General features: G+C 37.3%; 50 protein-coding genes (1 of these 50 running past the window's edge). 41 read left to right on the forward strand and 9 right to left on the reverse strand.

Annotated features, from left to right (window positions below):
* Window positions 1–585: 585 nt before the first annotated feature.
* Both AC106K_RS20490 and AC106K_RS20495 read right to left on the reverse strand, forming a co-directional pair.
* A complete protein-coding gene (locus AC106K_RS20490) occupies window positions 586–1,632 on the reverse strand; it encodes a PA0069 family radical SAM protein (protein ID WP_482447304.1) in 1,047 nt (348 codons plus the stop codon).
* A 120-nt stretch (window positions 1,633–1,752) separates the two neighbouring features.
* Entirely contained in the window at window positions 1,753–1,947 is a 195-nt protein-coding gene (locus AC106K_RS20495; RefSeq protein WP_047099586.1) for a hypothetical protein, read from the reverse strand.
* 174 nt (window positions 1,948–2,121) lie between these two features.
* Here AC106K_RS20495 and AC106K_RS20500 point away from each other — a divergent pair, with 174 nt between their 5' ends.
* Complete coding sequence (locus tag AC106K_RS20500) at window positions 2,122–2,472, forward strand: hypothetical protein (RefSeq protein ID WP_482447305.1); 351 nt, start codon at window positions 2,122–2,124, stop codon at window positions 2,470–2,472.
* A gap of 122 nt (window positions 2,473–2,594) precedes the next feature.
* Here the strand turns inward: AC106K_RS20500 and AC106K_RS20505 are convergent, their stop codons facing one another.
* Genes AC106K_RS20505 through AC106K_RS20515 form a run of 3 tightly spaced genes read right to left on the reverse strand, consistent with a single transcriptional unit; the run spans window position 2,595 to window position 7,824 of the window.
* Entirely contained in the window at window positions 2,595–5,246 is a 2,652-nt protein-coding gene (locus AC106K_RS20505) for a hypothetical protein (RefSeq protein WP_482447306.1), read from the reverse strand.
* A gap of 2 nt (window positions 5,247–5,248) precedes the next feature.
* Window positions 5,249–7,024, reverse strand: a complete 1,776-nt coding sequence (locus AC106K_RS20510) for a WG repeat-containing protein (protein ID WP_482447307.1) — start codon at window positions 7,022–7,024, stop codon at window positions 5,249–5,251.
* Window positions 7,025–7,029: 5 nt separating this feature from the next.
* Window positions 7,030–7,824, reverse strand: a complete 795-nt coding sequence (locus AC106K_RS20515; RefSeq protein ID WP_482447308.1) for a DUF2797 domain-containing protein — start codon at window positions 7,822–7,824, stop codon at window positions 7,030–7,032.
* An 87-nt stretch (window positions 7,825–7,911) separates the two neighbouring features.
* Here AC106K_RS20515 and AC106K_RS20520 point away from each other — a divergent pair, with 87 nt between their 5' ends.
* From AC106K_RS20520 to msrA, 10 genes are all read left to right on the forward strand, one after another.
* Window positions 7,912–8,940, forward strand: a complete 1,029-nt coding sequence (locus tag AC106K_RS20520; RefSeq protein WP_482447309.1) for a GDP-mannose 4,6-dehydratase — start codon at window positions 7,912–7,914, stop codon at window positions 8,938–8,940.
* Between the two features lie 137 nt (window positions 8,941–9,077).
* Complete coding sequence (locus tag AC106K_RS20525) at window positions 9,078–9,299, forward strand: DUF2795 domain-containing protein (protein WP_002662059.1); 222 nt, start codon at window positions 9,078–9,080, stop codon at window positions 9,297–9,299.
* Window positions 9,300–9,425: 126 nt separating this feature from the next.
* Entirely contained in the window at window positions 9,426–12,500 is a 3,075-nt protein-coding gene (gene secA, locus AC106K_RS20530) for a preprotein translocase subunit SecA (RefSeq protein ID WP_482447310.1), read from the forward strand.
* 151 nt (window positions 12,501–12,651) lie between these two features.
* On the forward strand, window positions 12,652–14,838 hold the full coding sequence (locus AC106K_RS20535; RefSeq protein ID WP_482447311.1) for a TonB-dependent siderophore receptor: 2,187 nt from the start codon (window positions 12,652–12,654) through the stop codon (window positions 14,836–14,838).
* 35 nt (window positions 14,839–14,873) lie between these two features.
* A complete protein-coding gene (locus AC106K_RS20540) occupies window positions 14,874–17,084 on the forward strand; it encodes a TonB-dependent siderophore receptor (protein WP_482447312.1) in 2,211 nt (736 codons plus the stop codon).
* Between the two features lie 38 nt (window positions 17,085–17,122).
* Window positions 17,123–18,325: a PepSY-associated TM helix domain-containing protein gene (locus AC106K_RS20545; protein WP_482447313.1), complete on the forward strand. Its 1,203-nt coding sequence runs from the start codon at window positions 17,123–17,125 to the stop codon at window positions 18,323–18,325.
* Window positions 18,325–20,436, forward strand: a complete 2,112-nt coding sequence (locus tag AC106K_RS20550) for a TonB-dependent receptor (RefSeq protein WP_482447314.1) — start codon at window positions 18,325–18,327, stop codon at window positions 20,434–20,436. The genes AC106K_RS20545 and AC106K_RS20550 overlap by 1 nt, the downstream gene beginning before the upstream one ends.
* A 51-nt stretch (window positions 20,437–20,487) precedes the next feature.
* Window positions 20,488–21,699, forward strand: coding sequence for a PepSY-associated TM helix domain-containing protein (locus AC106K_RS20555; RefSeq protein ID WP_482447315.1), 1,212 nt, complete (start codon window positions 20,488–20,490; stop codon window positions 21,697–21,699).
* 78 nt (window positions 21,700–21,777) lie between these two features.
* A complete protein-coding gene (locus AC106K_RS20560; RefSeq protein WP_047099577.1) occupies window positions 21,778–22,746 on the forward strand; it encodes an ROK family protein in 969 nt (322 codons plus the stop codon).
* Window positions 22,747–23,333: 587 nt separating this feature from the next.
* Window positions 23,334–23,888, forward strand: a complete 555-nt coding sequence (msrA, locus tag AC106K_RS20565; protein WP_482447316.1) for a peptide-methionine (S)-S-oxide reductase MsrA — start codon at window positions 23,334–23,336, stop codon at window positions 23,886–23,888.
* Window positions 23,889–23,954: 66 nt separating this feature from the next.
* Here the strand turns inward: msrA and AC106K_RS20570 are convergent, their stop codons facing one another.
* A complete protein-coding gene (locus tag AC106K_RS20570) occupies window positions 23,955–24,809 on the reverse strand; it encodes a hypothetical protein (RefSeq protein ID WP_482447317.1) in 855 nt (284 codons plus the stop codon).
* 381 nt (window positions 24,810–25,190) lie between these two features.
* On the opposite strand from AC106K_RS20570, the gene AC106K_RS20575 reads away from it, so the two are divergent.
* The 13 genes from AC106K_RS20575 (at window position 25,191) to AC106K_RS20635 (ending at window position 36,525) form a co-directional block, all read left to right on the forward strand.
* Window positions 25,191–25,370: a hypothetical protein gene (locus AC106K_RS20575; RefSeq protein ID WP_482447318.1), complete on the forward strand. Its 180-nt coding sequence runs from the start codon at window positions 25,191–25,193 to the stop codon at window positions 25,368–25,370.
* 183 nt (window positions 25,371–25,553) lie between these two features.
* Window positions 25,554–27,224 carry a tetratricopeptide repeat-containing sensor histidine kinase gene (locus AC106K_RS20580; protein WP_482447319.1) on the forward strand — a complete coding sequence of 557 codons (1,671 nt, stop codon included), beginning with the start codon at window positions 25,554–25,556 and terminating at the stop codon, window positions 27,222–27,224.
* Window positions 27,225–27,236: 12 nt separating this feature from the next.
* Window positions 27,237–27,902: a response regulator gene (locus AC106K_RS20585; protein ID WP_482447320.1), complete on the forward strand. Its 666-nt coding sequence runs from the start codon at window positions 27,237–27,239 to the stop codon at window positions 27,900–27,902.
* A 79-nt stretch (window positions 27,903–27,981) separates the two neighbouring features.
* Complete coding sequence (locus AC106K_RS20590; RefSeq protein WP_482447321.1) at window positions 27,982–28,500, forward strand: hypothetical protein; 519 nt, start codon at window positions 27,982–27,984, stop codon at window positions 28,498–28,500.
* A 12-nt stretch (window positions 28,501–28,512) separates the two neighbouring features.
* Window positions 28,513–30,240, forward strand: a complete 1,728-nt coding sequence (locus AC106K_RS20595; protein ID WP_482447322.1) for a hypothetical protein — start codon at window positions 28,513–28,515, stop codon at window positions 30,238–30,240.
* A 19-nt stretch (window positions 30,241–30,259) separates the two neighbouring features.
* A complete protein-coding gene (locus AC106K_RS20600; RefSeq protein ID WP_482447323.1) occupies window positions 30,260–30,424 on the forward strand; it encodes a hypothetical protein in 165 nt (54 codons plus the stop codon).
* Complete coding sequence (locus tag AC106K_RS20605) at window positions 30,421–30,927, forward strand: hypothetical protein (protein WP_482447324.1); 507 nt, start codon at window positions 30,421–30,423, stop codon at window positions 30,925–30,927. Before AC106K_RS20600 ends, AC106K_RS20605 begins: the two co-directional genes overlap by 4 nt.
* A gap of 2 nt (window positions 30,928–30,929) precedes the next feature.
* Complete coding sequence (locus AC106K_RS20610; protein ID WP_482447325.1) at window positions 30,930–32,480, forward strand: AAA family ATPase; 1,551 nt, start codon at window positions 30,930–30,932, stop codon at window positions 32,478–32,480.
* A gap of 154 nt (window positions 32,481–32,634) precedes the next feature.
* Window positions 32,635–33,084, forward strand: a complete 450-nt coding sequence (locus AC106K_RS20615) for a hypothetical protein (protein ID WP_482447326.1) — start codon at window positions 32,635–32,637, stop codon at window positions 33,082–33,084.
* A 19-nt stretch (window positions 33,085–33,103) separates the two neighbouring features.
* The gene (locus AC106K_RS20620; protein ID WP_482447327.1) at window positions 33,104–34,807 is read left to right on the forward strand and encodes a hypothetical protein; all 1,704 of its coding nucleotides are present in this window, start codon (window positions 33,104–33,106) and stop codon (window positions 34,805–34,807) included.
* A gap of 11 nt (window positions 34,808–34,818) precedes the next feature.
* Window positions 34,819–34,971, forward strand: coding sequence for a hypothetical protein (locus AC106K_RS20625; RefSeq protein WP_482447328.1), 153 nt, complete (start codon window positions 34,819–34,821; stop codon window positions 34,969–34,971).
* 96 nt (window positions 34,972–35,067) lie between these two features.
* A complete protein-coding gene (locus AC106K_RS20630; protein ID WP_482447329.1) occupies window positions 35,068–36,135 on the forward strand; it encodes a type I restriction endonuclease in 1,068 nt (355 codons plus the stop codon).
* A 75-nt stretch (window positions 36,136–36,210) separates the two neighbouring features.
* Window positions 36,211–36,525, forward strand: a complete 315-nt coding sequence (locus tag AC106K_RS20635; protein WP_482447330.1) for a hypothetical protein — start codon at window positions 36,211–36,213, stop codon at window positions 36,523–36,525.
* A 309-nt stretch (window positions 36,526–36,834) separates the two neighbouring features.
* Here AC106K_RS20635 and AC106K_RS20640 read toward each other — a convergent pair whose 3' ends face one another.
* The 3 genes from AC106K_RS20640 to AC106K_RS20650 all read right to left on the reverse strand — a co-directional run bounded on the left by AC106K_RS20640 (window position 36,835) and on the right by AC106K_RS20650 (window position 38,727).
* The gene (locus tag AC106K_RS20640) at window positions 36,835–37,284 is read right to left on the reverse strand and encodes a GNAT family N-acetyltransferase (protein ID WP_482447331.1); all 450 of its coding nucleotides are present in this window, start codon (window positions 37,282–37,284) and stop codon (window positions 36,835–36,837) included.
* A complete protein-coding gene (yihA, locus tag AC106K_RS20645) occupies window positions 37,277–37,900 on the reverse strand; it encodes a ribosome biogenesis GTP-binding protein YihA/YsxC (protein WP_047099594.1) in 624 nt (207 codons plus the stop codon). The genes AC106K_RS20640 and yihA overlap by 8 nt, the downstream gene beginning before the upstream one ends.
* 65 nt (window positions 37,901–37,965) lie before the next feature.
* A complete protein-coding gene (locus AC106K_RS20650; protein ID WP_482447333.1) occupies window positions 37,966–38,727 on the reverse strand; it encodes an alpha/beta fold hydrolase in 762 nt (253 codons plus the stop codon).
* Between the two features lie 273 nt (window positions 38,728–39,000).
* Between AC106K_RS20650 and mraZ the strand changes: the two genes are divergently transcribed.
* The 17 genes from mraZ to AC106K_RS20735 form a co-directional block, all read left to right on the forward strand.
* Window positions 39,001–39,459, forward strand: a complete 459-nt coding sequence (gene mraZ, locus AC106K_RS20655) for a division/cell wall cluster transcriptional repressor MraZ (protein WP_482447334.1) — start codon at window positions 39,001–39,003, stop codon at window positions 39,457–39,459.
* Window positions 39,460–39,506: 47 nt separating this feature from the next.
* Complete coding sequence (gene rsmH / locus AC106K_RS20660; protein WP_482447336.1) at window positions 39,507–40,400, forward strand: 16S rRNA (cytosine(1402)-N(4))-methyltransferase RsmH; 894 nt, start codon at window positions 39,507–39,509, stop codon at window positions 40,398–40,400.
* 98 nt (window positions 40,401–40,498) lie between these two features.
* Complete coding sequence (locus AC106K_RS20665) at window positions 40,499–40,864, forward strand: FtsL-like putative cell division protein (RefSeq protein ID WP_002981890.1); 366 nt, start codon at window positions 40,499–40,501, stop codon at window positions 40,862–40,864.
* Window positions 40,848–42,839, forward strand: a complete 1,992-nt coding sequence (locus AC106K_RS20670) for a penicillin-binding transpeptidase domain-containing protein (RefSeq protein WP_185287009.1) — start codon at window positions 40,848–40,850, stop codon at window positions 42,837–42,839. The genes AC106K_RS20665 and AC106K_RS20670 overlap by 17 nt, the downstream gene beginning before the upstream one ends.
* 61 nt (window positions 42,840–42,900) lie before the next feature.
* A complete protein-coding gene (locus tag AC106K_RS20675) occupies window positions 42,901–44,361 on the forward strand; it encodes a UDP-N-acetylmuramoyl-L-alanyl-D-glutamate--2,6-diaminopimelate ligase (RefSeq protein ID WP_482447337.1) in 1,461 nt (486 codons plus the stop codon).
* A 41-nt stretch (window positions 44,362–44,402) separates the two neighbouring features.
* Window positions 44,403–44,780: a four helix bundle protein gene (locus AC106K_RS20680; RefSeq protein WP_482447338.1), complete on the forward strand. Its 378-nt coding sequence runs from the start codon at window positions 44,403–44,405 to the stop codon at window positions 44,778–44,780.
* Between the two features lie 44 nt (window positions 44,781–44,824).
* Entirely contained in the window at window positions 44,825–46,066 is a 1,242-nt protein-coding gene (mraY, locus tag AC106K_RS20685) for a phospho-N-acetylmuramoyl-pentapeptide-transferase (protein ID WP_482447339.1), read from the forward strand.
* A gap of 86 nt (window positions 46,067–46,152) precedes the next feature.
* Window positions 46,153–47,478 (forward strand): UDP-N-acetylmuramoyl-L-alanine--D-glutamate ligase, encoded by a 1,326-nt coding sequence (gene murD, locus AC106K_RS20690; RefSeq protein ID WP_482447340.1) that lies wholly within the window; start codon window positions 46,153–46,155, stop codon window positions 47,476–47,478.
* Between the two features lie 65 nt (window positions 47,479–47,543).
* A complete protein-coding gene (locus tag AC106K_RS20695) occupies window positions 47,544–48,782 on the forward strand; it encodes an FtsW/RodA/SpoVE family cell cycle protein (RefSeq protein WP_047099560.1) in 1,239 nt (412 codons plus the stop codon).
* Window positions 48,783–48,836: 54 nt separating this feature from the next.
* On the forward strand, window positions 48,837–49,931 hold the full coding sequence (gene murG, locus AC106K_RS20700) for an undecaprenyldiphospho-muramoylpentapeptide beta-N-acetylglucosaminyltransferase (protein WP_482447341.1): 1,095 nt from the start codon (window positions 48,837–48,839) through the stop codon (window positions 49,929–49,931).
* Complete coding sequence (murC, locus tag AC106K_RS20705; protein WP_482447342.1) at window positions 49,932–51,290, forward strand: UDP-N-acetylmuramate--L-alanine ligase; 1,359 nt, start codon at window positions 49,932–49,934, stop codon at window positions 51,288–51,290. It begins immediately after the preceding gene.
* Between the two features lie 40 nt (window positions 51,291–51,330).
* Entirely contained in the window at window positions 51,331–52,308 is a 978-nt protein-coding gene (locus tag AC106K_RS20710; RefSeq protein ID WP_482447343.1) for a cell division protein FtsQ/DivIB, read from the forward strand.
* 85 nt (window positions 52,309–52,393) lie between these two features.
* Window positions 52,394–53,776, forward strand: coding sequence for a cell division protein FtsA (gene ftsA / locus AC106K_RS20715; RefSeq protein ID WP_482447344.1), 1,383 nt, complete (start codon window positions 52,394–52,396; stop codon window positions 53,774–53,776).
* Between the two features lie 121 nt (window positions 53,777–53,897).
* Entirely contained in the window at window positions 53,898–55,817 is a 1,920-nt protein-coding gene (gene ftsZ, locus AC106K_RS20720; RefSeq protein WP_482447345.1) for a cell division protein FtsZ, read from the forward strand.
* 92 nt (window positions 55,818–55,909) lie between these two features.
* Window positions 55,910–56,356, forward strand: coding sequence for a GatB/YqeY domain-containing protein (locus tag AC106K_RS20725; RefSeq protein WP_482447346.1), 447 nt, complete (start codon window positions 55,910–55,912; stop codon window positions 56,354–56,356).
* A 454-nt stretch (window positions 56,357–56,810) separates the two neighbouring features.
* A complete protein-coding gene (locus tag AC106K_RS20730; protein ID WP_233110296.1) occupies window positions 56,811–57,221 on the forward strand; it encodes a BrxA/BrxB family bacilliredoxin in 411 nt (136 codons plus the stop codon).
* Window positions 57,222–57,326: 105 nt separating this feature from the next.
* On the forward strand, window positions 57,327–57,671 hold the start of the coding sequence (locus tag AC106K_RS20735; protein WP_482447347.1) for a GH3 auxin-responsive promoter family protein. Its footprint extends 1,170 nt past the window's final position; 345 of the gene's 1,515 nt are visible here — the first part of the coding sequence; it begins with the start codon at window positions 57,327–57,329; its stop codon lies off the right edge, out of view.

A 57,671-nucleotide genomic window follows, 5' to 3' on the forward strand; every position in this document is an offset into this window, starting at 1 on the left:
TATAGTAGGTGCAGTGGATACATAATGAAAATTATACCTATTATATAGTATGTTTTTTGAATTTTCTATTTATATAGTAATCTGGAAAGCTTTGTTGAGATGCCTACGGCATGATAAAGACTGTGGAGATGGGTGCCTGGGGTAATGAATGTTTCTAGGTTTTGGCTAAAGCCGATGGATTGTGGGCTTTTTAGGTGAACGGGCTAAAGCCCGTTCCTATTGAATGGATATTATTATATATAATGGTATATTACCTAATAGCATTTATCATTGCCATATTGATTTTTCGATTTTAGCAGAAATCCGGATCACTATTATTGATGATTCACCATTTATTACTTAATACTCATTGCTTATTGCGCATTTTACTAGCCCCGATAGGAGCGGTTACCCCACAGCATGGGTTGGAAAGCTGGATGGTTTAGGAGTTGGAGCGCGCGGGGGCGAGGAGTATGAGTGGATAGCGGGAAATAGCTCCTAAAAAACCGGCTATACTATATATAATATGTGAAAAATGAAAACTGACTGATAAAGGCTGACTTTTTATACTATATATAATATAGATAAGCATATTGTGCATTATGATCAATCAAATAATCTCAGTTGCTGATCTTTTGTCCCGGTAAAGTTGGCCGTGGAAAGTTTCGGAAATTCTTTACCCTCAAAAAACTTCTTTCTGCCGATCTTAAAAGTAGTATGAATCATTTCTGCAATATTCCCCTCCCCTCTCTGTCTTTCAAAATATCTTTTGTCTCCGAGTTTCCCTCCACGCATAGAACGGATCAGATTCAAAACTTTCTGTGCCCTGTCCGGGAAATGGGTTTCGATCCAATTGACAAAAACCGGTTCCACGGTGTCATTTAACCGTACAAGGGTATATCCAAATCCTAGAGCCCCTGCCTCTGAAATGCATTTTAAGATATTCAACGGTTCATCGCTGTTCAAACCAGGAATGATCGGCGCTATCATAACATGTACTGGAATTTTATTTTCGGAGAGAATTTCTATGGCCTTCAGTTTATTTTTTGCAGAACTTGTTCTTGGCTCCATCTTTCTTCTCAATTCTTCGTTGATCGTAGGAATACTTAAGGAAACGGAAACTAAATTCTGCTCAGCCATTGGTTTTAAAATATCTATATCTCTTAATACCATGGCATTTTTTGTCAGAACATTGACAGGATGTCGGTAATCAAGACAAACCTGCAGTAATTTTCTGGTAATTTCAAACTGTCTCTCGGCTGGCTGATAGCAATCTGTATTTCCTGACAGTAAAATGGGAGCAGCTTTATACCCTCTTTTCTGAAAAAATTTCTCCAGAAGTTCGGGTGCATTTTTCTTCACCATGATCTTTCTTTCAAAATCAATCCCAGCACTATAGCCCCAATACTCATGGGTAGGTCTTGCGAAGCAATAGGAACATCCGTGCTCACATCCCTGATAAGGATTCATCGAATATTCCATCGGAAGGTCTTCGCTTTTGACCTGATTGACAATGGTTTTGGGAAAAACTTCGGTAAAAGAGGTTTTCACCGTTTCGAAATCTTCATCTTCAGGCTCATAGGTATATCTGTCGAAACGATTGATAACGTTCCGCTGAGCACCCTGACCTTTTATGAAATTTTCGTTTTGCATACTGATGTAAAATTAGAATGGATTTTTTATATAATCATGAGTTTTAACATTAAAGTTTTCCACAAAAAAATCCAACACCATAAAAAGTGTTGGATTAAACATAATTAATATATTTTTTTACTACTTCAGCGCGTAAAATTCCACTCCGTGGTTTTCATCGTCGTGGTTCTTTTCATCAAAGTGTCTGTGATAATCCGAATAGGAATCACTATATTTTTTATCTTTTTTAGTCAAAATTTTTTTAATACTTATTAAACTTAATACTGCCAAAAGACCAACTCCTCCTGCCAGTAAAACTCCAACTTCTTTTTTCATATTTTCTTTGATTTATTGTTATATGCATTGCAAAAAGTGTACCTATTTTATTTTTCTGAATTATAAATTTTGTTAACATTAAACTTTATTTTTAAGAAAACTGTAATGGGCTATTTTTCTTATATTTAGAAATGCAATGGTTTAATTATTGTACTTAACAAGAAAAATATTATTATGGAAAATCCAGAAAACTTCGACAGAATGACAACCTTGAGCCAAGTCATGAAAACGCTTTCTGAAAGAGGAATACACAGGGAATTCAGGATGAATGAAAACTGTGAGATGAAGTTTGAAAATTCTGATAAAGTCTATCAACCCTCCGAATTGACGATTTTAAAAACCTACCGCTTCGAAGGAGACAGCAATCCTGACGACAATGCCGTACTTTATGTATTAAAGGATACTGCCGGAAACCGTGGCATGATCATAGACTCTTATGGGGCAGACAGCAATTATCCCGGTGAGAAGTTTGATGAATTTTTAAGAAACATCCCGATTCTGGAAAGTGACGAATTCAATTTCTAAGCAAGTCCAAGACTATATTAATTTTTTAAACCATTGGATTTGTTTTATATAAAATAATACCTTTTATCTCTATCGGAAGATCAGATTACGGGTTCTTATATTATTTTCAATGGTTTAAAAAGTTATTTCTGTGAACCGTCTTTCTTTTTAAAGATATTATTCAGGAATCCTTTCTTCTCTTTTTTCTCTTCCTGCAGTTGTGATTCTGATTTTTTATTTTTAATCTCCTGTTTTATTTCCTTCACAGACTGTTTCATTTCTTTCACGGAAGAAACTGCATTTTTGACTTTCTTCTCTGTTTTTTCTACATTTTTACCAATCAGCGTCTTTTTCAATCCCTGTTCGATTCCTTTCCAGAAGAGATTAAAGAATGATTTTGTAGGATCACGCTCTACATTTTCCACCGCAACCGATTCCGGAAAGCTCCCGGAGTCTGATTTAATAAAAATATTGGCAACTGCAGTCAGGAGACCTTTTTTCTCATGATTATGCTTATTCAAGACCGCTATTTTCAGATCTTTATGCTTGAGATTAAATGTCCCGTGCAGTCCGGCAGGATTTCCTTTAAAGTCAAAGCGCATTTCCTGAATAGTACCTGAAGTAGCGGTCACATGAAGATAAGGCCTGATAAATGGATTGATTCCACTGGCAGGAAGACCGGACGTTTTCCCTGAAATGGCAAAAGCATCCTTCTGATCAGCAACATCAAAACTCCAGTTCACGGAAAGTGGAGACTGATTCATAAATGAGCAGTTGATCTTAATGTCTACTTTTGTAGGCTTTCCTTTGACTTTGGCAGAATTCAGATTTCTGACATTCATATTAAAATTTCCAAATGTCAGTTTTCCCGGGCCCATACTTTCGGGAGTGTCTTCTTCATATACCAGAACAGAATTTTTCAGATCCAGATGATCCACCGTCATTGGAATTTTAATGGAACGCAGCATTTTTGAATACAGTGCTTTTATTTTCGGATCATCTTTCGGAATTTTACTTCTGAAAATATTGGCATCTGCAGATTGTATGACCATGTGTGAAGCATTGATCATTTTATTTTGGGAAAACAGGTCCCAATTTCCTTCTGCGGTGATCTGCCCTGCTTTTAAATCATATAAATCTCTTTCAACAGGTATCATTTTGATAAACTGAGCTCTCGAAACGAGAGGCTTCATTGCAAAATTATTGGCCTGTATTTTATTTTTATTCAATTTCAGCAAACCAAGGCTGATATTGTAAAACTGTGTTTTGTAAGCAAAATTTCTGATGGTGAGAAAATAATCTTTTACCTGGAAAGAAAGTCCTTTCTTATTAGGATTCGGGGCTATCTCAATATTGTTTACCGTAGCATTCAGGTCATGAAAAGACAATGGCTGCCTTCCTTTATCATAGGTAATATCTGAGTTTTTCAGCGAGACTTTCCGTACGACAACGGAATGAATGACTCCAGGCTCCGGATTTTTATTTTGTTTATTCTCTCCTGCTTTTATCGTTCCGTTTACATGATCAATAAGAACATCTTTAAGGTCCAGCACCAATTTTTTGTCAACAAAATCCATCTTATTGATATTAAAAGCAATGAGATTGGTTTTTAAATCCATTGTTGTTTTGCCACTTTCAGGAGCCCCTGGTGTCAATATAACATTTCTGATTTCACCGTTGGTTGGTTTCAAAGCTACACTTCCTATATGTATGTTCTGATGATCAGAATACACAATATCTTTTCCGGAAAATGTGAAGTCTTTATACTTTACAGGGACAATCTGCCCTGCAGTTTCTTTATTAAACAAGAATTGATTGATCTTCAGATTAAGATTTCCGGCAGATAAAAGTCTGTTGCCATCCGGCTTATTGATCTGAACAGCTGCATTACTAAGCTTTATATTCTCTAAATTGATTTCAAAGTTTGATTTCTTCTCTGCTTTTTTAGATTTCACCCCTGTATTATAAACTGTAAAAACAGGATTCTGAAATTCTGCATTGGTAAGGGATACTTTATTTTTATTGAAAGCCACATCTTTGAAGTCCATTTTAGGAATTGCGAATTCAAATAACTGAGCCTTTTTGGGATAAAACTTTTTAAACTGGGTAAAAGACAAAAGCGGAGTCAGCTTAAAATTCTCAACAGACATCTGCCCGTTTTCTGTATTAATGGAACTGATCGTGATTGCATATACCTGATCCGGCCGAAAGAAAAAACGTTCTCCTTTGATACTGTAGCGATCAAAAACAACGGGCAATTTGTTCTCTATAGATTCTTCCGACATCTGCAGGTTTTCTACCAATAGATTCAACTGCTGTACAGAAAGAAATTTCTGTTTGGTGTGTCTGAAAACCGCTATAGAACCATCATTGATCCTGATGTTCTCAAACAGGAAAGGATTTCTTTTTTTTCCGGTTTTTTGGTCAACAGGTTTCGCAAGAATTACGTTCAGGTTAGGCCTGGCCAGCAACAGGTCAGAAGAGCTTATTCTTTTGTTGAAAATTGCATCATAAATTCCAAAACGGCCTATCTTTAAAGTATCAATGGTTCCCTGAAGGCCTATAACATTGGTATTTTGAGGATCTTTACTGTTAACTGAAATTCCTGTTGCCAGAATATTTCCTGTTCCAAGGTCTACATCCAGTGTTTTGTAGGAAACTTTATAGTCCGTATTCTTTTTTATATAATCCGGAAGCTGGGTTTTAAGCCATATGTTCAGTCCGAAATTCGCAGCAAGAAGAACTCCCGCCAGGATTCCGAAACTTATTAATAGTCTTTTAACCCATTTTTTCATATTTATCTATTTTGGTGCTCGGTGTTTTCTTTATAAACTTTTCTGGAAATCTCTTTTATGATCTTTCCCGTTGAGGTTATTTCGTAGAATTTATTCCCTTTTCTAGAATAAATATTATAATTCTTTTCGTTATACCCATATCCAAAAAAAAGGTCGGGCTTAATCTCATCAAAAATAAAAGGACAGATTTCCTTATTATTAATATTTAAAATACCTGATTTACCATTTTTATGGGCAAAAATCATTCCTCTTCTTTGAATAAACAGATCATAAACTGGAGGGATAATTACCTTAAAAGTTCCGTGTTCTATCAAGCCATGCTTACCATTTTTAACAATAAAATGGCGATCACGGGGCCCATATTCAACCCAATTTGAGATTTCATCATACTCCAATGGCAATAATACCTTATTCTTAATATCAACAATTCCGTACTTCTTATTTCTGGAAACAATAAATCGCTCATTATTATAATAAACAGGTGCTATATTTTGGTATCCTGACAATAACACCTTATTATCCGTGTCTACAATCTTGTTGCCATCAGCGAGATATATTCCATTTTTATCGTCAAACTCATATAAGTCTTTATATTCAAAAGAAATTCGCAGCTTTCCATTTTTATCGAATACTCCCGCTTTTCCATTTCTTTTTCCAACAATAAAGCCACTTTCCTGTTTGTAAAGTTCTTCATATTCAAAAGGAATTACAATGTTACCGTTTGAATTCACCATTCCATACTTTTCTTGTAAATTTCTAAATATAATTACTGGTGTTGAAACTGAAAAGTCATTATATATTGGTTGATGTGACTCTCCTATCTTTTTTAGATCCTTATTATAAATATGAAATACCTTACCCTTTCTTGCATTATAATATTCCGATGAATTATGATTAGTATCAAAGTATTTTATAAAATCATATTCTATTGGTGCTTTTGCTATTCCATCTGAATTGATAATTCCATATTTACCACTTCTTTTAACAATTGCATTTTTATAGGTATCAAATACTGAAGCAGAATCAAATTTATTTTCAGGAAAAGCAGATTCTATTTTTTCATTGAGAAATTCATATTTCTTATTTCTTAAAACTAAGACTGCTCCATTTTTGAAATAAGTGGTTTTGTCTCCGTTGACCACGGATGGTATCATATTTTTATATCCAGTAAAGACTTTATCATATACAAAATCTGACAAAAACTTTCCGTTGTTATTAACAAAAGCCCACTTTTCATCATTAGATATTATAACAATACTATCTGTTTGAGAGTGCCAAGCCGAACTATAGATAACAGGGATTATTTCTTTACCTTCTTTATCTATAAATCCATATTTTTTATTTTTTGAAACTAAAGCTAATCCTTGACAAAAAAAACCTGCACTATCGTAAAGAAAGGAAATTGCTGTTTCCCCCGATGCATCAATAAACCCAAACTTGCCATTCTTTTTCGCAGAAACAAGTCCCTCTGAAAAGAGTCCTAATTCAGTATAGTTCTCAGGGATTATTATTTCCCCTTTAACATCAATGTATAACTCCTTTCCCTTATCTTTTACATACGCTAATTTATTCTCATCAAAAGGATTAATAAAATCATATATGAAAGGAATCTTTATTATACTATCTTTATCAATAAACCCATACTTCCCAGTTTTACTTTTAGCTCGAAACCAACCTGTTTCTGGATCTTTTTCAATATAATCAACGTCTTTTTTAGAAATTTTTTGTGATTTTCCAAGGCAGGTAGAAAGTAAAAAGAAAAATAAAAGTTTATGCATTATTATTACTTTATTCCTAATTCTATTACATATCCCTCATGTCCTCTTACATTGATAAAATTTCCACCTTCAAACCCAAGATACTGTCCTTTGATTCCGGATAGTTTTCCTGTAAATTCAGGTTTTTTATCTAATGTGAATGACGTTACTTTTTCAGGTTTTTCAAAAGGATAATCAAACATCCATAATTCTTCTCCTTCACTGTAAAATTTTTGAAAGTCTTCAGGGAAATATTCTTTGATCTTCTGTCTGAAGTCTGCAAGATCTATTTCTCCTTCAAAATCATCCTGAAGCATCTTTCTCCAATTGGTTTTGTCTGCCAGGTGTTCTTTCAAAGCAACTTCTATCATTCCTGCCTCGTAACGGTTTTCTGTTCTGGCAATCGGCAGCGCAAAAGTAGCTCCCTGATCAATCCATCTTGTGGGGATCTGGGTATTTCTGGTCACCCCTACTTTTACATCTCCGGTATATGCCAGATATACGGTGTGAGGCTGAAGTTGGATTTGTTTTTCTACTTCAAGGTCGCGTTCTGCCACCCCCAGATGCGCTGTAGAAAGCTCCGGGCGGATAATGGTATCACTGGCATATGGACTTTCAAAGAAACAGCTTTTACAAAATCCCATTCTATAAATAGGCTTATTTTCACCACAGTTTACACATTGAAATCCCACATGCTTTATGCTCAGCTCTTTTCCAAACAGCTCATTCATATGGATCAGATCCCCTGAAAGATTAAGATAGTACTGGATCGGCTTTGCATCGTAGCTCGTCATTTTTAAAATTTGCCCTTGAAACTGCATATTGTATTTATATTACTTTTTTAAGTAAATTTAATGATTATATTTTCAAAAAGTAAAATTTATATTTGCACACATAAAAAATCACAGATGACTTACCTTGTAACAGGAGGCAGCGGGTTCATTGGTTCACATTTAGTTGAGCAATTATTAAGAAATGGACATTCTGTCATAAACATTGACAATTTTGATAATTTCTACAGCTATCAGGTAAAAATTAAAAATACTTTAGAGTCAATCGGTAAAATTCCGAATTTTGAATTCTCTGATAAAGAGACAGACATTCAGCACTTGATTTCCCTCACTCAGTCTGATCAATATTCTCTTTATTATCAAGATATAAGAGATCTGAAAGGACTCGAAAAAATCTTTAAGAATCACCCAATTGATATGGTCATTCATCTTGCCGCACTGGCTGGTGTACGCCCCTCCATTGAAAGGCCTTTAGAGTATGAAGAAGTGAACGTACGGGGTACGATGAATCTTTGGGAACTCTGCAAAGATTTCAATATTAAAAAATTTATTTGTGCTTCCTCCTCAAGTGTTTACGGAAACAACGAAAAAATCCCTTTTGCGGAAGCCGATAATGTAGATAATCCTATTTCTCCTTATGCTGCCACTAAGAAAAGCGGGGAAATTCTGGGACATGTTTATCATAACCTATACCATATAGATATGATACAGCTCAGGTTCTTCACAGTCTATGGCCCGAGACAGCGCCCGGATCTTGCCATCCACAAGTTCACCCGTCTTATTTCAGAAGAAACGGAAATTCCTTTCTACGGCGACGGAAATACAGCCAGAGATTATACTTATATTGATGATATTATTGATGGGATTCTAAAATCGATCCTTTATCTGGAGAACCATTCCGGGGTATATGAAATTCTGAACCTGGGCGAAAACCAGGTAGTCACTTTATCTGAGATGGTGGCCAGCATAGAAAATGCCCTTGGAAAATCTGCCACGAAAAAAATTCTGCCAATGCAGCCGGGAGATGTCACAAAAACCAATGCAGATATATCAAAAGCGAAGACATTAATAGGTTATCAACCGGACACAGACTTCCAAAATGGCATAAAAAAATTTGTGGAATGGTTTTTGAGAAAACGTCATTAAGTAAATTGCTGACATGGCCTGCCATGCAGTTGGTGACAGACATTTACAAGAAAATATTATAAAAAGAATTGAAAATCAAGTATAAAAAAGTTTATTATACAACCTATTTTTATACTTTTGCAAAAAATTAGAAAATTATGTACTGGACATTAGAATTAGCTTCATATCTAAGTGACGCACCTTGGCCAATGACAAAAGCAGAGCTTATTGACTACGCAATCAGAACTGGTGCACCGATGGAAGTAGTGGAAAACCTTCAGGCTATCGAAGACGAAGGAGAGATTTATGAATCTATTGAGGAAGTATGGAGTGACTACCCTACTGATGAGGACTTCCTTTGGAACGAGGACGAATATTAATAAAGCGATAAGCTTTAGGCTGTGTGCTTAGAGCTTTTTTGCCCTTTTTTATATATTAATTTACACGATAAGCGTGTTATTTAAAACGCTTAAAGCATTTTGCATTAAGCATAAAGCAAAAAATTTATGAGTTTTTTAAACAAAGTTCTTAAAGGGTTTTTGGGAGACAAAAAAGCGCAGGACCTAAAAGAAGTAAAAAAAGTTGTAACAAAAATCAAAGCTGTAGAACCAAACATCGGACAATTGTCTGATGATGGTTTGAGACAAAAGACGGCTGAGTTTAAAGAGAATATAAAATCTGCAACCAGCAAGATCACAGCTCAAATAGAACAGATTAAAGAGCAGATAAAAAATTCAACAAACGTTGACGAAAAAGAAGCTCTTTTCTCAAAGATTGAGTCTCTGAAGAAAGAATCCTACGAAATCGAAGAGAAAGTTCTTGTACAAGTTCTTCCTGAAGCCTTTGCATTGATCAAAGAAACAGCAAGAAGATGGGCACAGAACGGAGAAATTCGTGTAACAGCAAGTGACTGGGATAGAGAACTGGCTGCTGCAGGAAAAGATTTTGTTGAGATCCAGGGAGACCAGGCTGTTTGGAAAAACTCATGGGACGCTGCCGGAACTCCTGTAGTTTGGGATATGGTCCACTATGATGTTCAGTTTATCGGAGGTATTATTCTTCACAGTGGTAAAATTGCCGAGATGGCAACCGGTGAAGGTAAAACTTTGGTAGGAACATTACCTATTTATTTAAATTCACTTCCGGAAAGAGGGGTTCACGTTGTAACCGTGAATGACTATCTTGCGAAAAGAGACTCCGCTTGGATGGGTCCTCTTTATCAGTTCCACGGAATGTCTATCGACTGTATCGATAACCACCAGCCGAACTCAGACGGAAGAAGAAAAGCATACAACTCAGATATTACTTACGGTACGAACAACGAATTTGGTTTCGATTATCTGAGAGACAACATGGTGACTTCACCTTCAGAACTGGTACAAAGAGAATTGAACTTTGCGATCGTGGATGAGGTGGATTCTGTATTGGTAGATGATGCAAGAACACCTTTGATCATTTCAGGTCCGGTTCCTCAGGGAGACAGACAGGAATTTGATGTTCTTAAGCCTTCTATCGACAGAATTGTTGAAGTTCAGAAAAAAACGGTTTCTGCAATCTTTAATGAAGCGAAAAAATTAATCGCTGCAGGAAACACTAAGGAAGGAGGATTCAAATTGCTTCAGGCATACAGAGGTCTTCCTAAAAACAGACAATTAATCAAATTCTTATCGGAAAGCGGAAACAGAGCATTGCTTCAGAAAGTGGAAGCACAATACATGCAGGACAACAACCGTGACATGCCGATCGTAGATAAAGATCTTTATTTCGTCATCGAAGAGAAAAACAACCAGGTTGATCTTACAGACAAAGGGGTTGAATATATGTCTCAGGGTAACTCAGATCCTAACTTCTTCGTACTTCCGGACATCGGAACTGAAATCGCTGAAGTAGAGGCTAAGAACTTAACTAAAGAAGAAGAATTCGAAGCTAAAGAAAAACTTTTCGGTGATTTTGCTGAAAAATCTGAAAGAGTTCACACGATGAGCCAGCTATTGAAAGCGTATACATTATTTGAAAAAGATGATGAGTATGTAGTAATTGATGGTGAAGTAAAAATCGTTGACGAGCAGACAGGTCGTATCATGGAAGGAAGACGTTATTCTGACGGTCTTCACCAGGCGATCGAAGCGAAGGAGAATGTAAAAATTGAGGCAGCCACTCAAACTTTTGCAACCATTACGCTTCAGAACTATTTCCGTATGTACAACAAGCTTGCCGGGATGACCGGTACTGCTGAAACAGAAGCGGGGGAGCTTTGGGAGATCTACAAATTAGATGTTGTGGTAATTCCTACCAACCGTCCGATCTTAAGACATGACAGACAGGATTTAGTTTACAAAACTAACAGAGAAAAATACAATGCCGTAATTGAAGAGGTTGAAAAATTAACAGCTGCCGGAAGACCTGTACTTGTAGGTACAACTTCAGTTGAAATTTCTCAATTACTTTCTAAGGCACTTCAATTAAGAAAAATTCCACACCAGGTATTGAACGCGAAACTTCACAAGAAGGAAGCGGAGATTGTTGCCGGAGCAGGTCAGCCAGGAGTTGTAACGATTGCAACCAACATGGCAGGTCGTGGTACCGACATCAAGCTTTCAAAAGCGGTAAAAGATGCCGGAGGATTAGCGATCATCGGTACTGAAAGACACGATTCAAGACGTGTTGACAGACAGTTGAGAGGTAGAGCGGGACGTCAGGGAGATCCGGGAAGTTCTCAGTTCTATGTATCTCTTGAAGACAACCTGATGCGTTTATTCGGTTCTGAAAGAATCGCTAAGATGATGGACAGAATGGGTCATAAAGAAGGTGAAGTTATTCAGCACTCTATGATCAGTAAGTCTATTGAAAGAGCTCAGAAAAAAGTGGAAGAAAATAACTTCGGAACAAGAAAGAGACTTCTTGAGTATGATGACGTAATGAACAAGCAACGTGACGTTATCTATAAGAGAAGAAAGAATGCTCTGTTCGGAGATCACCTGAAGTATGACATCACGAATATGATCTTTGATGTGGCGAACTCTATCGTTGCAAAAGGAAAAGCTACAGGAAATTATAAGGATTTTGAATACGAAATCATTAAAACATTTACGATGGAATCTCCGGTTTCTCAAAATGATTTTAATAACAAAAACGTTCAGGATCTTACCAATATCCTATTCAAAGCAGCTCAGGAGGATTACCAAATGAAGCTGAACCTATTGAAGGAAAAATCATTCCCGATTATTGAGAATGTATACCAGAATCAGGGTTCAATGTTCAAAATGATCCAGGTTCCTTTCACAGACGGTCACAAAACAATGACCATCGTAGCTGACTTAAAAGAAGCATATGATACTCATTGTGAAAGTTTAGTGAATGACTTTGAAAAGAACATCACTCTATCGATTATTGATGAAAACTGGAAACTTCACCTTCGTGAAATGGATGACCTTAGAAGATCATCTCAGGGTGCGGTTTACGAGCAGAAAGATCCGCTTGTTATCTACAAACAGGAATCTTTCCACTTATTCAGTGAAATGATTGATAAACTCAACAAAGAGATTATTTCTTTCTTATATAAAGGAGAAATTCCGGCATAAGAAAAATTTAACAATATTATTGAAAAACCGCTCTGGCATTAGCCGGAGCGGTTTTTTGTTATCTAGTGTATAATAATTTTATGATAAATATCAATTTCATTATTTATTTAGAATAGTTAAAAATAATATATTTGCAAAAAATTTGACTTTCATGAAAAATGTACTGGTCTGTGTCTCAATGTTAGGGTCCCTTCTAACTTTTGCTCAGAAAAAGGATTCTGTAAACACCAAAAACATTGATGAAGTAATACTTATAAACACTTATATTAAAAAGGACAGTGAATCGTCAAATAAAATGCCTCTAAAGGCTATTGAAAATCCACAGGTATACTCAAGTGTAGATAAGAGCATTTTAGAAAATCAGGGAGTCTATACGGTAGATGATGCCTTTAAAAACATTACCGGTTTACAAACCATGTGGACCTCCAATGGTAGAGCCGGAGATGGAGGGGCCTATGTAAGTTTGAGAGGCTTTGTCTCTGCCAATTCTTTAAGAAATGGAGTTTTAGGAGCAGTAACGGGAACAATAGATGCTGTGAATCTTGAAAAAATAGAAGTTTTGAAAGGACCGTCAGGAACTCTATTCGGAAGTTTACTGTCAAGCTATGGTGGGGTGATCAACAGAGTGACCAAAAAACCATATGAAACATTTGGAGGAAATGTCAGTTTCGCTGGCGGTAGTTATGATACATACAGAGCCGCTGTGGACATTAACACTCCCCTTACCCAAGATAAAAAATTATTGTTCCGTCTGAATTCTGCCTATACCAATGAAGGAACTTTCCAGACTGAAGGGTTCAGAAGAAATCTGGCAATCGCACCAAGTTTAAGCTACAAACCAACAGACCGTTTAAGTATTAATCTGGATATGGAACTTTTCCAGATGAAGAATATGGGAGATCAGACCTTTTTCTTCTACTCCGGTGACTATCTTCAGAAAGTAAATAATATCAAGGATCTCAACCTGGATTATAAAAATTCATATTTAGGAAAAGATCTTACCAATACAGGAAGAAGCATCAATTTCTTCGGACAGGTCAATTATAAGATTTCAAATTCGATTACTTCTTCTACCAATTTCAGTACATCATCCAGCTATTCTGACGGATTTATGCCTTATTTCTATTTTATGGGAGACAGCACAGACAGAATGTACAGAAGTGATCAGTCTACGAGAGACAGCAGAAAAAGATCTCTTAATTTTCAACAGAATTTCAATGGAGATTTCCGTATCGGAAACTTAAGAAACAGAGTCGTTTTAGGCTTTGATTATTTAAGAGTAAACAATAATCAGAATTTTTATGATGTAAATGGATTTGATAGAGATGCGCAGGGAAATTCAATTCCTGTTCCTTTACATCAGCCAGGTTTTGATTATACTCATTTTAATGGCTCTTCTCTACAGGCACAATACAATGCCATGGCAGGAAATGAAAACCCATATCTGATCAAAGGAATCCAGGAAAACTATGCCGTCTATATTTCAAATGTTTTAAATATAACGTCTAATCTTAATGTATTAATGGCATTAAGGGTAGATAACTTCACCAATAAACCGGGTATTACCGGTGCCGCGAACTCTGAAGAAAAGAAAAAATTAAACCAAACTTTCTTTTCTCCAAAACTAGGTGTAGTCTATGAGTTGATAAAAGATAAAGTTTCGGTTTTTGGAAATTACCAGAACAGCTTCAAAAATCTTGATTATTATGTGGATGCCTCCGGAAATACGAGAACACCTCTGCCAGAGCAGGCCAATCAGTTGGAAGGAGGGGTTAAAACCAATTTATTCAACGGAAAAGTATCTTCCACATTCAGTTATTACAATATTCAGGTAAAAGATGTATTAAGAAGTGCCTTTGTTGCAAATAATCCCCGTGCTCAGGTGCAGGATGGAACGATTGTAAGCAGAGGTGTGGAGCTTGAAGTGAACGCTTATCTGTTAAAAGGATTTACAGCCATTGCCGGTTTCAGCTACAATGATTCAAAATATACTAAAGCTGATCCGTCGGTACTGGATAGAAGACCCAATACCTCAGGATCATCTTATCTGGCTAATGTATATGCAAGCTATCAGTTCTTAGATGGAAGCCTTAAAGGATTGGGATTTGGTGTAGGCGGAAACTATGCCAGCGAAAATAAAATTTACAATTCCGCAGACGGAGTGTTTTCATTACCATCTTATATTGTCTTGAATGCAAGTGCTTATTATGATGCCAGAAAATTCAGAATTGGAGTGAAAGTAGACAACTTTACCAACCAGCATTACTGGATTGGGTATACCACAGCCAATCCACAGAGGCTAATCAATGCTGTAGGAACACTTACTTATAAATTCTAAACTGTTAAAATAAATTACTCCCCCCTTATAAAACAATGAAAAGACTGACGATAGGTGCTGCATTATTGACTTCAATGTTCACTTTTGCACAAGAGAAAAAAGACACGATTAAATCTAATGATATTGAAGAAGTTATCGTTAACGGAAGGTATTATAAGAAATATGTAGAAAAGCAGGGTTCATCTTCTCTTCGTCTGGATGAAGCCCTTATCAAAATTCCTCAGAACATCTCTATCATTACCAATAAAGCTTTAGAAGATCAGCAGGTAACGACTTTAAGTGATGGTGTTTTAAGAAACGTTGCCGGAGCTCAAAGACTTGAGCACTGGGGAGATATGTACACAAGGGTTAATATGAGAGGGGCCAGAGCCGCTGCTTTCATGAACGGAGTAAACGTAACCTCAACCTGGGGACCTTTAAGTGAAGATATGAGCTACGTGGATCATATTGAATTCATCAAAGGGCCATCCGGATTCTTAATGTCGAATGGTGAACCAAGCGGAATTTATAATATTGTCACGAAAAAGCCAACCGGACACAGTTTCAACGGAACAGCGAGGGTAACACTCGGAAGTTTCAATATGTATAGAGGAGAAACTGATATTGATACGAAAATTACTGATAAGGTAGCTTTCAGACTCAATTTAATGGCACAAAACAAAAACAGTTTCAGAGATTACGAATTCAATGACAGATACATCATCAATCCGTCAATCAAAGTAGACCTTAGTGACAAAACTACTCTGACCGCCGAATATATTTACCAAAAGGCAAAAATGTCTGAAGTAGGATCTGCCTATGTATTCAGTTTTCAGGGGTACAGAGCAAAACCTGTAAACTACACGATTACAGATCCCGGTCTCGATCCTACAAAAGTTGATAACAATACCATCAATGTTAATTTACAGCATAAATTTAATGAAAACTGGAAATTAACCTCTCAATTGACCTATGTGAATGAGTATACTATGGGAAGCGACATCTGGCCAAGTATGTTCGAAGGAAACCATATGATCCGACGTTTAAATTATTGGGAAGCAGACAACACCATGAAATTCGGTCAGGTCTTCTTAAACGGTCTTGTAAAAACCGGGCCTGTTTCGCACAAAATTCTGGCAGGTCTTGACCTTGGAAGTAAAAAGTATATGGCAGACTGGTCTCAAGGCTATAATATGGATAAATATAATGCCAACGGAGATTTTGATGCGGTCAATAATAATGTAGCGGACCATAGTTATTGGTATAATACGGACACCAACAATTATGACATTAATGGAGAAGGTGGTTATTTTGGACCAAACAATACAGCTGCTTATAAACCATTCAACAAATCTACTCCTCTTTCTGTAAGAGCAGGCGCAGGAAGCACTATTGACCAGAGATATACAGGTTTATATTTACAGGATGAACTAGGCTTCTTCAACGATGCGTTAAGACTTACATTAGCAGCACGTTATACGAACGTAAAGGAGGTCAATTACGGAACAAAATCTGAAGCTAATAGAATCACGCCCCGTATTGGACTTAGCTATTCTATAGATGAAAATATGTCTGCATATGCATTATATGATCAGTCATTTGTACCTCAAGCAGGTTTATTCAGAGACGGGACAACAGCAACACCGCTAACAGGAAATAATATTGAAGTAGGATTTAAGAAAGACTGGTTTGCAGGAAAATGGAACACTACCCTTTCAATATATAATATTAATAAGAATAATGAGATTACCGGAGATCCGGATCTTACCGATAACCCTAATGGAAAATACTCTATCCTCCTTGGTAAAACAAGAGTACAGGGAGTAGAATTTGACCTGAAAGGAGAAATTGTAAAAGGCTTCAACGCTATTTTCAATTATGCCTTTACAGAAAATAAGTTTACTGAAACAACTGCTGTAAGCAAAAAAGGAGACCGTGTTCCCGGATATGCAAAACACACTGCAAACGGTTGGCTAAACTATACGTTCAGCAATAATGTTCTTGAAGGTTTCGGGCTAAGCTTTGGAGGAACTTATATGGCAGACAGAAGCAGCTGGGGCTGGGGAAGTATAAACACTCAGCAGATGGCTGATTATGTAAAATTTGATGCAGGAGCCTCGTGGGAAAATTCAAAATTCAGAGTAAACTTTAATGTATTCAATATCTTCAACAGATATTTATATTCCGGAGCACCATATGCCGGGTACTATTATTATCAGGCAGATGCGCCAAGAAACTTCAGAATTTCAATCGGATATAAATTTTAAAAAATAAAGGTTAGCCCTTCAGGGGTTAACTTTTTGCTATGAAAAAAAAGCATCATCATCAAAAGAAAGTTTCTCCAACGAAGAAATGGTCTGCCAAACTGCATTTGTGGTTTGGCTTATCCGTTGGCCTTATTGTTTTCATCGTCTCTCTTACAGGGACTTTATATGTTTTTAAGGATGATGTTCAGAACAGCCTCCGTAAAGAAGCGATCTATGTAAAAAAGGAAGATCCCAATAAAAAACCACTCCCCATCCATCTTCTTCGTGAAAAAGTCACTTTAGAACTGAATGAAAAATATCCGCTGAGTTCGGTTGAAATTCCTTTGGACAAAACCAAATCCTACCGTTTTCTGTATTATGAAAAAAATAAAAAGGGTTGGAATTATTTTCAGGAAGTGCTTATCAACAAGCAGGTCTACGTCAATCAGTATACCGGAGGAATCCTGGCTGTGTACAATGAGAAGTATGATTTTTTCAATATTTTAAAGTACATCCATTGGGGGCTGCTGTTAAACTCTGACTGGGGAAAATATGTAGTGGGAATTCCTACAGTGCTTTTCATATTCATGCTGATTACAGGAATTATCCTATGGTGGCCGAAAAATAAGAACGCCCGAAAAGGCCGTTTCTGGTTCAGCTGGAAAAATGTAAAAACCTGGAAGCGTAAAAACTACGATCTTCATAATATACTCGGGTTTTATGCTTCATTCATTGCATTATTGCTGAGTATCACCGGGATTTATTTTGCCTATCCCTATGTAAAAAATACGTTTAATCTCGCCTTATCGGGTTCGATGGATCTTCCAAAGGAAAAAGAGATCAAATCTCCGGATTCATTAATGGTAAAGAATGAAGCTGTTTTCGATATAGCTGCCGCACAGACTGAGAAACTATATGCCGGCTCCTCCAGCTTCAGGATCTCTTTGAATGGAAAAAATAAAAAAGGAAAAGATCTTAAAAACCTTCCGGTAACCATTTACGGACAGGAAGGAAGATTCAGCGAGAGAAATCTTTTAACTTTTGATAAATACTCAGGAAAACTACTTGCCAATAAACCTCATCAAAAACTGAATAACGCTGAAAAATATGCCAATGCCAATTATGATATTCATACAGGTTCCTACTTCGGGCTGTTTGGAAAAATCATATGGTTCATTGCCGGCCTCATCTGTACATCACTCCCGGTAACCGGATTTTTGGTCTGGTGGGGAAAAAGAAAAAAACAAGGAAAGAAAATATAATGAAAAAAGCGCTTTTATCAGCTGCCTGCCTGGGAACCACTGTCGTTTTTGCCCAGGTGAAAGATACTTTACAAACCAAAACGGTTGAGGAAGTCGTGATGACTGCTTCCAGAAAAAGAGAAAGTATCAAAGAGGTCCCAAGTTCTATTACCATTGTAGGGGAAAAGCAGATCCAGTCTCAGTTGACGGTCAATTCTGATATTACCAGTATCCTGCAGTATACCGTTCCCAGTTTAGGAACCAATTCAGGACAGACTTCCAATACGGGACAGACCTTGAGGGGACGTCAGGTACTTGTACTGATTGATGGAATTCCACAGTCTACTCCACTTCGTAACGGAGCAAGAGATCTAAGGGTTATTGACCCGTCCGCCATTGAAAGAGTTGAAGTGATCAAAGGTGCTTCTGCTATTTATGGAAATGGTGCAGATGGTGGAATCATCAACTATATTACGAAAAGAAATAAAACCGATAAACCGATTTCCGGAATCTCACAGATTGGTCTTACAGGTCAGCCTTATGGCGGAACCTTAGGCGTAAGAGCGAGCCAGCTTTTATCAGGAAAGATTAAAAAGTTTGATTATACCCTCTCATTGGCCTACGAAAGAACCGGCTATATGAAAGATGCAGACGGTATTCTGCTGAGCCCTACCTACAGCACCGCCAAGATGGATAATTACAACGGAATGCTGAAATTGGGATATGACATCAATGAGAACCAGAGAGTCGAAGCCTCTTATATCGGATATTCTTCAAGATCAGACCTTAATGTAGGATTAAGTACCGGAAAATATGGAATAAAGCCTACTATTGGCGAGGGAATAGGTAAAAGCCTGGAAACCACTCCACAGGGAACTCCAAAAAATCATAATATCCGGGTAAGCTATGACAATAAGAACCTGTTTGCAGGCACTTCTTTGAATATCAATCTTTATTATCAGGATTTCAAAACGGTTTATGGATACAGTGATACCTTTTTTAATGGCGGGCAGTCCAATGTTCTTTCTAAAAAAGCGGGTGCCAGATTCAATTTTGACACCCAATTATGGAATTCAGCCAACTCACAGGGAGAAATCATCTACGGAGCTGATATTCTGAACGATAAAACCGTACAGAAACTGGAAGACGGCCGATTCTGGACACCTAATATGAGCATGACCAATATGGCCCCTTTTGTATTGGCAAAAATTGACCTGTTCAAAAAGCTGACCATCAAAGGAGGACTTCGCTATGAAAACATCAAAGTAAATGTAGACGACTTCAATACCCTTTCTGTTGTGAAAAGTGACGGAACCTTTACGAAAAGTATTCCGGTAGAAGGCGGAAAGCTAAATTATAATGCCCTTGTAGGAAATATCGGAATCCGTTATAACATTGAACCCTATATTAATCTTTTTGCAAGCTTTTCACAGGCCTACTCTATCAATGAGCTGGGGAGAATTTTAAGAACCTCAACTTCCGAAACCATAAAGAGCCTTGAAACCAAACCTATTATTGTTAACAATTATGAATTGGGAGCTACCGGACAACTTTCAAGCTGGCTGAATTATGAACTGACGTCTTATGTAAGTACATCTAAACTGGGAGCATCATTTGTACAGAGCCCGGACAGAGCATTAATGATCCAGAGAGCACCTGAAATTGTCTATGGTATAGAAGGGTTTCTTCATTTCACTCCTGTAAAATGGATTCAGTTTGGCGGAAGTTATAGCTGGATGGAGGGGATTACCTCATCAAAAGATGATGGCAATTATTCTTCCAAGATCAATAACAGCAGAATTTCAGCTCCAAAAGTACTGGCCTACATTCAGGGAAAACCTATTCCGGCCTTATCAATCGGGCTGGATATGCTTCATTCTTTCCAGCAAAACAGATTCGAGCCCAATGCAAAAGGTCTCTATGCCTATGGAGAAGGATACGTTCCGGACTACACGGTTTTCAACTTTAAATCGAGCTACGAAATCAACCATAACTGGAAGGTATCACTGGGGGTTGAAAATGTTTTCAACAGACTTTATCAGCCATCAATTGCCTGGTGGTCAGCAAGAGACGCTGATTACATCAATGCTTTGGGAGCAAGAGGAACCTTGATACTGGAATATAAATTTTAATTAATCTAAATAAAAAGTAAAGCCTATCTTTGTGCTACTTTCAATTTTGACATGACGAAAAAGCATCATCATAAAAAGAAACCGGGATTTTTTAAAAAATGGTCTGCCAAACTGCATTTGTGGTTTGGTCTTGGAATCGGATTCCTTATCTTCATCATTTCCATCACCGGAGCACTCTATGTCTTTAAAGATGAAATAGAGAATGTTACCCGTAAAGATGTCATGTACCATCATGAGGAGAATATCGATCAGAAACAGGTACTTCCTATCAGAGTCATGGAGAAGGCCGTTGCTGAACAGGTAAAGGAAAAATATCCGATCCACTGGGTCAATATTCCTATTGATAAGAAAATGTCTTATATGTTCTTCTGGTACGAGCATAATACGAAAGGCTGGAATTATTTTGATGAATTTCCTATCTATAAGCAAGCCTATGTAAATCCTTATACCGGAAAGGTTTTAAGAGTTTATGATGAAAAGAACGGCTTTTTCAATATTGTAAAGATGATCCACTGGAGTTTCCTTCTGAAACAGGATTGGGGAACTTATGTGGTGGGAATACCGGTGATCATTTTTGTGATCATGCTGATTACAGGAATTGTGTTATGGTGGCCGAAAAACAAAGCAGCCAGGAAACAGCGTTTTGCCTTCAAATGGAAAAATATCAAAAGCTGGAAAAGAAAGAACTATGATCTTCATAACGTCTTAGGCTTTTATGCTTCCATCTTTGCTTTGATTTTTTCTATCACAGGACTTTTCTATGCATTCTTTGTGGTACAGGCAATGATCTATGTGATCTTCTCAGGCGGGGAAACCAAATACCCGGACTTTTCTCATATCAAAACAAAAGCTCCTATTGAGCTGAGAACAGAAGGAACACTGGACAAAATCATCAATACGGTAAAACAAAAATATCCGGACTCTTACGGTTTTGCCATAGACCTGGGACACGAGCATATGGATGATCATGAACATCCCAACTTTGAAGTCTATGTAAAGCACCTTACCTATTCGTATCACAAAAGCAGCAGCCTTATTTTTGATGAAAATTCAGGAGAACTGCTTCATACCCATGATCCTAAAGACAAAAATTTCGGAGAGAAAGTAGTGAATGCCAATTACGATATTCACGTAGGAGCCATTTTAGGCCTTCCAACCAAGATCATCGCTTTCATCGTAAGCCTTATCTGTGCTTCTCTTCCGGTAACCGGATTTATGATCTGGTGGGGACGAAGAAAGAAAAAACCGGTAAAAACTGCTTAAAAGTTTAAATAAAACTCAGTTAATAATCTATTAATACAATCTTTTTTATAATTTTAGACCTTAGAATTTAATAATAGAATGTCATTAATAGATTTATCAAAACAAGTTGCCCTTGGAATTGACATCGGCGGAACCAATACCAAGTTCGGAATCGTAAACCACCGGGGAGAAGTTCTGGATAAAGGAAATCTGAGAACCGATGCCTATGACAAAGTAGAAGATTTTATCGATGCTTTATATGAGAATGTATATCCTTTGATGGAAAAACATGGGACTGAAAAGCACTTCGACGGAATTGGAGTAGGAGCTCCCAACGCCAACTACTACAAAGGAACCATAGAACTGGCTCCTAACCTGCCATGGAAAGGGGTAATTCCTTTTGCAGAACTGATGACGGCAAAATTCAATCTGCCTTGTACAGTAACCAACGATGCGAATGCTGCAGCTTTGGGAGAAATGCTTTTCGGTGCCGCAAGAGGAATGAAAGACTTCATCATGATCACTCTGGGAACAGGAGTAGGCAGCGGAATCATCGCCAACGGAAACTTAATCTATGGGCATGACGGTTTTGCCGGAGAGCTTGGCCATACAATTGTAAAACCAGGCGGAAGAAAGCACTGGAGCACAGGTTCTGAAGGAAGCCTTGAAGCCTATGCCTCTGCAACAGGGATTACGATCACTGCCAAGAAAATGAGAGCCGAATTCCCGGAATCTATGCTGAACCAATATCCGGAAGACGAAATCAATTCTAAGACCGTATATGAATGTGCCATGAAAGATGATCCTATTGCCAAAGAGGTTTTCAGATATACAGGACAAAAACTGGGTGAGGCGTTGGCCAACTTCGTGATGTTCTCTTCACCGGAAGCAATTCTTTTATTCGGTGGCGTGATCAAAGCAGGAGATTTTATCTTAAAGCCGGCTAAACTTCATATGGAGAGAAACCTTCTTCCCATCTTCAGAAATAAAGTAAAACTGGTATTCAGTGAACTGAACGAAGCAGATGCTGCCATTTTGGGGGCAAGTGCTTTGGTTTGGGAAAAATAACTGATTACAGACAATAACATATAAAAGCTATCTCATTTTGGGATAGCTTTTTCTTTTGGCTACAAATAAGCTATGTCATTACTTTTCTACCACATAGCGACATAGAATATAGCAGTAAAAAATGTAAATTATTGCTAAAAACATTTGATTTTCTTGCGCCTTAAAAACATCATCATCATGATATTCTTTGCGCCTTTGCGTTTTCCAACAAATAATATGCTTGTTGGAAAACGCTAAGGCGCAAGGTTGATTTTCTTTCTAAGCGTTTTAAGGCGCAAGGATTTTATCTCCGATAAAATTGAATGCAGCTTATTTTATCTTTCTGATTTTAGACAATGGAGAAATCTGTTCGATTTGCCTTACCTACGAGAAGAAATATCATCGCCAAGAATGTATTAATAAAAATAAATTCGTGCATTCGTGGCAAAAAAAAGAATCCCAAACAAGCACTTATTATCAGTATTATCTATGAAAACAATTCACTGAGTTCGTACCGGAATCTATGAAGTTTTTCTTACTTTTGATTGACTTTTTCTAAAGCTATCGAGACAAAGAAAAGTACAATACAACAATATAATTACCCAAAAATGGACAACAATAATTTAGAACAGATTACTTTCGGAGGTGGATGTTTCTGGTGTGTAGAAAGCTGTTTCAATTTGCTGAAAGGCGTTCAGTCTGCCATCTCAGGATATTCAGGCGGGCACAAAGATAATCCGACCTATCAGGAAGTCTGCACCGGAGAAACCGGACATGCAGAAGTAGTACAGATCACTTATGATCCGGCCATTATTTCCTATGAGCAACTGATGGATGTATTTTTCTTCCTGCACGACCCTACTCAACTGAACAGACAGGGCAACGACATCGGAACTCAATACCGCTCCGTTATTTACTATAAAGATGATGCTGAAAAAGCAAAAGCTGGAGAAGCGATCAGAGTATCTCAGGCGTCAGGAAGATGGACAGGAACTTATGTGACAGAATTAACAAAATTCGACAAGTTCTGGCCCGCTGAACAATATCATCAGGGATATTACAACGAGAACCCTACACAGCCTTATTGTAGCGCTGTAGTGGGCCCTAAAATCCAGAAGTTTAAAAAACACTTCGGAGAACTGGGAATGCTGAATGCGGAATAATATAGAGCGGAGAGAAATCTTCGCTTTTTTTGTGAATTCAATTGAGAGCAATTGAAAACTTTACCGCTACTCTTCCACTTCTACTGAGTCTTTCTGTTTTCCAGCATATTTATAGATAATAAGTGAGGTTGCTTTCCTCAATTCTTTCCCATTATCAGGATCAACTCCATCATCCGTAAAGAATTCCACTTCATTATTATATTTTGAGTACCAAACCTTTCCAAGAGCATTCACATCTGTCAATGTATCTTTTCTCATAATCCTTCTAAAGTGTTTCAGTTTATGAGAATCCATAGCAACAATGTTAATTCCAGGGCTTATATAAATGCTGTCTGTTCCTATATACTGTTCTCCATCCCAATACATATATTTCTTCTCTACTATCGGCTTCATAAATGACATGAAACCTAAAGATTGAGAATAAGTACTATTCTCCTTCTTAGTTCCGGAAAAAAGAACATTTCCTGTAACGAGACATAAGAGAAAACTTATTTCTAAAATACCCAGTCCATTCTGTTTGATAAAATCCGGTACTTTAAAATGTTGCTCGTTAGTAATATTGATATTTAACTTCGAAAACTTTTCAGATAAAGATTCTTCATCCTCATCCACCGTTATCTTAATGGTAGTTTTATTGGCATCCTCTTCCTGTTTGACAAAAGTCCTGGAAAAGTCAGTAAAATCTTTGTAACCTATATATTGACTCATTTTATCCAATTTATCAGACTTAATATCAATATCACCTGCTCCTTTAATAAAAGAATCATAGTATCTGGTAAATGTCTTATCATTAATCTCAAAACCTATGTCTTCCTTAAAATAAAGCCATAAATAAGTTGCAAGTCCATTTTTTGTGTCTCTTCCAGATTCTTCCTCTGCCTTCTTGAACACTTCATGAATTAGTAGTTTTTTCTTGGACATATATAGTTTTTTCTGTCATTACAAAATAGGTGATTATCAATCATTCCACATTACGGATTCCCATAAGATCTCCGCAGTCCATTTCGTGTCCATCGATGTCCAGAACGTGTCTAACACCTGCGTCATGTTTTGTCGCATCTTTGCTTCAGAAATCAGTGAAAAACAAAACATTATAAAAACAAATTTACAAAACTGATTTCAAAAATCACCAGATAAAGCGGAGGAAAACTCCGGACTGGGAAGCAGATGTTTCTCCTCCGTTTTTGATGGTTCACTTCCCAAAAATTTAGAAGCGCTTCAAATTTTTTAATCGTGTAGCTCTACCTGTGATCGGTTTCACTGGCAACTACAGAAATGCCCAAATTTTAAATTTTTACGGAAATGATACAGTTCTTTCTAATGCTATTCGGTTTAGCATTTTCAAATAATAACGCAAACGCAGTGACAACTCATGATAATAACCCGACAACAATAACAATGCAAAATGGAGCATCAGAATCGGGTGGAGCATCAGAAGAGGATACGAGTGGAGAAACAACACAACTTCCTCCAAAGAAATAAGATAGTTGATTATCAATCATAATAAAAAAAGTCATTTCAAAATTTTTGAGATGGCTTTTTTATTCCATTCCATATTCTTAAGAATGGTTTTCAGATGAAGAATTTCATTCTCTTTCTTAATATTGTCACACAAATTTTTCTATTCTTTAAAAACTTTCCTATTTTTATGAAAACTGATTTTTTGTGAAAACTGTAATTTCAATTTTCTTTTCATTTTTAGTACTGTATTCCTGTACTAAAAAAGAGCTTATTTCAGATCCGACAACATTCAATCCAGATTATGAGAAGGCTTATACATTTGATACGTTAAAGGTATATGATAGCGCTTATACATATTATGACAAAGCACAAGAGGTTTTTAAACAAAATAAGAACAGCTTTGGATTAGCTAAATGCCTTTTAGCTATGGCTAAAATAGCAGAAAAAAAAGGAAACAATTACAAAAGCCAAAGTTTATCTTTTCAGGCAATTAAATATTTTAATATTCGTGATACTGCACAGTACTACCATATAAGCGACAATTATAATAGTTTAGGAATCTCTAGCCAGAATCTAAACAAAAATAATGAAGCCAGAAAGTTTTATGATTCCGCAGCCAAATATGCAACAGACGATCTCTCAAAATTTACATTCCTAAAAAATAAAGGCATCGTTTACAAAACAGAAAAAAATTATCTTAAAGCCATTGAAATTTACCAGCGTATACTCCCAAAGATCAAAAACGACAAGCTATTATATGCAAGACTCTTATCTAACTTAGCTTATATAAAATGGCTTAATAATTCTCATTATTATGCTGAGCCTGATCTATTAAAGTCTCTTGAAATTGAAACTAATATTGGCGACTTAGAAGGACAAAATGCTTCTTATTCCCATTTATCCGATTATTATAAAGATAAAGATCCAGACAAATCACTTTTTCATGCAAAAATGATGTACAAAGCTGCTTCCACCATCAAAAACCCTTATGACCAATTAGAAGCATTACAAAAACTAGCTATTTTAGACCCTAAAAACTATACTCATAACTTTAATAAGTATGTTTCATTAAATGATAGTCTCCAAACCATTAGAAATAATGACAATGATAAATTTGCGTCCGTCATCTACAAAGTAGAGGAAAGTAAAGCGGAAAATCAAAAATTAAAAATACAAAACACTGAAAGTGAAAATCAACGATTATGGCTTTCTTTACTTACGGGGCTCCTTATTGCGACTATCATTGTAATTCTCACCTTGTATAAAAAAAGACAAACAAGGCTTAAGCAAGAAAATGAGCTAAAAATACAGGAAAATAAGCTCAAGCTCTCCAAAAAAGTTCACGACGTTGTAGCCAATGGGATCTACCAGGTGATGACCAAAATTGAAAATCAGGAGAACTTTGATAAAGAAGAAGCGCTGGACGAACTGGAGTTTGTCTACGAAAAATCCAGAGACATCTCTTATGAAAAACCTGATCCTAAAGATAGTATTGAGTTTGACAAAAAAATATCCGGACTTATTGCTTCTTTTAATAACGACTATATAAAAACATATCTTGCAGGAAATGATCATAATGTATGGAACGGAGTAAATGACTCTGTCCAAAACGAAATTTATCAGGTGATCCGTGAGCTTTTGGTAAATATGAAAAAACATAGCCAGGCTAGTCTCGTAGCTTTTAAGTTTGAGAGAAAGGATAATCTGATACATATTCAGTATACCGATAACGGAATTGGTATTCAGGATGAAATATCTTACAACAATGGGCTAAGAAATACGGTTTCCCGTATGGAAACCATTCACGGACAAATTATTTTTGATACCCAAACCGAAAAAGGGCTGAAAGTTTATATTTCATTCCCAGCTCCTTAAAAAAGAAAAAAAATGTTTAAAAAAATTTTAATAGCCGAAGACCACGAAAGCAGCAGTATTTCTGTACAAAAAACATTAGAAGATCTCAATATATCCCATGCAGACTATGTTTATTACTGCGATGATGCCTTAGCCAAAATTCAGAAATCCATTCGTGAGAATGATCATTATGATCTTTTAATTACCGATCTTTCTTTTGAAGAAGATCACCATGAGCAGAAAATTAAAGACGGGAAGACATTGATTCAGGCTATTAAGGAAGTACAGCCTGCACTTAAAACCATAGTTTTCTCTTCTGAGCACAGATCCGGAGTGATAGATTCTCTTTTTAAAGAATATGAAATCAATGGCTTTGTACGCAAGGCAAGACACGATTCCAAAGAATTGAAAAAAGCCATCGCATCAGTTTACGATAACAAAAACTACCTGTCTCTCGATCTGAAACAGGATGTAAAACAGTTGAATAGCTATGAATTTACAGACTATGATATTACCTTGATCTCCCTTCTGGCCCAGGGTGTTCTTCAAAAAAACATTCCAGTCTATCTACAAAACAATAATATCAGACCCAACAGTTTAAGCAGTGTAGAAAAGAGACTGAACAGTATGAAAGAAGATCTTCAGATCACCAGCAACGAACAGCTTATTGCTTTTTGTAAAGATTTGGGGATTATTTAGCCTTTTCAAAAGATATTTGTATATTTTTGTTTAAAGATATACAGCATACGTACTCTTAAAAAACACATATCTTTTAACCATGGCTAAAATACTCTTTCAAAATGAAGATGCCCATTTACATTTTGAGAAAAAACAAGAAAATACGGTCAATACTTCCGGATTCCTGAGCGAGCGCGACTATATTAAAAAACGTTCCGAAGGCTATATGAACCTCATCAAAAACCTGGATACCGATATGCTTTCGGAAACCAAAGGAAAAGATGAATTCATAAAAAAACTTCAGGAAGAATTTGGTACCGCCGAAGTGACACAACTTCCTATCGGAATTTTATCCAAATGTTTTCTGGGTCACCCGCACGATGTACATACACTCGATCTGACCGGGGGAACCATCCTTAAACATTATGTAAAAGGTGAACCTCTACCTCCTGATTTTGAGAAAGCCAGAGTGCCTGCGCTTCACAATGCCTATGCATTTATAGAAGTATACAAAGATAAGTTTATCATCGTGCACTATGATGGTACGGTTACTTTAATTGGAAAAATTCTGGATTCAATTGCTAATTTTTTCGGAGACAAAAAAGAAGAAAATCTATAAAAACACGAAGGAATGTCACAGGACGATTTTTTACTCAATAATAATATTAGAGGGATTAACCATAATCTTGATCAGCTCAATAACAATGTCAATACACTTCATTCCAGATTAGGAAATATCAATTCTGAAATAGGAGACATCAATGATAAACAGGAAGTCCTGGACGGTAAAATGAGTACCCTTTCCGGGATCATCGATGATTTTATCAAAGTAGATAATGAAAAGAAGGAACTTCAACTTGCAGAGACCAGACAAGGAAATCTAAAACAGGATCTTCATCACAAATTCGGCTATTACGCAGAAATCCGCAGAATGGTTTTAGGAGTTTTGCAAGCCGTAGACAGTGGTATTGTAAGCAACGATGTCTTACAGAATGCCGTGGAAACTCTCATGGTCAAAACCCCGGATTACTGGCTTGCTCCTGCCCTGGTGGCCCTTGTAGCATGGGTACGAGATGATCAGGAAGACACAGAAAAGGCACTCAATGAAGCGTTAAGAAGGGATGATTACAAGACTACCTTATTCTTTATGCTCCTTATGCGGAGACTCGGCAGAAATGAAGCCTGTCATCAGTGGGTACAAAGGTATCTGCTGCATCAGGATCCCTATCATCTTGACCGGGAATTTGTAATGGTGCTTGAAGCCGCGGCTACCGGATCATTTCCTCCGGCATCGCGGGAACTTATTTTGTCTACCGTAGCTCAATGGACTGATCAGCTTACCCAGACCGATCAATACATCAACCAGCAGAAAAATGAATGGCTTAGATTCTTTCAATATAAAGGAGAATTAAGTGACCAGCAATATCCACTGCTGGAAAAATATTGTACCAATTGGGAAGCCCTTAAAGCTTCCATGAGGAAAGTAAGACTGCACCAGTTTTTGCTTCCCTATTTTAAAAAAATATTGAATTCTCCTGTAGATTATTCAAAGACATCAAAAAATCAGCTGGACGAAATTCTGTCATTGCTGATCACCAATTTTGATGATGAAGAACTGGAATTGCAGAAGCAAATAAAGCTTAATCAGCAGATTGTCAACAAAAAAGAAAATAAAAAATCCACAGACCCTTCATATGCATCACAGGAGAAAGCATTTGATGAAAAAACAGACATCCTTCAGATGCTTACCAATGCAGCATTTGTTCCCGAGCTTACAGGAGCTTCCCATGCCACACAGTCTTTGGCTGTTGCGATAAGCAGCCCCTGGATTTCAGAAGCTCACGATACTTATACGGCAGAATACAGGATGAATACGGTGGATACCGAATTGGATATTGAAAAATATAAAACTTCATCATCAGATGGCTCTAACGAAGCGGAACAGCTCAAAAAGCATAATGAATATTGGGATAATCTTTTGAATGAGGCTTTGAAAAAAAAAGGTTCTGTAGGTTGTGCGATAACAACAGGGCTATTTTTTTATGGGCTTGCAGGATTGATCTATAAGTACAGACCGGGTTTTGAAACAACCAGTTATGTGATGTTGGGTATTGGTACTTTCATTATTCTGATATTGTATTGGAACGCAAGTTATAATAAGGAAAAAGCCAAAAATAAAAATAAAGAAGACCGTATCAAATCACAGGAAGTTATCAGAGGCTGTCTTGCAGAGCTTGTAGATTTCAAAGCGGAATACAATAAAGAAGATGCAAAGGCGGAAGAAGTAAGAGCCTTGCTGAGGTCTGTCTCTGCGGAAGAACTTCTGGGGAATTCAAGAGATACAAAAGCCATGTTATAATCTTACAACACCAAAGAAAATGAATAACGACCAAGAAAATAATACTGAAAATAAACAGGAGATAAAAAACGAGACTTCATCGTCTGAAAATACTTCCAAAAAGAAAGAAAATGCCAAGTTTCCCGATTGGGACATTCTTCCTCCCAACCGAATCATTAATCCAAGAATAAAAAACAACTCATGAAGCCGCCTGTAACCTATGCGGAATGGGTAGATGTATTCGACCGCTTCGGAAAAGGAGAAGATGTATCTGAAGAAATGAACTCCGGTCATTTCGAAATGGATGCCGGCACTGCACAGCGCTTTTTTGCAAGAGCTGAAGAAGCCTATAAAGCCAGAAAAAAGATGTGGCTGGATCAGTACCAGAGAAACTTTAAACTTCAGGATATTAAAACCATCGAAGAACTTGAATTTGTTCTTCAAAATAACAAAAAAACATTATCTGTCTTATCCAGATTTATCCATTCCAAGGGACTTCCTAAAGAATTGAAAGATCCTTTTCAAAAAGATTTCACAGCATTTGTAAGTGAATTTAAGAAAAATCTGAAAGACAATACCGGGAAAGACAACCGGGAAAGAGAAAAAATGCTGATGGTGATCAACAATTTCAGTATAAGCGAATTTTCACAGGATCAATCTGCGGGGGAAGCTCAGCCTCCCTCTGCCGGAAGAAAAATTATTTTTTAATTATGGCCAACAAAGAAGAATTTAAAACCTCCTTATCCAGAATGTTTCGGGCAAGGATTCCTTTTATCTCGATACGAAGCATAGAAAGAGCAAGAGTTTTAGAAATCATACAGCAATTGTCAGAGGAAATCAATATTCCTATTTACATTCATAGTCTTTCTCATGGGATGCTGGATATTAAAACTAAAAAAGCAGTTAACGATGACCGTTCCGTAGCCGGAGGTATTGACTTTGCTGTTCAGAATATCTCTCAGAGGCAAAATCTGACCTTCATTTTTACAGAGGTAAGCGATATTGAAGATGACAATATTGTTTCCCGGCACATTTACGACTGTGTCGTTCAGGCCATAGAAAAAGGAGGAAGTATTTGCATCATTTCCACCAAAAGCGTGTGGTCACAGCTTCAGCGTCTTGGGATGACCCTTACTTTAGATCCGCCTAACGAAGAAGAAATGCTTTCCATTGTCAAAGACTGTGTAATTCCTTACAAAGGCTCCATTCCTATTGACTGGGAAGACAGTGATTTTAAAATGGCGGCTACTATTTTAGCCAATATGACCAAAATAGAAGCCGAAAACGTACTGGCAACCCAGATGGCCAAAGGTTCTCTTACCAAAGACGACATCAAGAGCCTTAGTATGGAAAAAGATAAACTGTTCAGTGATATTTCCGGTCTTGAAAAGGTAAAAGTAGATCCGTCAGCCATCTCTGTGGGAGGGCTAAGCGGCTTACACCAATGGCTGGATAACCAGAGACAACTCTTAACAGCTGATTTAAAAACCAGAAAACTGCGCCCACCAAGAGGGGTTTTATTAGTAGGAGTTCCCGGATGCGGAAAATCCTTATCTGCAAAGTTCATTGCAGCCACCTGGAATCTGCCATTATACAGACTAGACTTTGCCTCTATTCAGGGAATGTATGTTGGACAGTCTGAAAACAGATTAAAAGAAGCTCTTGAATCGGCAGATAACGCGGCTCCCTGCATTCTATGGATTGATGAAATTGAGAAAGGCCTTGCCGCCAATGCCAATGATTCTTCCGGGGTAACCACAAGAATGATCGGACAGTTTTTGTTCTGGCTACAGGAAAGTACAGAGAAAGTATTTGTAGTAGCTACGGCCAATGATGTGTCCAAACTTCCTCCTGAACTTCTCCGTAAAGGAAGGTTTGATGAACTTTTCTTCATCGACTTACCCCAGGATCAGGAAAGAGCAGATATTATCGGCCTGTATATCAGAAAGAATCTTCTTCCTCAACCTTCAGCTCAGACGTTTGAAAAGCTTGTCGCTTTATCCTCAGGTTTTGCAGGTTCTGATCTCGAAGGAGCAGTGCGTGATGTAGCAATACAAGCTGTCATCAATGGAGATTCTTTTATCACAGATGAACTGTATGAAAAATGCTTCCAGAATATTGTTCCGCTAAGCAAAACCAGTCCGGAAAGAATAGAAGCGATCAGGAACTGGGGAAAAGAAAGAGCTGTCCCCGCCTCAGGACTTTCCTGGAGTACTTCTCCTAATGATAAGGGATCTCCTACCCGAACCATTATTATCTGATCCGTCTTACAATATCATGATACAAACCTTTCAAGTTTTTTGAAAGGTTTTTTGCATTATGGATTCCCGTAAGGCTTATCGTTATCCCTCTCCTACTTTTGTAAATGTAATGTTCACATATCGTTGCCTTTAACCAATTGAAACAAATAGGAAAATGGGAAAAATAATCTTTCAAAATGAAATCAATACTACCGATTTCGGAAACTCGCATCCTTCTTCAAAAATTCTAAGTGATAGAGATATACTAAAAAAACGTTCAAAAGAATATCTGAATTTAATCAAGGGAATTGATACGGAGCTTCTTTCAGAAACAAGAGGAAAAGAAGAATTGATCTCAAAAATTCAGGAAGAATTCGGAACCGCAGAATTGGCCAATCTTCCTTTGGGAATTTTAGCCAAATGCTTCCTGGGTCATCCTCATGAAGTACATACACTGGATCTGAGCGGAGAACAGATTATCAGACATTATAAAATAGGAGAATCTCTTCCGGAGCATTTTGAAAAGGCCAGAATACTGGCGAAACATAATGCATATGCTTTTGTAGAGGTCTATAAAGACAAACTTATCCTGATCAGAGAGGATGGAGTAGCCGCAAAATTATAATCATGAAAAAACCAATAATATGTCACAAAGAGTAATTTCATATGCAGACCTTTCTACCATAAATAATGCTTTAAGATCTATAAAATCAGACATGCATGAGGTCAATTTAGAATTGGGAAGTTTAAATCATAAACATGATCATCTTAAAACTGACCTCTTAAAATTAGCCGATTCCTTCGCTGATTATGTTGAAGCTGACATTAAGCATAAAGCTTTGCAGCTTGCAGAAACAAGACAAGGTAACCTTAAACAGGATCTTCAGATCAGATTTGGATATTATGCTGAGGTCCGTAGAATGGCTACTGGTATTCTGCAAGGCGTAGATACCGGAATCGTTAGCGAAGATACTCTTCAATATTCTACTGAAGAAATCATGATTAAAGCACCCAATTATTGGCTCGCCCCCGCATTGGTTGTGTTAACTTCCTGGATCAGGAATGATCAGGACACAGGCAGCAAAGCGCTTCTTGAAAGTCTGAAAAGAGACGATTACAAAACCTCTCTGTTCTTTATGCTTGTCATGAGAAGACTGGAAAGAAATGATGCCTGCCTGCAATGGATGAACAGGTATTTTCTTCATCAGAATCCTCATCATCTCGATAGGGAGTTCATCGTTATACTGGAAGCCATCACTACAGGAGTTTTTCAACCTGCCTCTCATCAGCTGATGACCAGAAATGTGAAAAACTGGATAGAGGAACTTACAAAGACTGATGACTACATCAACAAGCAAAAGATACAGTGGATCAATTTCTTTATAACAAAGGGGAACTTATCTGATCAAAAATATCCTCTGCTTGAAGAATTTGCAACAAACTGGACTGAATTAAAACAATCCTTGGCACAAGCCAGATCACACGATATTCTGGATCAACACTTTAATAGTATTTTCGAAAATACGGCAGATTATTCCATAGCGACAAAAGTTCAGCTTGATGAAATTCTTTCTCTGCTAGTCACCAACTTCGACGATGAAGAACTTCCGCTCCAAAATGAAGTAAGACTGAACCAGCTTATCATTCAAATGGATGGAGATAAAAAAGCAGCACAATCATTAATAGATAATGAAAAACACATTTTTGAAGAAAAAGTAGACTTTCTGCAGCTTTTGACCAATGCGGCCTTTGATCCTGAATTATCCGGAGCTACAAAAGTCACACAGGCTCTTGCCGTATCAGTGAGCCAGCCGTGGATCATAGAAGCTCATGATACCTTTACAGCAGAATACAGAAGCAATATAGAAGAGACAGTGGGGCTAATTATTGACGGCTTTACCACTTCAACAACAGATGGAACAGATGAACAGCAACAGCTTGTAAAACATGAAAAGTATTGGGCAGAATTTCTTGAAAAGGAATTAAAGAAATTATCCTCACCAACTATCTCGATCATCATGGGAATTCTAATTCCACTTGGCGCTCTTGCGGTTTTCAAATTAGGAATTTTAGGTTTTCTCAGTATTTTGATTGGAATTTTCATTATTGGAAACTCAATCCACAACCATAAAAAATCTAAGAAAAGAATAATAAAAGACGTCACCAAAAGAAAGATAAAATCTCAGGAAGTATTAAGGGGATGTATCGCCGAAGTCGTTGATTACAGAAAAGAATTCGCTTCAGAAGATACGAAAGCAGAAATTCTGCGAGAGACTTTATCATCTATAACTCCTGAAGACTTCTCAAGCACTTCCAGAGATACAAGAAATATTTTGCAGCCATCTTAAAATCAATCAATATGGAAAACCTTCTCAATACTCAGCCACCACAGCAACAACGACCTTCTGCCCAGGAAAAAACAGAAAATAAAAACAAGGAGGCAAAATTTCCAACATGGGACATTCTTCCTCCCAATCAAATAATTAATCCGAGAATCAGATCCGGATCATAAAACAAACGCTCCATTAAAAGCTTTTCAAGTTACGGTTTTCCGTAAGGATACCCTTTCAAAGGGTTATAATTTTGGAGTATAAATAAAAACAATAAAATGGACCTTAAAATTAAACTTGAGCAATTGCAGCAAAAAGTATCCGGATTAAAAGATCAGATTGCCACTGAAGAAGCAACTAAGAATGCTTTTGTAATGCCTTTTATACAAATTTTAGGTTATGACATCTTCAACCCTACAGAAGTGATTCCTGAGCACGTTTGTGATATTGGAACAAAGAAAGGAGAAAAAGTAGATTATGTAATCAAAAATAATGATGAACCTATTTTCATCATCGAATGCAAACACTGGAAAGAAAGTGCTGACGCCCATAATTCTCAACTTCACAGATACTACCATGTTTCTAAAACGAGGTTTGGAGTTTTGACAAATGGTATTGTTTATAATTTTTATACAGACCTTGAAAAGCCTAATATTATGGATGAAAAACCATTTTTCACGATCAATATTGAGGATTTAAAAGACAGTTCAATAAAGATTCTGGAAAGCTTTACAAAGAAAGATTATAATTTGGAAAGTATTTTAGACTCTGCCGAAGCATTAAAATATATTAAAGCTATCAGAAAAGAATTTGAAAAGGAAATAGAATCTCCATCTGACGAAATTGTAAAACTTTTGGTAAGCAGGTTTTTTGAAAAATCAATAACAGCTAACAGGATGGTATCTTTTAAAGAATATACCAAAAAAGCCTTAACAACTTCTATCAACGAATCTATAAGTTTCAGACTTAAATCAGCTTTAAACATTAATGAACAGATTGAAAAACAGGAGGAAGAGGTAAAAACATCACAATCTATTGATGAAAATAATGATTCTAAAATTGTTACCACTGAAGAGGAACTTGAAGGATTCCAGATTGTAAAAGCTATTATGAGAGAGAAAATTCCTTCAACACGCATAGCCTACAGAGACACTTTGTCTTATTTTGGAATCTTACTGGATGATAATAATAGAAAGCCGCTTTGCAGGCTTCACTTCAATACAACGAACAAATACATTGAGACATTTCATAATGGTAAAGATGCAGGAGAAAAAGTGCTGCTGAATAATCTTGATGAGATCTACAACTTCAGAGAGCAACTTCATAAAACATTAGAAAATTATTAGTGGTACTCCATCAAATTTATTCCTCTCTTAAAAATAACCATGAAAACAATTTTATATAACTAAAAATCAAATATTATGAAAAAACTACTACTTACCAGCCTTTTAGGATTCGGACTATTATTGCCCGCCAATTTTTCCGCATCCACAACAAACACTTCTTCTGCAAAAGAATTCTCCACGAAAAAGCCTAGAAAAAGCAAGAGCAGAACAAGCCGCAAAAGTAAATACGGCAAATCAAGCAGATCCTATAATTCCAGGTCATACTCACAAAGCAGAGGATGTACATATAATGGGCAAGAACTGTTCGTTGGCCCTAGAGGAGGATGCTATTACTACGCCGGAAGCAGTAAACAATATGTAGACAGATCTTATTGTTCAGGCTGTAATTAATTAAAAAAACTAAAAACACTCCATATATAACCATCAAAGGCGAAGAGATTTTCTTCGCTTTTTGTATTTTCGGAAATCTAAAATTAAAAACGAATACAATGGTCCAACTTATCTTATTACTAATCAACTTAGTATTTCCAAACAATAATATCACTGGTGACAGCGCATCACCTATTTACACCATAAACACAACAGAAAACGTGATAGGTGGCCCGGTTGGAGGCAACTCTGGACAGACTCCTCCTCCACTGGTTAATCCATAATAACATCAACAAAAAAGGTATCCCATCCAGGATACCTTTCTTTATTTTATTTTCTGATCATTTCCGTATGCGGAATATCATCTTCCAGATATTTTTTTCCGGTATCTTCAAAACCGAATCCGCCGTAGAATCTCAACAGATAATCCTGTGCTGAAATTCTGATTTCAGGAGTATGAAATCGGTTTTCAATAGTCTCAACAGCATATTGAATTAACTGTTTTCCTAAACTCTTACCTCTGCCTTTTTCCGTGGTTAGAACTCGTCCAATAGAAGTTTCCTCATATTTGACTCCTTTATCAAAAACACGGCAATAAGCCAGAACATCTCCATTTTCTTCTGCCCAGATATGTACTGCTTTCTGATCATAATTGTCCAGATCAGGGTAAGGGCAGTTCTGCTCAATAACGAAAACATCAATACGGGCTTTCAGTACGGCATACAATTCCGGAACACTAAACTCATCAAAAGTTTTAATCTTCCAAACCATATTACTCATCGAAACTTACATTATTTTGAATTAGAAAATCATTCGTCTTTTCAATAAAATCTAAAATCAGATCCCCACCCTCCTTTTTTTCTGCTGAGGTAATGTATAACTCAGGAAGATCTTCCCATGTCTTGTGCATTTCCAGCTTATAATCTTCAACATTTTTGATCACAGCATTAGGCTTTAGCTTATCCGCCTTTGTAAACACAATTGAAAACGGAACACCACTCTCTCCACACCATTGCATAAAATCAAGATCTATTGCCTGAGGTTTATGTCTTACATCTACCAGAACAAAAAGATTCACCAGGTTTCTTCTGTTCAGAATATAGTTGGTGATCAGCTTTTCAAAATCTTTTCGCTGAACTTTGGAAACCTTTGCATATCCATACCCCGGTAAGTCGGTAAGATACCAGTTCTCATTCACCAGAAAATGATTGATCAGCTGGGTTTTTCCCGGCGTTTGTGAAGTTTTAGCCAAATCCTTATGGTTCATCATGGCATTGATCAACGACGACTTCCCTACATTGGATCTTCCAATAAAAGCATATTCAGGAATATTCGGTTCAGGACACTCCTGCCATTTTCCGCTACTCTTTACAAACTCTGCTGTCTTAATAATCATTTTTGAATGTATTTTAGAAAAATAAACCATTAAGAAAAGCTCTTAATGGTCATTTATAATGTTTTTTAAACTTTGTCTTTTATCCAGTTGTATAGAATCTCGTTGAATTCATCCGGTTTTTCCATCATAGCGGCATGGCCACAGTGATCTATCCAGAACAGGTCCGAATTAGGAATAAACTTATGCATATCTTCAGCCACTTCTGGAGGAGTCACATTATCCTGTTTTCCCCAGATCAGACAGGTAGGCGTCACAATCTTAGGAAGGTCGTTCAGCATATTGTGTTTGATGGCACTTCTTGCCAGCATTACTGTTTTTATTCCTTTCATTCTGTCATTTACCACTCCGAATACTTCGTCTACCAGATCTTCAGTTGCAATCTTAGGATCATAAAAAACTTCTTCAGTCTTCTTTCTGATATAAGATCTATCATTCTTTCTTGGAAAACTATCACCAAAAGTTCTTTCATACAATCCCGAACTGCCTGTAAGAACAAGATTCTTCACCAGATCAGGTCTTGCCAACGTCATGATAAGCCCTACATGGCCTCCCATTGAGTTTCCTACAATCGTCACAGGTCCTGAAATATGACTTTCTATAAACTTGATGATATATTTTGCAAGCGTGGTAAGATTTGTATTGAGTACCGGAAGATCATAGATGGGCAACTGAGGAACAAACACCTTGAATCCCCTATCCGAAAAAAAATCTACCATTTTATCGAAATTACTCAAACCACCCATTAACCCGTGCAACAGCACTAATGGATGTCCTTCTCCCGCCTCTACATAGGAATATTTCTTTTCTTTTTTTGTACTAAATATCATACTCATGCCTTAATAAAGCCCTGCAAAAATACAAATTAAACCTCAAAAATATTTTGATTATCCTAATTTAAGATAAAAATAATACAATATTCTCCTTTTTAACTTTTTTTTTCAAAACTGCTTTATTATGGGCTAAATAGCACTTTTAACAAGTGTCTACATATCAATTCATTACATTCTTGGAGCTCAATCTTTAATAAAACTTATTAACATTGAGTCAAAAAGTGGGAAAAAGTGGGAAATTTTGGAAATTATTATATAAATTTGTCCCAAATGAAAAATTTCATTGGGACATATGAGTGTAAAATTGACGACAAAGGCCGCTTAAAAGTTCCTTCCTCTCTGATCAAACAGATGGAAAACTTCGACGATAAGGCGTTTGTAGTCAAAAGATCTGTGTTCCAACCTTGTCTGGAAGTCTATCCTATGAATGCATGGGACAAACTGATGGGCAAAATTAATAAACTGAACAGGTTCATAAAAAAGAATGCTGATTTCATACGAATGTTTACGGCAGGAGTAAAAACAGTAGAGTTGGACAATGCAGGAAGATTACAGATTTCCAAAGACCTGATGACTTTCGCAAATCTTCAGAAAGATGTTGTGATCACCAGCGCAGGAGAACTTTTCGAAATCTGGGATAAAGACGCCTATGAAAAGGTAATTTCCACCAACGAAACTGATTTTGCAAGTTTAGCCGAAGATGTAATGGGCTCTTTCGATGAAGAATAACTGCATCGGTTATTAATAATAGTATTAAATAAAAAACACAATTAAGCATGTATCATAACCCCGTTTTGTTGAAGCAGAGTGTTGATGATTTGGTGACGAATCCTGACGGAATATACGTGGACTGTACCTTTGGAGGTGGAGGTCACTCAAGAGAAATTCTGAGCAGACTTTCAGACAAAGGAAGATTGTTCAGCTTTGATCAGGATCTGGATGCACTTAAAAATACAATTGATGATCCCAGATTTACATTGGTGAATCAGAATTTCAGATTTCTGGAAAACTCATTGCTGATGTACGGAATCAGTCAGATTGATGGTGTTTTGGCTGACCTTGGTGTTTCTTCTCATCAGTTTGATGAAGCAGACAGAGGCTTTTCCACAAGAAGCAATGCGCCTCTGGATATGAGAATGAATGTGATGCAGAATCTGGATGCCAAAAGAGTGATCAATGAATATGGAGAAGAAGAGCTTGCAGATATTTTTTATCACTACGGAGAATTAAGAGAGGCAAGAAAACTGGCGAGAGATATTGTTCACCACAGAAAAACGAAAAGCATAGAAACTACGGAGGACCTGAAAAAACTTTTCAGCTACCTTCCACCTCATAAAGTGAATAAATTCTATGCCCAGCTTTTTCAGGCAGTAAGAATAGAAGTCAACCAGGAACTTGAAGTATTGAAAGAAATGCTGGTTCAGGCTTACAATGTTTTAAAACCGGAAGGAAGATTAGTAGTAATTTCTTACCACTCTCTGGAAGACCGTTTGGTAAAAAGATTCCTGAAAAACGGAATGTTCGAAGGAGAACCGGAAAGAGACATCTACGGAAATTATAAAAAAGCTTTCGAATTGGTAAAGAGTAAAGCGATCATTCCGGATGATAAGGAAATTGAAGAAAACTCAAGAGCCAGGAGTGCTAAAATGAGAACAGGAATAAAAGTATAAAATGTGAATGAGTGAATCGTCAATAGTGAATCTTTCACAGAATAAAATTGACCATTGACACAAAGTAAATTCACTGCGAAGCAAATTGAAAAAATAAATTGGCAAAAAGAACGACAAATCGCCCTCAGAAAAGACTCACTTTTATAGACATTATAAAAGGAAACTTTCTGAATCGTGATGAGATCAAAATACATTATAAGTATTTTCTCCTCCTGTTTGTTCTGATGATGGCCATGATCTATACCAACCATCTCGTCAATAAAAAAATTAAAATTGTAAACGCCTTAAAGGAAGAAACAGAAGAATACAAATCGAGAAACGCTTACGCCCAGAGTAAGCTGATCAAAGTAAAAATGGAATCAGAGCTGGGGAAAGAGGTCGCCCGGGATTCATTGATGACCCTGGAAAACCACCCTCACAAATTGCTAATAAAACTGGACAGTACAGATGCAAAAGCAAAATGAATACGATAATAAACGTAAAAAAACGTTACGATGGGGCTACCTCTTTGCAGTGGTAGCTTTGTGCGTGTTTGTAATGTTCTTGGCCAGGATTGTAATCCTGCAAAACACCAATGTCCAGGAGATCAAAGATGATTACATTAACAAAAACTACCGTGAGGCTACTCTAAAGGCTGCCCGTGGTAACCTTTTTGCTTCTGACGGTTCTATTCTTGCCACCACGGTAATGCGTTATGACATCTATCTGGATTTCAAAACGATGAAAGATACGGTATACACCAATAATATCGGTCCGCTTACAGATTCTTTAAGCAAAATGTTCGGCAAACCAAGAAGCGAATTCAGACAGAAGTTTGACGAACAGAAGAAAAAGAAAAACCAATACTACACATTGGCAAAAGGTCTCGATTTTGACCAATACGACAGAATCAGAAAGTTTCCGATATTCAAGAGAGGTAAAAACAAAGGTGGTTTCATTGTAGACAGAAATTACAAGAGGGAACTCGCTACTTCAGAAATTGGTGCCGGAACCATCGGAATGGATAACGGAGAACTGAAATCCGGACTTGAAGGAGCTTTCTCAAAATATTTAACAGGAACAGACGGAAAAAGATTAGAACAAAGAATCAACTCTTCCCAATGGAAACCAATCGACTTCTGGAAAGTTCAGGAACCTGTAGACGGAGAAGACGTATATACCACTTTAGACCTTAGAATTCAGGATATTGCACACTCCGCTCTGGAGAAACAACTGATCCATTTCGAAGCTAAACATGGTACCGTAATCGTTATGGAAGTTGAAACAGGAAAAGTTCGTGCCCTGGTCAACTTAAGGAGAACTGACTCGGGAGATTACGAAGACTCTTACAACTATGCTTTAAAAGACAACATCGAACCTGGATCCACCTTTAAGACCATTTCGCTTTTAGCAGCAATGGACGACGGTTTTATTGATGAAAATACAACCGTAAACGTAGGAAACGGAGTCTGGACCTATGCCAAACAAAGAATTTCAGATGGCCACGGTGGAGGAACCTATGACATCAGTGATGTTTTGGCAAAATCCAGCAACGTGGGAACAGCTAAGCTGATCACCAAATATTATGCTGAAAAGCCGCAGATCTTCCTTGATCACCTGAAACGTTGGAAGCTATTTGATAAAATGGATATTGAGCTTCCGGGAATCACAAAACCGAAGATCGTAACACCGGAAAATAAAAGATGGAACGCCGCAACATTAGCTTCAATCTCTTACGGATACTCTTCCAACATCAACCTGTTGCAGCTGACAACATTCTACAACGGGGTTGCAAATGGCGGAAAAATGCTGAAACCTCTATTCATCGATAAAATCATGAAAGATGGTAAAGTAATGTACAATGCTAAGCCGGAAGTAATGGTCAACAAAATGGCATCAGAAAAAGCCATCAAAATGATGACCAGTGCATTAACCAAAGCAGTAGAAAAAGGAACAGGACGAAGCATCTTTACTCCCAACCTTAAAATGGCAGGGAAAACAGGAACCGCAAGATTCGAATACTGGCTTCCCGGTCCTATGAAGTACAGAGCATCATTCGCCGGATTTTATCCCGCAGATGCACCAAAATACACCTGTTATGTAATGATAAGCGAACCCAATACATCAATAGGTTTTTATGGAGGTCCCGTTTCAGCGCCTGTATTTAAGGAAATTGCAGGAAAAACATTCCTGAAAACACCTCAGAATATCGAAAAAGAAATGCTCGTAGACAAAAAGGTAAACCTTAGCAAAATGGTTGAGCCCAATGTAAAAGTAGCAGTCAATGATAAGCAAATGCCCAATGTAGTAGGATTAATCGGTAAAAACGTAATCCCACAATTGGAAAACTTAGGATACCGTGTCGACTATAAAGGAGTGGGAAGAATCAAAGAACAATTCCCGTTAGAAGGCACCACGATCAGTAAGAATCAGAGAATTTATTTATCTCTGCAAAATTAAAAGAACAGAGTCCCGAAGGGACGACTTAAACCAAAATAGGACGCAGTCCTATTGATAAAAAATGATAATAACAGAATTAGTAAACAGAATCCCAGTAACAGAAATCCACGGTGACAACAACCGTGAGGTTAGTGAATTGGTGATCGACAGCAGAAAGGTTACAGCGAACTCTCTTTACATAGCAATGAGAGGTACAGTGGTGGACGGACATTCGTTCATTACTTCCGCTATTGAAAAAGGGGCAACAACGATCGTTTGCGAAGAACTTCCTGAAGTATTAGACGAAAACGTTACTTATGTAAAAGTAAAAGATTCATCTAAGGCTCTTGGCCACCTTGCATCCAATTTCTACGGAAACCCATCTCAGCAGCTTAAGCTGATAGGAGTTACCGGAACCAATGGGAAAACTTCTGTTTCTACTATGCTTTTTGATGTTTTCACAAATCTTGGCTATCCTTCGGCCTTACTTTCAACCGTTGAGATCAGAATCGGTGAAGAAATCATTCCGGCAACACATACCACTCCGGACGTGATTACCATCAATAAAATCCTGGCTGAAGCTGTTGAAAAAGGATGTGAATATGCTTTCATGGAAGTAAGTTCTCATGGAATTGCCCAAAACAGAATCGAAGGATTACACTTCAAAGTGGCAGGATTCACCAACCTTACCCATGATCACCTGGATTATCATAAAACATTTGAGGAATACTTAAAAACGAAAAAAAGATTCTTTGATCAATTAGAAGATACAGCCATTGCCATCACCAACGTGGATGACAAAAACGGGAATGTAATGCTTCAGAATACAAAAGCTACAAAAAAATCTTACGCCCTGAAAACCATGGCCGACTACCACGGAAAACTTTTAGAAGTAGATTTCAACGGTATGCTGCTGAACTTTAACGGAAAAGAATTCTGGACAACATTAACCGGGAAATTTAATGTTTACAATTTACTGCTTGTATTCGGAATTGCTGCTGAACTTGGTTTTGAGCAGGATGAGATCTTACAGGCAATCAGTAAACTAAAAAGAGTTTCCGGAAGATTTGAAACCTTCAAATCAGACGGTGGGATTTTCTTTATTGTAGATTATGCCCATACTCCAGATGCCCTGGAAAATATTCTGGACAGCATCAATGACATCAGAACAAAAAATGAAAGACTGATCACCGTTTTCGGTTGTGGAGGCGATAGAGACCACTCCAAAAGACCTGAAATGGGAAATATTGCCACTAAAAAATCAACACTGGCAATCATCACATCAGATAACCCGAGAACAGAAGAGCCGGGACAAATTATAAAAGAAATTGAAGCAGGCGTTGAGCCTCAGAACTTCAGCAAATACACTTCAATTCCGGACAGAAAAGAAGCCATCAAGATGGCGATCAAGTTTGCAGAACCCAAAGATATTGTTTTGGTAGCCGGAAAAGGCCACGAAACCTATCAGGAGATTAATGGTGTAAAACATCATTTTGATGACAAAGAAGTGATTAATGAACTCTGGAGATTAATGTCTAAATAAATTGAAAGATTAAACTCATTGAAAGATTTAAAAATTTGATTATGACAAAGAATTTTGAAAATTTACCTGTATATATCAAAAGCTTAAATCTTATTGAAAAAGTTTATCAATTTCTTCAAAGTAAAAGTTTTGAAAAAGAATTTGAATTTAATAACCAAATAAAAAGAGCGAGTTTTTCAATTAGCAACAATATTGCGGAAGGCTCAGAATATAATAATAACAGACAATTTATAAGATATTTAAAAATTGCAAAAGGCAGCTGTGCTGAAGTAAGAAGTATGCTGATTGTAAGTAAAAGATTAAAATTAGGTGACGAAAATAAAGCTGAAGAAATGATAACCATCTCCAGAGAGATTTCTTCAAATATTTCAAACTTTATTAAATATTTAAATGAAAATATTGAGAAACCCAATCTTTAAATCTTTAAATAAATTAAATTTTTAAATAATAAAAAAACAGGAACATGCTATACTATCTATACGAATATCTAACCAACCATGGAATCCATATCCCGGGATTAGGAATGTTGAAATACATCTCCTTCCGTGCCGGAATGGCCGTACTGTTCTCTTTAATCATTGCTCTTGTCTACGGAAAAAGAGTAATCAATTACCTGAGAACAAAACAAATGGGAGAATTGGTGCGTGACCTTGGACTGGATGGCCAGAAACAAAAAGAAGGAACCCCTACCATGGGAGGACTTATCATCATTTTGGCAACCATCATTCCTGTATTGCTGTTTACAAGAATTACCAATGTTTATATTGTTCTGCTGTTGGTGTCAATGATTTGGATGGGAGCAATCGGTTTTCTGGATGATTACTTAAAGAAAATCAAGAAAAATAAAGACGGTTTAAGTGGAAAGTTTAAAATCGTAGGCCAGGTCGGATTAGGCTTAATTGTCGGAGTTACAATGTATTTCCACCCTGACATTACCGTTAAAAGAAAATATGCTGATGCTAAAGTGGTAAACAGAAACAATGTAGAGCAAAACTTTATGCCTACAGAAAAAATTACAGTTTCCACGGTTCCTTTTGCCAAAAACAACGAGTTCGATTACAGTGGAATTTTATTCTGGATGAATGATAAAGATGCCCATGAGTGGGCATGGATTGTCTTTATTCCTATCGTTATTTTCATTGTAACCGCCGTTTCCAACGGAGCCAATATCACAGACGGAATAGATGGTCTTGCAGCAGGAACAAGTACAATTATACTCCTCACGCTGGCACTCTTCGCCTATCTTTCCGGAAACATCATCTTTGCAGATTACCTTAATATTATGTTCCTTCCGAATATGGGCGAAACCACCATTTTTGCCGTAGCAATGGTAGGAGCAGTAATCGGATTCTTCTGGTACAACACCTATCCTGCACAGGTTTTCATGGGAGATACCGGAAGTCTAATGCTGGGCGGAGTAATTGCCGTTTTAGCCATTATTTTAAGAAAAGAATTGCTGATTCCGGTATTATGCGGAATCTTCCTGATCGAAAACTTATCTGTAATGCTGCAGGTAATCGTTTTCAAATACAGAAAAAGAAAATATGGGCTGGAATATGCCCAAAACAACAGACTATTTAAAATGTCACCATTACACCACCATTATCAGAAAGAAGGGTTCCACGAAAGTAAAATCGTGAACCGTATGATCATTATCGGGGTAATAATGGCTATTATTTGTCTGATCACTTTAAAAATGAGATAAATTTTGTAAAAAGTAAAAAGTATTAATGTGAAAAGACACCAGATACATTGTACGTTTTACATTTTACATTTTACAAAAGAATAAATATGAAAATAGTTGTTTTAGGAGGTGGAGAAAGCGGATGCGGCGCTGCTTATTTGGCTAAAAAGAAAGGTCTGGAAGTATTTCTTTCAGATAAAGGAGCCATTAAGGATAACTATAAGCAGTTTCTTACCGATCATGAAATTGAATTTGAAGAAGGAAATCACGACGAAGAAAGGATTTTAAATGCTGACTGGATTGTAAAAAGCCCGGGAATTCCGAAAAAGGCTGAAATCATCCATAAAATTCATGAAAAAGGAATCAGACTTTCCTCAGAAATTGAATTTGCTTCAGAATTTACAGATGCAAAAATCATTGCAATCACAGGAAGCAACGGAAAAACAACAACAACTTCCCTGATCTATTATATCCTGAAAAATGACGGATTAAATGTAGGTCTGGGTGGAAATATCGGCTATAGCTTTGCCAGACAGGTTGCTGATGAAAACCATGAATATTACGTCCTGGAAGTAAGCTCCTTCCAGTTGGATGATATTCAGAATTTCAGACCCTATATCTCTTTATTGTTGAACCTTTCTCAGGATCACCTGGATCAGTACAACTACAACTATGAAGAATATGCTCTGGCAAAATTCAGGATCACTGAAAATCAGGAAAACGACAATTTCTTCATCTACAACAAAGATGATGAAATGAGCAAAAACCTTCTTGAAAAGCTTGAAATAAAGGCTAAAATGATTCCTTTCTCCACAAAAGAAAAATTATCAGAAGGGGGATATATGGAAGATGATAAAATTGTGGTGAAAGTAAAAGATGAATTCTCAATGAAAATTGAAGAATTATCCCTGCTTGGAAATCACAATGTAGCCAACAGCTTAGCAGCATCCATCGCCGGTAAAATATTAAAAATCAACAATGAAAGCATCAGACATTCATTGATGACCTTCCAGGCTGTAGAGCACAGATTAGAGTTCGTAACTGAAATTGACAGTGTAAAATACATCAATGACAGTAAAGCAACCAATGTAAATGCAACCTACTATGCTTTAGAAAGTATGAAAACACCAACTGTATGGATTGTTGGTGGATTAGATAAAGGAAATGACTATACGGAAATTGAAGATTTAGTCAAAAGAAAAGTAAAGGCAATTGTTTGTCTTGGAGTAGATAACAAGAAGATCATAGATTTCTTTAAAGATAAAAAAGAGTTTATTTATGATACTTCAAGCATGGAAGAAGCGGTGAGAATTTCAAAATCACTGGCTAAAAAAGGAGACACTGTTCTACTTTCCCCATGTTGCGCAAGCTTTGATTTATTCAAAAGCTATGAAGACAGAGGACGTCAGTTTAAAGAGCAGGTATTAAAGTAAAAATGTAAAATGTTAGATGTAAAAAGTACATTTTGCTTTGCACATCATACATCAATACAAAAAATATGGACGAACAGAATACAGAAAACAGATTTGAATTTCTAAAGGGCGATAAAGTACTTTGGATGGTCATTCTTGTGATCTCCATTTTCTCTATTTTCCCTGTTTACTCTGCAAGTTCGAATCTGGAATATATCGTTAATAACGGGACTACAACAGGTCACGTTATCAAGCATATGTTCTTTGTAGTCTTGGGATTAGCAATTATGAGACTTGTAGGAACCATCAAATACGAATATATCGGAAAGCTCAGCAGCATATTGCTTGGGCTAATGATTGTTTTATTGATCGTTACCATGTTTACCGGGCAGACCATTGACGGAGCCAGTGCCTCCAGATGGCTAAAGATTCCGGGAACACCCATCTCCTTTCAGCCATCATCATTTGCATTCCTGATGCTGATCATCTATCTCTGCAGGTATTTAACCAAAAAAATAACCAGAGAACGGCTTCCAATAGAGAATATCATGTATATTTTCGGACCGATTCTTCTTGTTTTTGTACTGGTCGCAAAAGATAATGGTTCCACGGCATTGATGATCCTGATGGTATCCGTGATTGTACTGGTTATTGGCCAGCTACACTGGAAGTACATTGCAGGCTTTATTTCCGCCTCTTTTGTAGCCATCGTATTCTTTTTATTGATCGCGCTGAATACCAATATGATCGGAGGAAACCGTGTACATACATGGATGAGCCGTATCGAAACCTTTACATCCAGCAAAGCCAAAACAGCAGATGTAGATGATGAAAGCGTAAAAGCCAAAAATTATCAGGTAATGCAGGCGAAAGCGGCCATTGTACATGGTGGAATTACCGGAATGGGACCAGGAAAAAGTGCATTGAAACAAATGCTTCCACAGTCCGCCTCCGACTTTATCTTCGCGGTTATTGTAGAAGAATACGGAGTAATAGGAGCCGCTTTTCTGATCAGCTTATACCTGATCATGATGATACGGATTGTAATGATCGCCAGTAAAATGCCGGCGTTCTTCGGATCATTGCTCGTGCTCAGTCTCGGGGTAATGATCTTTATACAACTGTCAGTAAATATTGCTGTTGCAGTCAATCTGATTCCGGTAACAGGACAGCCACTGCCATTGATCAGTTACGGGGGAACCTCCATGTTGGTAACCTACTTACAGCTGGGAATTATTTTAAATATAAGCTCCAGAATTCAGATCTATGACGAAGAAGGAATGGGCAAAAAACAAAGTATAGCAGAAATAAACGACATCGCATAAACCAAAAAGTCCCGAAGGGACGATTTAACAAAAATCGGACAAAGTCCTATTTATATGAGCAAAAAACTAAAAGTAATACTATCAGGCGGAGGAACAGGAGGACACATCTTCCCTGCCATCGCCATCGCTGATGAAATCAAAAAAAGATTTCCTGATGCTGAATTTTTGTTCATTGGGGCCAACGGAAAAATGGAAATGGAAAAAGTTCCACAGGCTGGCTACAAAATAGAAGGAATTGATATTGCCGGAATCGACAGAGGAAACCTGTTATCCAACCTGGGATTGCCTTTCAAAATTCTGAAAAGTTTATCCAGATCAAAGAAAATCATCAAAAACTTTGCTCCGGATTTTGCCATAGGAACAGGAGGTTTTGCCAGTGGGCCCGCTCTTTATGAGGCGAGTAAAATGGGAATCCCGATTTTCATACAGGAACAGAATGCGCATGCAGGAGTAACCAATAAGATTTTAAGCAAGAAAGCCAAAGCTGTTTTTACAGCATACCCAAAAGTAGAAGGCTTCCCTGCTGAAAAAATAAAATTCCTGGGAAATCCAATTCGTGAAAACATTATTTCAGGAATGGAGGAAACCGCTCAGGCAAAAGAAAAAATGGGACTGAATAAAGACACTCTTACAATTTTGTCTGTAGGGGGTTCTTTAGGATCCAGAACATTAAATAACGGGTGGAAAGAAAACCTTGAAAAGCTAAAAGAAAAAGGCTACCAGTTGATCTGGCAAACCGGAAAACTGGACTATAAAGAATTATCTAACAGTCTCCAGCTTCCAGCTTCCATTCATCTGAGAGAATTCATCAAAGACATGGAACTGGCTTATTCCGCAGCAGATGTTATTGTTTCAAGAGCCGGAGCTATTGCCATTTCAGAGCTGGCGGTCGCACAGAAACCGGTTTTGTTAGTTCCTTTCCCTTTTGCAGCGGAGGATCACCAAACCAAAAACGCCATGAACCTGGTTGAAAAAAATGCGGCCAGAATGGTAAAAGACTCTGAAATGCAGGAAAAATTCTGGGATACATTATCAGAAATCTGCGAAAATGAAAGTGTAAGAAAAGAAATGTCTGACAATCTGAAATATTTTGCCAAGCCTAATGCCGCAAAAGAGATTGTAGACGAGATTTTTAAAGTAATAAAATAAATGAGCAATTTAGAGACATATCAAAATTTTTACTTCGTTGGAATCGGAGGTATCGGAATGAGTGCATTAGCACGCTATTTCAATGCATCCGGAAAAAAAGTATTGGGCTATGATAAAACCAATACCAAACTTACTCAGAATCTGATGAATGAGGGTATTGATATTGTTTTTGAAGATCAGATTGACGAAAAGATAACTTCCCTTCAGAAGGAAAACACATTGGTCATCTATACTCCAGCCATTAAAACCCTTGGAATCTTAGATTACTTCAACCAAAATCAGTTTGAAGTTTTAAAACGAGCCAAAGTTTTAGGATTGATCACAGAAAATACAGACTGTATCGCCATAGCCGGAACTCACGGGAAGACAACTACATCTACCCTTGTCGCCCATTTATGCAAAGAAGCAGACTTACCGTTCTCATGTTTTTTAGGCGGTATTTCGGAAAACTTCAAATCCAACTTCCTGTACAATGGGTCTACCTATTCTGTAGTGGAAGCGGATGAGTACGACAGAAGCTTCCTAAACCTGTCTCCGGATTGGGCAGTAGTGACTTCTACCGATGCTGACCATTTGGATATTTATGGAGATAAAAGCCATATTGAAGAAGGATTCAGACAGTTTGCTGCATTAGTTCCTGAAGACAGACAACTCTTTGTAAGAAAAGGAATTGAAATTGGCAGAGATCATCAAACCTATGCGGTGAATGAGCCAGCAGACTACTATTCGAATAATCTGCGTATGGATCATGATAAAATTTATTTTGACTTCCATACTCCGACAGAGACCATCAAGGATTTTGTCTGGGAAATTCCGGGAATTCATAATGTTGAAAATGCGACTGTAGCACTGGCTATTCTGCACAATTTAGGCGCAGATTTTGATACGCTGAAAAAGGCTATTGCCAATTTTAAAGGAATTAAAAGAAGATATACCAAACATATTTATCAAAACGGTAAAATTTATATCGATGATTATGCCCACCACCCTACAGAAATCAATGCTGTAATGGGTTCAATCAAGACATTCTACCCGGACAAAAAATTATTGGTAGCCTTCCAGCCACACCTGTTCAGCAGAACCAGAGATTTTGCAGACGGATTCGCTGAAAGCTTAAGCAAAGCTGATGAACTGATCCTGCTTGATATATATCCTGCAAGAGAACTTCAGGAAAACTTTGAAGGAATTACCTCAAGCTGGCTGCTGGAAAAAGTAACATTAGACAAAAAAGAAGTATCGACATTATCCGATGCTTTTGAAAAAATAAAAGAAAAAGACTTTGACATCCTCCTTACAGTAGGTGCCGGAAATATAGATACTCTATACGACCCAATCTGTGAATGGATAGAGAAAATTTGAGTATAAACGCCTTTGCAATCATAGCGTTTAAAGAAAAAATATGAAAAATAAATACAGAATATTAAAAATTGTTGTTACGGTAATCATCCTGGGATTGTTACTGAGTTTCTCGTTGAAGAGATTCAGCAGCCAGACCATTACCGACAATAAAATTTCTGTAAAAATGAGTGAAAAGACTCCGGTTTACTTTGTAGATGAAAAGGACATCAGAGAAATTGTAAAAAAAGAAAACCCATCAGGAAAAGTAGGAAACCTGAATATTCCCGCTCTGGAAAAAAAGATCAATTCTCTGCCGGCAGTAGACAGTGCCAATGTCTACCTAAACCTGAACGGGAAACTGAATCTGGATATTAAACAGAGAGTCCCTGTTTTCAGACTCAATAAAGACGGAAGAGACTTTTATGTGGACGAAAAAGGTGTAGAGTTCCCTATTTCAAGGACCTATTCCCATCCTTGTATGCTGGTAACAGGAAATGTACAGCCTGATGAATATGAAAAACTGGCGGAGCTGGTAGAAAAGATAGACAAAGATGATTTCAGCAAAAAATATTTTATTGGAATCTCAAAAAATAAGGACAGCTACAGCCTTCTGACAAGCGAAGGAAATTACAGAGTTGAAATTGGAGATTTAGATAATATTGATTTTAAAGTAAAAGGATTTAAAACCTTTGTAGAAAAATACCTGGTGTATCAGGACCCTCAAAAATACAACATGGTTTCTGTAAAATATCAGAATCAGATTGTAACCACCCTGAACCCTTACTTTAAAGAAAATGACAGTCTCCTGAAAGCAGGAAAAATGGAACTGGCCAAAGCACCTTCTCCCTCTGCTGTCGCTAAAAAGACCGAAGCTAAACCAAAGGCTGCAGAAACAAAGAAAGCAATTTCTACTCCGGTAAAACCAAAAGAAAACACAAAACCAAAAACACATACAAAGGAAACAAAAAAAACAGAGAAAAAAACATCGGCCCCGGCACAGTCCAAGCCCAAGCCGAAACCAAAGGTGAAAATAGAATAAAACAAAGCCTGAAAGGGTATTTTAACACAAAATAGGACAGAGTCCTATCAAAGGAAAAAGTAGAAAAAATCAAATCGATATAAAAATGGAAAATCAAGAGTATTCAGTAGGTCTGGACATCGGGACAACGAAGATAGTCGCGATTGTCGGAAGAAGGAATGCACACGGGAAAATAGAAGTTCTCGGTGTAGGAAAAGCTAAAAGTCTTGGTGTTCATAAAGGGATTGTGAATAATATTTCACAGACCATTAATTCAATCAAGGCTGCAGTATCCGAGGCACAATCCAGTGCCGGAGTTCCTATCCGCAAAGTTACGGTAGGTATTGCAGGAAAACACATACGTTCTCTGCAGCACTCCGATTATATTATGCGTGAACATCCGGATAAATTTATTACAGACGATGACATTGAAGCACTAAAAGATCAGGTAAAAAAACTGGTCATGCTTCCTGGAGAAGAAATTATCCATGTACTTCCTCAAGAATATAAAGTGGATTCCGAAGGGGAAATTCAGGAACCTGTAGGGATGCACGGAAAACGCTTGGAGGCCAACTTCCACGTTGTAGTAGGACAGATGGGAAGCATCAGAAACATTGCAAGATGCGTCCGTGAAGCAGGATTAGAAATGGAAGCCCTTACATTGGAACCTTTAGCATCTTCAGAAGCGGTTCTTACCAAAGAAGAAAAAGAAGCCGGTGTGGCTATTGTAGACATTGGTGGTGGTACTACCGATATTGCAATCTTTAAAGACAATATCATCCGTCATACCTGTGTCATTCCATACGGAGGCGGAATTATCACAGAAGACATCAAAGAAGGATGCTCCATTATTGAGAAACATGCAGAACAATTGAAAGTAAAATTCGGTTCGGCGGTTCCTGAATTGGAAAAAGACAGTACTTTTGTAACCATTCCGGGGCTTCACGGCAGACCGGACAAAGAAATTTCTTTAAAAACACTGGCACAGATCATCAATGCAAGAGTAGAAGAAGTTCTTGAAATGGTGAATACAGAGCTTAAAGCTTACGGTGCTTTTGAGCAAAAGAAAAAGCTTATTGCCGGAATTGTTCTTACTGGTGGGGGTTCTAACCTGAAACACCTCCGACAGCTGGCCAATTATACAACAGGTTTTGACAGCAGAATCGGTTTTGCGAATGAATATATCGCCAACGATAAAAATCAGTACCTGAAAGGCCCTGAATTTGCTACATCTATCGGGTTGCTGATGGAGAGTTTGAAAATCAGAGACAAGAAGCAGAGCGCAGATGAAGCAGTAGAAACTGTTGCTGAACAGCCTAAGCAGGAAGCCGCTGTTACACAGACAGAAGCCGTTCAACCCGTTCAGCAGGCAGCTCCTGTTCAGGAACAGCCGGTTCAGAATGTACAGCAAGAGAACAGAAAAGCGAAGCTCACTTTCGGGCAGTCGCTTATGGAAAAAGTAAAAAAATTCTTTGAAGAAGTAGAATAAATATAAATGATACCAGATTAATGATCAATGATACCTGAAAATAGTTAAATATTTATTAACTTAAAGCGAATATCATTCATCAATTATCATCTATCACTTATCAATTATTAAAAGTATAGTTATGGAAAATATAGGCACACAGGGATTTTCATTTGATTTGCCAAAAGGAAATTCATCCATCATAAAAGTAATCGGTGTAGGGGGCGGTGGAAACAACGCTCTGAAGCACATGTATGAGAAAGGAATTCACGGAGTAGATTTCGTGATTTGTAATACAGATGCTCAGACTTTAGATAATAACCCGGTAGCTAATAAAGTTCAGTTGGGAACTTCTATCACAGAAGGTCTTGGAGCTGGTGCTGACCCTGAGGTTGGGGAGAAATCTGCAATCGAAAGTATTGAAGACATCAAAGCGGCTATGGGCCAGAACACTAAAATGGTGTTCATCACTGCCGGAATGGGTGGTGGTACCGGTACCGGAGCAGCTCCTGTCATTGCGAAAGTAGCAAAAGACATGGGAATCCTTACCGTAGGAATTGTAACCGTTCCTTTCAGTTTTGAAGGAAAAAGAAGATTGGAGCAAGCTGAAAATGGGCTTGACAAATTAAAAAATAATGTTGATTCCCTTATTGTAATCAACAATGATAAATTAAGACAGCAATTCGGAAACCTTGGGTTCAAGCAGGGATTCTCAAAAGCCGATGAAGTATTAGCCAATGCTGCAAAAGGGATGGCAGAAGTTATTACCGGTTACTTTGATGTAAACATTGACTTTAGAGATGCTAAATCTGTGCTTCAGAACTCTGGTACCGCTCTAATGTCTACAGGAACAGCTTCAGGTGAAAATAAAGCGGAAGAAGCGGTAAGAAAGGCCCTTGATTCCCCGTTATTGAACGATAACAAGATTACTGGAGCGAAAAACGTTCTATTGTTGATCAGAAGTGGTGCTGAAGAAGTAACCATGGATGAAATCGGGATCATTATGGACCACATCCAGAAAGAAGCAGGAAATACGGCAGATATTATCTTTGGAGTAGGTGCTGATGAGGAATTAGGAGACGCAGTAAGCGTTCTTGTTATCGCAACCGGATTCTCCAACGACAACAAGAAATTTGCAGGCCCTACAGAAAAGATCAGAATCAGCCTTAACGATAGCTTTGAATCTCCAAAATCTTCCCCTTTTAAAACAAGAGAAGAAAGAGAAACAGCTCCGGAAACCATTGCAGATTCCAATAGAAGCAATCATTTCAGATTAGATGATGAAGACCATGATACCCCACAGTTCAAGGTTACTTCTATCGAAAAAAAAATGATCATTGAAGAAGAGGAGATCAAAACAGAAATAAAATTCGCGGATAAAGAAGGTACTACCCTGAATACTCCTGAACAAAGCTGGAGAAATGAAGACGAAAATGAGCAGGATGCCTACAGTTTATTCTCTGTGGATGAAAATGAAGATCCAAACGATTTGGAAATTCAGTCTTTCTCATTTGATTTTGAAAATAAAAAAGATGAGCCTCAATCCGGAGGAACTCAGTTCAATAATTCTTTTTCAGAAGAGAAGCCTGTTGAATTCAGCTTTTTCGTGAACGAGTCTACCAGAGGTAATGAGCCTACATCAGATTTCGGACAGCCTAAGGCAGAGTTTAATGCACCAACAAGTGCTGTAGCAGAGCCTGCACAGAAGATTGAAACATTCTATCAGAAGCAGGAAGAACCTAGAGCAGAGGTGAGATCAACTTTTGAAACCAAAACAGAAATTGAAACTCCAAAGACTGAAGAATCTGAATTCACTTTTGTGAACAAAACAATTGATCAGGACAGAGTCATTGAAAGAAGAAATAAATTAAAAGAATTCAACTCTCGCTACCAGAGCTTTGACAGCACAAGTGAATTTGAATCTATTCCTGCTTTCAAAAGAAAAAATATTTCGATCGACGGAACCAATGCTTCAGACCAGAATATCAACACATTCCTGTCTGACAACAACGGTTCTATGCAGATCAGAGAAAACAGATTCTTAAATAAAGACGTAGACTAAAATAATATAACAATGTAAAAATGTACCAATGTAACAATTACTATAATTTTATTAGTAAACTGTTACATTGATACATTGTTAAATTTGAAACCATGAGTTTAGAAAATACAATCAGTGAAGCTATAAAAACTGCGATGAGAGAAAAGGACAGAATTGCCTTAGATTCTCTTCGTGCCGTAAAATCCCAGATTCTTCTTTTACAAACAGAAGCCAGAGGTGCTGAAGTTTCAGCAGAACAGGAAATTGCGATTCTTCAGAGAATGATTAAGCAACGTAAAGATTCTTTTGAGCAATTTTCTGCTCAGGGAAGAAATGACCTGGCTGAAGTAGAAGAAGCCCAGATGAAAGTAATTGAAAAGTTTTTACCAAAACAACTTTCTGCTGAAGAATTGGAAACAGAAATTAAAAATATTATCTCAGAAGCCGGAGCTGAATCGATCAAAGATTTAGGAAAGGTAATGGGATTAGCCTCAAAAGCATTAGCTGGAAAGTCAGACGGGAAAAGTATTTCCGAAATGGCTAAAAAGCTGCTTTCATAAGAGCTTTCTGGTGAGTGATTCGTGGTGAAACATCCTCTCACAAAACAGGAATCTCATTCCATAACTAAGGATATACAACCTTTGCATATCGATTTGATTAGAAGCCCGGAACTCTTCAGTTCCGGGCTTCGTTTTCTTTTGGATATTAAAGTCTGTGATTCGGGTTTAATTAAACCTGAAAAAGAGGTTTTTCACTATCTGTCTTCAGATAGTATTTAAGAGGTTGATTGCTTGAGGGAAAGCCTTAAAAGTTTTTTTCATGGTCGTTTGTTTTCAGAATCATTTCAAATTTAATAATTATATTTCATTATTCCTAATTTTAATTCACATTTTTATGAATATTATTACAGTATTAATATTGAGTTAATTTTATATGACTAAACTATTGATAGTTATTATATATTGACCAAACGTAAAGAAATGCTTAACTTTGTACTGATAAAAAACAAAATATATGTATCCAACAGATTTAGTAATGCCAATGAAGGCAGAACTTACAGATAAAGGTTTCCAGGATTTGACAACTCCTGTTCAGGTAGAAGAGGCTCTGAAGCAGTCAGGAACTACTCTATTGGTCATCAACTCTGTATGCGGATGTGCTGCAGGAGCTGCAAGACCAGGTGTAGTATATTCTTTAACCGGAGATAAAAAACCTGATCATTTGACTACTGTTTTTGCAGGATTTGATACTGAAGCAGTAGTAGAAGCAAGAAAACACCTTGCTCCATTCCCGCCAAGCTCTCCTTGCGTGGCTCTTTTCAAAGATGGTGAATTGGTTCACATGCTGGAAAGACACCACATCGAAGGGAACCCTGCAGGAGCTATTGCAGCCAACCTTCAGGCAGCTTACGACGAGTACTGTTAATAAACAATACCCTAAATACAAGGCCGTTACAAATTTTGTAACGGTTTTTTTATTTAATCCCAGAAAAAATTCTCAGAAAATTCAAATATCATTATATTTGTTGAAATGGCAACCAAAGCACTTTTCAATACCGTAGTCAACTGGTTTATCCGTCAAAGGATGGATCAGATTCAGAATTTCATGGACCATCCCATTGAGACACAGAAAGGTATATTATTTTCCCAGCTGTTTCATGCAGAAGATACGGAATATGGCAGGCTTTACGGATTCAACTCTATTTCAAGCTATCAGGATTTTAAGAATAAAGTCCCGATTGTGACCTATGAAGATTTTGAACCTTATATTGAAAAGGCCAGACAGGGACAAAAAGATGTAAGCTGGCCCGGCTATATTAAACATTTTGCAAAATCTTCCGGAACCACGAATGCTAAAAGCAAATTCATTCCGATC

It is taken from the genome of Chryseobacterium sp. FR048 (assembly GCF_056844665.1).

Excerpts from the sequence above, each read along its gene's own strand:
- AC106K_RS20490 (WP_482447304.1), bottom strand. The coding sequence starts at position 1,632 with ATGCAAAACGAAAATTTCATAAAAGGTCAGGGTGCTCAGCGGAACGTT.
- AC106K_RS20495 (WP_047099586.1), bottom strand. The coding sequence starts at position 1,947 with ATGAAAAAAGAAGTTGGAGTTTTACTGGCAGGAGGAGTTGGTCTTTTG.
- AC106K_RS20500 (WP_482447305.1), top strand. The coding sequence starts at position 2,122 with ATGGAAAATCCAGAAAACTTCGACAGAATGACAACCTTGAGCCAAGTC.
- AC106K_RS20505 (WP_482447306.1), bottom strand. The coding sequence starts at position 5,246 with ATGAAAAAATGGGTTAAAAGACTATTAATAAGTTTCGGAATCCTGGCG.
- AC106K_RS20510 (WP_482447307.1), bottom strand. The coding sequence starts at position 7,024 with ATGCATAAACTTTTATTTTTCTTTTTACTTTCTACCTGCCTTGGAAAA.
- AC106K_RS20515 (WP_482447308.1), bottom strand. The coding sequence starts at position 7,824 with ATGCAGTTTCAAGGGCAAATTTTAAAAATGACGAGCTACGATGCAAAG.
- AC106K_RS20520 (WP_482447309.1), top strand. The coding sequence starts at position 7,912 with ATGACTTACCTTGTAACAGGAGGCAGCGGGTTCATTGGTTCACATTTA.
- AC106K_RS20525 (WP_002662059.1), top strand. The coding sequence starts at position 9,078 with ATGTACTGGACATTAGAATTAGCTTCATATCTAAGTGACGCACCTTGG.
- secA (WP_482447310.1), top strand. The coding sequence starts at position 9,426 with ATGAGTTTTTTAAACAAAGTTCTTAAAGGGTTTTTGGGAGACAAAAAA.
- AC106K_RS20535 (WP_482447311.1), top strand. The coding sequence starts at position 12,652 with ATGAAAAATGTACTGGTCTGTGTCTCAATGTTAGGGTCCCTTCTAACT.
- AC106K_RS20540 (WP_482447312.1), top strand. The coding sequence starts at position 14,874 with ATGAAAAGACTGACGATAGGTGCTGCATTATTGACTTCAATGTTCACT.
- AC106K_RS20545 (WP_482447313.1), top strand. The coding sequence starts at position 17,123 with ATGAAAAAAAAGCATCATCATCAAAAGAAAGTTTCTCCAACGAAGAAA.
- AC106K_RS20550 (WP_482447314.1), top strand. The coding sequence starts at position 18,325 with ATGAAAAAAGCGCTTTTATCAGCTGCCTGCCTGGGAACCACTGTCGTT.
- AC106K_RS20555 (WP_482447315.1), top strand. The coding sequence starts at position 20,488 with ATGACGAAAAAGCATCATCATAAAAAGAAACCGGGATTTTTTAAAAAA.
- AC106K_RS20560 (WP_047099577.1), top strand. The coding sequence starts at position 21,778 with ATGTCATTAATAGATTTATCAAAACAAGTTGCCCTTGGAATTGACATC.
- msrA (WP_482447316.1), top strand. The coding sequence starts at position 23,334 with ATGGACAACAATAATTTAGAACAGATTACTTTCGGAGGTGGATGTTTC.
- AC106K_RS20570 (WP_482447317.1), bottom strand. The coding sequence starts at position 24,809 with ATGTCCAAGAAAAAACTACTAATTCATGAAGTGTTCAAGAAGGCAGAG.
- AC106K_RS20575 (WP_482447318.1), top strand. The coding sequence starts at position 25,191 with ATGATACAGTTCTTTCTAATGCTATTCGGTTTAGCATTTTCAAATAAT.
- AC106K_RS20585 (WP_482447320.1), top strand. The coding sequence starts at position 27,237 with ATGTTTAAAAAAATTTTAATAGCCGAAGACCACGAAAGCAGCAGTATT.
- AC106K_RS20590 (WP_482447321.1), top strand. The coding sequence starts at position 27,982 with ATGGCTAAAATACTCTTTCAAAATGAAGATGCCCATTTACATTTTGAG.
- AC106K_RS20595 (WP_482447322.1), top strand. The coding sequence starts at position 28,513 with ATGTCACAGGACGATTTTTTACTCAATAATAATATTAGAGGGATTAAC.
- AC106K_RS20600 (WP_482447323.1), top strand. The coding sequence starts at position 30,260 with ATGAATAACGACCAAGAAAATAATACTGAAAATAAACAGGAGATAAAA.
- AC106K_RS20605 (WP_482447324.1), top strand. The coding sequence starts at position 30,421 with ATGAAGCCGCCTGTAACCTATGCGGAATGGGTAGATGTATTCGACCGC.
- AC106K_RS20610 (WP_482447325.1), top strand. The coding sequence starts at position 30,930 with ATGGCCAACAAAGAAGAATTTAAAACCTCCTTATCCAGAATGTTTCGG.
- AC106K_RS20615 (WP_482447326.1), top strand. The coding sequence starts at position 32,635 with ATGGGAAAAATAATCTTTCAAAATGAAATCAATACTACCGATTTCGGA.
- AC106K_RS20620 (WP_482447327.1), top strand. The coding sequence starts at position 33,104 with ATGTCACAAAGAGTAATTTCATATGCAGACCTTTCTACCATAAATAAT.
- AC106K_RS20625 (WP_482447328.1), top strand. The coding sequence starts at position 34,819 with ATGGAAAACCTTCTCAATACTCAGCCACCACAGCAACAACGACCTTCT.
- AC106K_RS20630 (WP_482447329.1), top strand. The coding sequence starts at position 35,068 with ATGGACCTTAAAATTAAACTTGAGCAATTGCAGCAAAAAGTATCCGGA.
- AC106K_RS20635 (WP_482447330.1), top strand. The coding sequence starts at position 36,211 with ATGAAAAAACTACTACTTACCAGCCTTTTAGGATTCGGACTATTATTG.
- AC106K_RS20640 (WP_482447331.1), bottom strand. The coding sequence starts at position 37,284 with ATGAGTAATATGGTTTGGAAGATTAAAACTTTTGATGAGTTTAGTGTT.
- yihA (WP_047099594.1), bottom strand. The coding sequence starts at position 37,900 with ATGATTATTAAGACAGCAGAGTTTGTAAAGAGTAGCGGAAAATGGCAG.
- AC106K_RS20650 (WP_482447333.1), bottom strand. The coding sequence starts at position 38,727 with ATGATATTTAGTACAAAAAAAGAAAAGAAATATTCCTATGTAGAGGCG.
- mraZ (WP_482447334.1), top strand. The coding sequence starts at position 39,001 with ATGAAAAATTTCATTGGGACATATGAGTGTAAAATTGACGACAAAGGC.
- rsmH (WP_482447336.1), top strand. The coding sequence starts at position 39,507 with ATGTATCATAACCCCGTTTTGTTGAAGCAGAGTGTTGATGATTTGGTG.
- AC106K_RS20670 (WP_185287009.1), top strand. The coding sequence starts at position 40,848 with ATGCAAAAGCAAAATGAATACGATAATAAACGTAAAAAAACGTTACGA.
- AC106K_RS20675 (WP_482447337.1), top strand. The coding sequence starts at position 42,901 with ATGATAATAACAGAATTAGTAAACAGAATCCCAGTAACAGAAATCCAC.
- AC106K_RS20680 (WP_482447338.1), top strand. The coding sequence starts at position 44,403 with ATGACAAAGAATTTTGAAAATTTACCTGTATATATCAAAAGCTTAAAT.
- mraY (WP_482447339.1), top strand. The coding sequence starts at position 44,825 with ATGCTATACTATCTATACGAATATCTAACCAACCATGGAATCCATATC.
- murD (WP_482447340.1), top strand. The coding sequence starts at position 46,153 with ATGAAAATAGTTGTTTTAGGAGGTGGAGAAAGCGGATGCGGCGCTGCT.
- AC106K_RS20695 (WP_047099560.1), top strand. The coding sequence starts at position 47,544 with ATGGACGAACAGAATACAGAAAACAGATTTGAATTTCTAAAGGGCGAT.
- murG (WP_482447341.1), top strand. The coding sequence starts at position 48,837 with ATGAGCAAAAAACTAAAAGTAATACTATCAGGCGGAGGAACAGGAGGA.
- murC (WP_482447342.1), top strand. The coding sequence starts at position 49,932 with ATGAGCAATTTAGAGACATATCAAAATTTTTACTTCGTTGGAATCGGA.
- AC106K_RS20710 (WP_482447343.1), top strand. The coding sequence starts at position 51,331 with ATGAAAAATAAATACAGAATATTAAAAATTGTTGTTACGGTAATCATC.
- ftsA (WP_482447344.1), top strand. The coding sequence starts at position 52,394 with ATGGAAAATCAAGAGTATTCAGTAGGTCTGGACATCGGGACAACGAAG.
- ftsZ (WP_482447345.1), top strand. The coding sequence starts at position 53,898 with ATGGAAAATATAGGCACACAGGGATTTTCATTTGATTTGCCAAAAGGA.
- AC106K_RS20725 (WP_482447346.1), top strand. The coding sequence starts at position 55,910 with ATGAGTTTAGAAAATACAATCAGTGAAGCTATAAAAACTGCGATGAGA.
- AC106K_RS20730 (WP_233110296.1), top strand. The coding sequence starts at position 56,811 with ATGTATCCAACAGATTTAGTAATGCCAATGAAGGCAGAACTTACAGAT.